Here is a 56981-nt window from a genome sequence, read left to right as displayed (position 1 = left end):
CTCCGTGTCGCGTCCTGCGTTGGCGAGCAGCGCTTCGATATCCATGCGTTTGTTCTCGTCGGCTGTGTAGACTACCAGCCGCTCTCCGAACGCTGCCGCCAGCTCATCGAGGAAGGGTGCCTCGGCGCGCGAACGCACCGCGTAGTGCAGGACGAAGGTGCGGCCTTGTTCCGATAGCGTGTGTGCCATGGCTTTTAACGGCGTGATGCCGATGCCGCCTGCGATCAGCAGCGCGGGCCGGGCGCCTTGCGAGAGTGCGAAGTCGTTGCCCGGCATGGCGCAATGCAGCGTCATTCCCAGCCTGTATTCGGCGTGGACGGCTTGCGATCCTCCGCTTCCGCTGTCCTCGCGCTGGACGGCAATTTCGTAGGTGCTTGCCATGTCAGGGGCGGAGGCGATCGAGTAGCGGCGCGTGCCGATCGCGCCACCGGGCAGAGTTACGGGTACGTCGATGTGCGCGCCAGCCTGTATCGGAGGCAGGGGCTTGCCGTCCGCGCTGCGCAGTTCATAGGAGCGTACGCGCGGCGTCAACTGGCGTACGCCGCTAATGGTCAATGCCAGTGGCCCGGCGCCAAGCCGTTCTGCCTGCGCGGACGCGGTTGGCTGCGAGGCGGCCTGCGCCAGCTTGGCAACCTGCTCCTTCAATCGTTTGAGCTGCGCGTGCAGCGGCGCCGTCATCGAGGCGACTTCCTGCTCCGTGTAGCGCGGCGTGATGTGCTGCGGGCAGTTCCAGTCATAGCCTTCCACGGTGATGATAAAGGCGCGTTCGATCCGGGCGCTGTAGCCTGGCATGCGTAACTGCTCGATCAGCGCCGGGTCGTCGGCGGCTTCCACCGTGCGTGCGCGGCCGATGATCTTCAGCCGCACCTGCTCGGCGTAGTCGACCAGTATCAGCGAAATGCGGTCATCCGTTTTCAGGTTGCCCACGCTGAGATACTGCACATTCCCGCGGAAATCCGCGAAGCCCAGCGTCTTCGCGTCGAGCACGCGCAGGAAGCCTTGCGGCCCGCCGCGATGCTGCACGTAGGGCCAGCCGGTCTCGCCGACGGTCGCCTGGAAGAAGTGATCCATCCCTTCGATGAAGGAGGTCTCCCTGCGTCCCAGGCTGTCCTGGCGGTTTTCCATCTGATCGAGGAAGGCATACTGGTCACGGCTTCCCATGTCGGTTTGAACTTCGCGTACCGTTGGCGTGAAGGTGATATCGGAATAGGCGCGTCCCATGATGTGCTCCTCGATCAGAATGAAATCAGGCTGCTATTTTCAGTTCGACTTTCGGGAAGTCGATCTCCACGCGGCTGGCCTTGCCCAGGATGTTGGTCAGGAAGTTCATGCCCACGTGGGTGATGATCTCCACGATATCCGATTCGCTGTAGCCCGCGCTGCGGACTTCTGCCAGTTCGACGGCGCTGATCTCGCCCTTTTTCTCCATCAGGCTTTGCGCGAACTTTACCGCCACGGCGGCTTGCGCGTCCTCGCTGGTGCCGTTGCGGGCGGCGGTCATCTCATCGCCGCTCAAGCCGGTCTTGCGGCCGATGGCGGTGTGCGCCGAGACGCAGTATTCGCAGCTGTTCTGCTGCGCCAGCGCCAGCGCGATGCGCTCGCGGGTCAGCGCGTCCAGCGTGCCGCCGTTGGCGACACCGTGCAGGCCGAGGAAGGCGCGCAGCGCGACCGGCGAGTTGGCGAATACCTTGAGGAAGTTGGGCACCATGCCCAGCTGGCCCTGGATGGCGTCCAGCAGGGCTTTTTGTTCGGCGTTGGCGGTGGCGTTTTCGATGGTGGCGATGCGGGTCATGGTGGTTCTCCTTGGTTGAGGGTTGTTTGTTCAGCGAACACTTGCAGTTTCATCGATAAGCGAGATAATGGGAATCCGTTAAATTTACAATAAACTATTTCTAAATCAGGAATAATATGGACAAGCTCTCCGCCATGGCCATCTTCGTGGCCGTCGTCGATGAAGGCGGATTTGCCGCCGCCGCCCGCAAGCTGAAGATCTCGCCGCCGGTGGTGACGCGCGCCGTCACGGAGCTGGAGGGGAGCATGGGCGTGCGCCTGCTGCTGCGCACCACCCGCGTGGTGCGGCTGACCGAGGTCGGCGCGCGCTACGCCGCCGATTGCCGCCGCATCCTGGCCGACGTGGCGGAGACCGAAACCTCCGCCGCCGGCTCGCACGGAGCGCCGCGGGGGCGCCTGGTGATTACGGCCTCGGTGATGTTCGGCGCGATGTACGTCACGCCCATCGTCACCGAATACCTGCGCCGCTATCCGGAGACCGATGTCGAATGCCGCTTCCTCGACCGCGTCGTCAACATGATGGACGAGGGCGTGGACGCGGCGATCCGCATCGGCACGCTGCCAGATTCCAGTTACCAGGCGGTGCGCGTGGGGCAGGTGAGGCAGGTGCTGTGCGCATCGCCCGCATACCTGTCCGCACGCGGCACGCCCGCTATACCGCAGGATCTGGCTCACCACGATCTGATCGCCGCCAGTCCCGTCACCGCCACCAACGACTGGCGCTTCGAATACGAGGGCAAGCCGCAGACGGTGAAAGTGCATCCGCGCCTGAGCAGCACCAGCAACGATGCCGCCTTGCGCGCCGCGCTGGATGGCTTCGGCATCACGCGCGTGCTGTCCTACATGGCCGCGCCGTATCTGGCCGACGGCCGTTTGCAAACCATCCTGGACCGCTACGAAACGCCCCCGGTGCCGGTGAGCGTGGTGCACCACGAAGGCCGCCATTCCTCCCGCAAGCTGCGCGCCTTCCTGGACATGGCGATCGCCACGCTGCGTGGCGACGACGCACTGGCCCGATAAAATTGTATACAAAATTCGTTGACAATGTATCCGGCGAGGCGCAATATCGTCGTCAATAAACGCGTCGGTCACGAGCTGTTGCGTTGCTAAGCACCATTTCTACACACGGTTAAGGGCAGCCCGTGTGGGTAGTAGTTGCAAAGTAACGCCCATTAAAAAAAGACAGACGGAGACGCGTTTATGAATCACTTGTTATTTCAGGTCGAGGATCGGCCACCCCTATTCACAACCGTACTGCTGGCGGCCCAGCACATGCTTGCCGCGCTTGGCGGCATCATCGCCGTGCCGCTGGTGGTGGGCGCTGCGCTCAAGCTGCCGGCCGACCAGATCATCACGCTGATCAACGCCGCCTTGCTGGGTTCAGGCATTGTCACCATGGTCCAGTGCAAAGGCATAGGCCCTGTCGGCATCAGGCTTCCTTGCGTGATGGGCACCAGCTTCGCCTTCGTCGGCGCGGCCATCAGCGTAGGTCTTGAACACGGCGTCCCGGCGATACTGGGTTCCTCGCTGGCCGCTTCGGTGGTGATGATCGTCGGCAGCTGCTTCATGCCGAAGATCCGCAAGCTGTTCCCGCATGCCGTTACCGGCGTGGTGGTGACGATGATCGGCCTGTCGCTGGTGCCGGTGGCTGTGGATTGGGCTGCGGGCGGGCATGCGCCGGGCGCCGTCTATGGTTCTCCGCTCAACCTGGGCATCGCAGCGTTCGTGCTGGTCACGGTCATCATGCTGGTCCAATTCGGCAAGGGCATCGTGTCGGCGGCGGCGGTGGTGATCGGCATGTTCATCGGCTACCTGGTCTGCGTATCGCTCGGCATGATCGACTTCTCGCAGGTACAGAATGCGCCGGTGTTTGCGCTGCCGCAGCCGCTCCATTACGGCATGACCTTCCCGCTGGCCGGCATCGTCGCCATGGCGATCGCCTACCTGGTGACGATGGTCGAAACCACCGGTACCTTCATGGCGCTGGGCGCCGCCACCAACACCAAGATGCGAGGCAAGACGCTGGCGCGCGGCATTCTGTGCGACGGCGTCGGTTCGGCTTTCGCCGCGCTGATGTCCAGCCCTCCGGTATCGACCTTTGCGCAGAACGTCGGCGTGGTCTCTCTGACCGGCGTCGCCAGCCGCCACGTGGTTGCGCTGACCGGTGCGATGCTGTTCCTGGCCGGTCTGTTCCCAATATTGGGAGCGGTGGTCGTGACCATACCGCAGCCGGTGCTGGGCGGCGCGGGGCTGATGATGTTCGCGATGATTATCTCGGCCGGTGTGCAGTTGCTGAGCCATGTCGAGCACACCAAGCGCAATGGCGTCATCATGGCGGTGGCGATCGGCTGCGGTCTGGCGGTAACGGTGCGCCCGGAGCTGCTGTCCAAGCTGCCAGCCTTCGTCAAGGAAGTCTTCGGCTCGGGCATCACGGTCGGCGCGTTGGTCGCTGTGGTCTTGAACCTGGTGCTGCCTGAACGTCCGCTCGAACTGAACGACGATGACGAAGAAGAGGAAGTACCGCAGGCTTTTTTAACCTCGGAGCGTGAAGCAGCTTAAAATACGTCCGATATCAACCCTACTGTTTCCGCAGTGCCCGCGCATTGTTTCCGCAGTGTTTAACCATCATAGAACTTATGACTAAAACCCTACTGATCAAGAATGCGCGCGTGCTGGTGACGATGGACGACGAGCGCCGTGAAATCGCCGATGGCGCCGTCTACATCCGGGACAACCTGATCGAACAGGTCGGCCGCAGCGCCGATCTGCCGCAGCAGGCGGACGAGATCATCGATGCCGCCAACCATGTGGTGATGCCCGGCCTGGTCAACACCCACCATCATATGTACCAGAGCCTGACGCGCGTGATACCGGCCGCGCAGAACGGCGAGTTGTTCAACTGGCTGACGAACTTGTATCCAATCTGGGCCAACCTGACGCCGGAGATGGTCCATGTATCGACGCTGGCGGCGATGTCGGAGCTGATCCTGTCCGGCTGCACGACCAGCAGCGACCACCTGTACATCTACCCCAACGGCTGCAAGCTCGATGACAGCATCGAGGCGGCCGGCAAGATCGGCATGCGCTTCCATGCCGCGCGTGGTTCGATGAGCGTGGGCCAGTCCAAGGGCGGCTTGCCGCCGGATCGCGTGGTGGAGGAGGAGGGCGCTATCCTCAAGGATACGCAGCGCCTGATCGAAACCTATCACGATGCGGGCCGCTATGCGATGCAGCACATCGTGGTGGCGCCTTGTTCGCCGTTCTCGGTGTCCCGCGATTTGATGAAGGAAGCGGCGACGATGGCGCGCAGCTTCGGCGTATCGCTGCACACGCATCTGGCGGAAAACGCGAACGACATCGCCTACAGCCGCGAAAAATTCAATATGACGCCCGCCGAATACGCCGAGGACTGCGGCTGGGTGGGCCACGATGTCTGGCACGCGCACTGCGTGCAACTGGACGACGACGGCATCTACATGTTCGGCCGCACCGGCACGGGCATTGCGCACTGCCCGTGTTCGAACATGCGGCTGGCATCCGGCATCGCGCCGATCCGCAAGATGATCGACAGCGGCGTGCCGGTGGGCCTGGGCGTGGACGGTTGCGCATCCAACGATTCGGGCCACATGATGGGCGAAGTGCGGCAGGCGATGCTGCTTCAGCGCGTGGGCTTCGGCCCCGATGCGATGACGGCGCGGCAGGCGCTGGAGATGGCGACGCTCGGCGGCGCCAAGGTGTTGAACCGCGACGATATCGGCGCGCTCAAGCCGGGCATGGCGGCGGATATCGTGATGTTCAAGCTCGATACGATAGGTTTCGCCGGTGCGCTGCATGATCCGGTTGCGGCGCTGGTGTTCTGTACGCCGCCGAATGTCTCATACAGCATCATCAACGGCAAGGTGGTGGTGCGCGATGGTGTGCTGGGCACCATCGATCTGCCGGTGGTCATCGAGCGCCACAACGCGCTGGCGCATCAATTGGCTTTGGCCGCTCGCTGATAACTGGCGATGGCCTGGCTCAGGGCCTGCTGCATGTGCTGTTCGTGTGCCGCCTGGTCTTCCGGCGCCACGCCGGCGGTGGCAGGCGCCTGGCCTTCGCTGCGCTGGCGCCATTCGTCCAGCGCTTGCTCCAGATAGGCGTCTTCGTTGCCGAACCATTCGAGTGCGATGCGCTCACCGAGCATGCGGATGCGCAGCTGCCGGCGTTGCTGCTGCCAGCTGATGATGCGGTTCAGGTCTTGCGACGCGGCGTCGGCGGAGGTGAAGTGCTGCGCCGCCAGCAGTTCGTCGTGCGCGGTCAGGTAGCGTTGATAGCGGGCGGCGATCTGGATTGCTTCGTTGGCTGCGCCGGTTGGCAGTGCGCGGCGCAGGTAGGCTTCAAGCTCGGCTTCACCGCGGTTTAGCAGAAAACTGTCCATCAACTGATGCAGCGCGAAGTCTGCGATGAGTTCCTGTTTGTCGGTGAGCGAGAGGTCGGGCGCGATGGCGGCGGCTGCGGGATAGGCTGCGGCGCTCGCGGTGGCGCGGGCGGCCAGGCTGCCGGCGGGCGCAGGGCCTGGCATGGGCGTTGGCGCCGGCGTGGGAGCGGTTTCGGCATGCCGCGCCCACACCGTGAGCAGGGCCGCCGCCATCATCACCGCCGCGAGTGCTGCAGCTGCTTTCATCAGTACGTCGGCCAGCCGCCGCTGAAGGTCAGGTCGTTGATGAACAGGACGCCGTTGTAGCCGTTCTGGCTATCCAGTTCATGCCGCACCATCACGCCATTCGCCACTGACTCGCCGCCCGGCGCGATGAAGCGTCCACCGCCCGCATCCAGCGTGGTGCCGCCGCCATTGAGCATGTCGACGCCGTTCTTGTCCAGGTAAGGCCCGGTCACGCTGGTCGAGCGGCCATATGAAATGTGGTAGGTGCTGTTGGCGCCATCGCAGCATTTGCCCTTGGAGACAAACAGGTAGTAGTACGAGCCATTACTCATGATGAAGGAGTTCTCGATGCCGGTGCTGTCGGCGGCCAGGTGGTACCAGCTGCCGGTGGGTTTGAGCGTGTTCGCATCGACCCGCGTGGTGTAGATCCCTGTCCAGAACGAGCCGAAGGACAGCCACGGCTGGCCTGCCTTATCGACGAAGAAGTTGGGATCGATGGCGTTGTAGTTGTTGCCCGGCGCGGAGGTCAGGACCGCGCCTTTGTCGGTCCAGTTACCCGTTGCGATGCTGCTGGCCGTGGCCAAGCCGATGGCCGATTTCTGCGAGCCGAACGTGGACACCGCGTAGTACAGGATCGCCTTGCCGTTCCAGACGTGGATATCCGGCGCCCACACCGTCTTGGAGTTGTTGTTGTACTGGCCCCACCACGACAGGCCGCCGCCGAAAATGCTCACGCCCTGCGTCCATGCGTGGCCGTCCGGCGAGAACTTCACGCCGATGCCGGTGTCGCTGGTCTCGGTGATCCACCAGGTGCTGTTTTCCTTGTAGACGCTGGGGTCGTGCGTGATGAGGGAGCCGGTGAGCGTCCAGGTGGACGCCTGTGCGCCTGCGGCGCAGAAGGCGATAGCCGTCGCCGCCGCCCATTGCTTGAGTAGCTGTTTAGTCATTTGTCGTCTCGCGTTATAGGTTTTGTGTCTGCCGATGCAGGATTTCATGCTGCGACAGGCGCGAGGACGCGTCCAATGAATTTTTATCGGAGACTGATACCGCGATCCGTATCGCTACATCAGCAGCGCGGAGACCAGGTCTTTCTTCGCCGGGCTGGCGTTGACGTCGAAATTGAGTGCCGCTTCCACGTGGCTCAGGTGATGCAGCATCAACTCCGCCGCCTTGTCCGCATCGCCCGAGCGGGCGGCGGCCAGGAAGGCTGCGTGTTCGTCGGATGAGCAGGCGGCGTCGCGCTCCGATTGATACAGCATGGTGATGAGCGAACTGCGGCCCACCAGTTCGCGCACGATTTCCTTCAGCACCTGGTTGCCCACCACGTCCGCCAGCAGCACGTGGAAGTCGCCCAGCAACTGCTGGCGCATCTTCGACGGCACTTGCGACAGCGCGTTGCGTTCCTCCTTCAGATGCTTCTCCAGCATCTTGTAATCGGCCGCCTTGGCCTTGGCGGTGAACTCGCGCGCCAGCGCCGCCTCGATGATGCGGCGCGCTGCGAAGATCTCGCGTGACTCCTGCTCGCTCGGCTGGCTGACCACGGCGCCTTTGTCGGGAACCATATTGATCAACTTGTCCTTCGACAGTATCAGCAGCGCGGCGCGGATCTTGGTGCGGCTGACCGAGTACAGGCGGCACAGCGCTTCTTCGCGCAGCTTGGTCCCCGGCGGCAGCTTGCGCGCCGCGATGGCTTCGGCGAGGTTGTTGGCGATATCGTTGGCGCTTTCGGCGGGGAGTGTGCTGGACATGAAGTGGCTGTTGGTATCGTAGTGTCGTTTTTTCGTCCCATGATACATCGGCTGCATGGGATTGACTATGTGGCAGTGTTGTCTGCGTAATCGCATTACATATGTGTCGAATGATAATTTTATGGAAGCGATTCCCGCAGCTAATTGTGAAAACGATAGCGATTTCCGCTTGTTGTTTACTGTAGTTCTGCTACATTTTATCTGGGCTGCAGTATTTCCCAAAATACAAAATATAACGACACGGAGATAAAAATGATGAAAACCTTACTGGCCGCCGGCCTGCTGGGCGGTTGCGCCCTCGCGCCTGCGCATGCCGCATTCAACCCCGCCGATACCTCGGTGCAGATGTTCCGCTGGAAGTGGAACGACATCGCCAAGGAGTGCACCAACTGGCTCGGGCCGCAGGGCTTTGGCGCGGTGCAGGTGTCGCCGCCGCAGGCCTCGGCCAGCCTGGGCGCGTGGTGGGACGTGTATCAGCCGGTGAACTTCGCTTCGTTGAAGAGCAATATGGGCACCGAAGCCGAGTTCCAGGCCATGATCAACACCTGCCACACCGCCAAGGTGCGCGTGTATGCGGACGTGGTGGTCAACCATCTGGCGGCAGGTTCCGGCACCGCCACCGATGGCTCGACATGGAACTCGACGACGCTGGCCTATCCCTTCTTCAGCGCCAACGATTTCCATCCCGCTTGCGACATCGCCGGCGGCGACTACGGCTCGCCGGGCAACCGCTACAACGTGATGTTCTGCCGCCTGAGCGGCCTGCCGGACCTGAAGACCGACGGCGCCTACGTGCAAGGCCAGGTCAAGACCTACCTGACCAAATTGATCAACATGGGCGTGGATGGAGTGCGCTTCGACGCCGCCAAGCATATGCAGCCTGGCGATCTGCAGGCGATCATGAGCGGCGTCACGCACACCACCACGGCCGGCGAGGCGCTGTGGATCACGCAGGAGGTGATCCCGGACAGTAACGTGGTGCGCTCCGACTACTACAGCGTCGGCACGCTGAACGAATTCCAGTACACCTTCGCCATCAAGGCCATGTTCCGCAACGAGAACGGCGCCAGCCTGTCGCAGGTGCGCGCCATCATGGGCACGCCGGGCAACTGGGGCGGCACCTGGGGCTTCGTGCCGAGCGAGAAGGCGACCGTCTTCGTCAACAACTGGGACACGGAGCGCAACGGCAGCTCGCTGGTGGCCAGCAATTACGTCTCCGGCGCCACCAACGACACGCAAGGCACCAAGCGCTACGACCTGGCCAACATCTTCATGCTGGCGTGGCCTTACGGTTCGGCGCAACTGCATTCGGGCTTCCGCTTCACCAGTTTCGACCAGGCCCCGCCGAGCGCCAGTCCGTTCGACGCCAGCGGCAACCCGCTGATCAACCAGCAGTGGGACTTCATCCATCGCTGGAGCGACATCTCGAACATGGTCGCGTTCCGCGCGGCGACGTCGGGACAGGGCGTGGACTACTTCACCAACGGCACCGCCAACCAGATCGCTTTCGGCCGCGGCGCCAAGGGCTTCGTGGCGATCAACAATGAGTACGCGGCCTGGAACGCCTCGCTGCAAACGCTGCTGCCTGCCGGGACTTACTGCAACGTGGTGCACGGCCAGCTGAACGCCGCCGGCACGGCCTGCACCAGCGACAGTGTCACCGTCGGCAGCAATGGCGTCATCAGCGTGAGCATACCGGCCAATGGCGGCGCGACGGTGCCTGCGGTGGCGCTGCACATCAACCAGAAGATAGCCGGTGGCGGCGGCAGCTGCACCACGGTGCCAGTCACCTTCCGTGTGGCGAACGCGAATACGGTGGTGGGGCAGAACGTCTACGTGGTGGGCAACCGCGCGGAGCTGGGCAACTGGGTACAGGGCGCCAGCGATCAGCTGAACATCGAAGGCAGCGGCGCCAACGTGCCATGGTCGCGCACCTTCCAGCTGCCGCCGTCGACGGCGATCCAGTACAAGTTCATGAAGTACGGCGTGAGCACCGTGTGGGAGAGTAACCAGTCCACCGCCAGCGGCAATCGCGAAGCGACCACGCCGGCTTGCGGCGGATCGGTCACGCTCGACGCGGGCAGCTTCAAGTTTTAATGCACGCTGGCTGGAACAGCCTTTTCCTGCTGGACGAGGATGAAGGGGCTGACGACGACTGCCCACAGTTCGGCGTTGGTCTCCAGCCATTTCGCCGCCTGCTCGTCGCTGACTTTGGCGAGCAGGCCGGCGTTCATCCACTGGCCGATGTTGGCCTTGTCGTCGTGCGAGATGCGCACAGCCACGTCGACCAGGTCCAGCGAATCGGCGATCCACACCACATTGCCGGCGGCGAAATGCTTGAGCAGTTCGGTCCATGGCAGGCGCGCGGTTTCGCGGTTCACTTTGAGGCGCAGGTCGGTGTCGTTTTCAGGTTTGGTTTGCATGATTCAGATAATTTCGATGATCGGTTCCGGGCTACCCCGCCATGTTAACCGATAGGCCGCACCTTTGCGAACATTGCCCACCAGCGCAGGCCGGAAGCAGGCCAGGTTGATGCCGCCCGCCAGCCGCACGCTCGGGTAGATGATGCCCAGCGAACCGCCTTCCAGCAGGCGCTCGGCCAGGATCTGCGATTCGATGTAGCTGTCCGGCGCCAGGCAGCCCAGGTAGCGCGGCTGGCCGCGCAGGTCGTGGAACTGGGCCGTGAAGTCGGCCAGCATGGTCTGGTACTGGACGCTGTCGTCGAAGCGGTTGATCTCGGCGTATTCGACGGTTTTGTGGAAGGTGATTTCGGCCAGTGCGGTTTCGGCGTTGAAGGCGCAGTACCACGCGCCGCGATCGCCGCCGTTGAAGCGGCTGCCTTCAGGGCGGGCGTAGGTATAGGCCGCGTTCACGATGCGGAAGTTCGGCACGCCGAACACCAGTTCATCCATCGTGATGCCTGGGGCGCCGCCGTTCTGCGCCTGCAGGCGTGCGTTGGTGGCGTTATCCAGTTCAAACAGGTCGCGCAGATCCTGGTCGTTGTCGGCCAGCGGGGCCAGTACCGAGTCTTCCATGTCGGCGAAGCGCGATGGCAGCAGGCGGCAGGTGTCGAACTGGCGCAGCGTGGTGAGGGGTGGAATCAGGCTGACCGGCACTTACAGTCCTCCGCGGCGGGCGTCCAGCAATTGGCGGACGGTCTGCATGGCGGGCAGGCCGCCGGCGGCGATATAGGTCAGCGGTGTGCGGCCGCCGAAGATGATGTTGGTGTTGGCGAGCCCCATCCATTCGTCGGCGAGCTTGTCGCCGTAGAGGATGTGCAGTGCCTTGTAGATGCCCAGCAGGTAGGAGATGCGGGTGATGCAGTCCACCTCCAGCGTGCGTTCCGGGTTCTTTTTCCATTCGTAGTAGGCGCTGCTGGAGATGCCGCCCAACAGTTCGCGGGCATCGTCGTCGCGCAGTTTCCAGGCGGCGGCCAGCTTGAAAAAGCCCTTCAGGGCCGCTTTGGAGAGCCGCTCACGCTCGGCCTTGGCGTTCAGGTCGATCAGTACGGTTGGTTCGAAGCGGCTACGTGGGTAGGCGTAGGTCAGATTCATAAATCCTCCGTTGATGGAGTAGTTATACTCCTTTTTAGGATGGATGGCAATCGGGGATCAACTGGACTACCATTGTCTTGTCGATAGAATAAGGGGGGGCGGTTATGAAATGGGCAAATCTGGCGCTGGCGAACGTGTTGATGGTGATGGCGGCGGCTTCGGTCGCGGCGCCGGCCTTTACGGGCGTGCAGGAGCAGGTGGCTAACGTCGAGCGAGCTTTCGCGGCAACCATGAAGGCGAGGGATCATGCGGCCTTCGTCGCGTTTTTGTCCGATGAGGCGGTGTTCAGCGGCGGCACGCAGCCTTTGCGCGGCAAGAAGGCTGTGGCGGACGAGTGGAAGAAGTTCTTCGCCAAGCCGGACGCGCCATTTTCCTGGGAGCCGGACGAGGTCGAAGTGCTGGCCTCAGGCACGCTGGCCAAGACCTCGGGGCCGGTGCACGGCCCCGACGGCAAGCTGATCGCGCGATTCAGCTCGGTCTGGCGGCTGGAAGCGCCAAACACCTGGCGCATCGTGTTCGATGGCGGCGTGGAGGTCTGCGACTGTAAAAAACCATAGGGATGCGCCGCTTCCTCGCGCGGCGTGGCCCGTTTATGCTCCCCAGTGCTGGATGGCGATCCAGTTTGCCGGACTGTCGCGCTGGATCTCGATGACGAACTTGTCCGGATTCAGCGCCACGAAAATCTCGATGATGCCGGGAAGCACGATATTGGGTGTGCATTCGGCCTTGAACTCCGATATGTCGTCGATCAGCCCCACAATCTGTGCCTTGCGTACACGCAGCACCACAATGATCGCCTTGCTGACGCCCGCAGTGTATTCGTTATAGCAAGGTACGGCGAAGTTGTGCTTCGTGAAGTAGACGTTGCGCGCCGTTTTCATTTCCTCGATGCGGTAGTAGAGGGTGACGTACTGCATCGCCCAGATCGTCAGGCAGTGCCCCGGCATATTGGCAATTTGCAGCGCCTTGGCGATCACCCCAGGTAGCTTCCTTGTATCAGAGTATTTGGGCACCGTGTTGATTACCAATGGCGCAGCGCCGTAACCGAGCTGTATTGCCAGCGCCTGTAGGGCCGCATCGCTGCTGGTTCTGAGGTTCGGGCCGTCGCCGTCGCCGCCGTTGGGCACGAAGACTATTGCCACAGGCACCGCCACCAGGAGCTCGATCGTGGCCAACGGCGCCCCAAGGCAGATCAAGTAGGCCAAGCCTTCTTTCACTTTCTGGAATAGCGGATGCGTGCTGAGAACCGTATTCATCTGCGAGGCTAGCCGCTTATCGCGATTACGGGCAAATGCCCCCTGCGGATGCGCGATATCGTTGCCGGTACGCAGGAAAGTGGGAATCAATCCTGCGAGTTTGATGGAGTTCGCTATCTCGACGTTGGTCGTGTGATAGATCCAGTCGCTGGGCTGCGATGGCAAGTGTACCGTGGGCGCCAGCAATTGCCGCACGTTTGGCCTGACCATCGTCGAGCACTTCGGACAAATCCTGGCGCCTGGCGCCAGCATGGAGACCTTCATGCAGGCGCTGCACTTGTACAGCAACTTGCGCGCCGTCAGGCGTGGGCAGGTCGGGCAGTCGAAAAATGCGTTGCCGCTGACGTTGGGCACCTGGACATAGCGGTTGCAATCGGGGCAGGCGATGGTGGGCATTGGAGGGAGGGCGCGCTAAGCAGGAAGGGATATCATAGCCTCTTAATTGCTAATTTTGTATTTAATTCGGAATGTTGTTTTTAAGCTCGGGAGGCGCAGTTCAGCATCCACTGCACGCCAAACTGGCGGCTATACCGGTGAGCACAGAGCTATTTTTTTAATGGGGCGGGCTTGGGCATCAGGATTAACATGGAACGCACCTTTTTGCCGCTTCCTGTGGTGTCGCTGGCGCTTTTCACGACGATCTGTTCGGTTTTGGCGTCATAGGTGATTTTGGCGCCTGTCGCTTCGCCGGTGACGTTGCCGTTTTCGATGATTCTGACTTTTGCGTTGTCGTCAATCGTGAGCAGGTCGTCTTTCTCGCGGTAGGCGATGCTTTTGCCTTCGCCGTTCACCCATTTGTCATTCGCAGAATCCTGTTTTTGCTTGAACTTGGCCACATTGTCTTTCAACGAAGTGACGGTGTAGAGGTAGTCGCCCTCGGGCGACTGGGCTGCCGTCAGATAATCCGACGAAATGAGCAGGCTGCCTTTCGATGCCTCGACATGGTCGCTGAATTTGCTGACGCCCTTGACGGTGTCGTAATGCATGTCGCCGTCATAGGAAATAACGGTTTTCTGGAATCTGTCGGCTCTTTCCGCCGAAGCGAGCATGGGAAGTGTCAGCGCTAGTGCCGCAAGCAGAAATCTCATCAAGGCTCCTCTCAAAAGATAGTGCGCACATTAGCAGACTACTTCAGTCCAGTGTGCGCTTATCCTTGCCTGGCGAGCTTGAACTGGCTTGCAGTACCAAACGTCTTATGCAGTGCGACTTTCTTTGAATCGCTTCCTTCTTCTCCGGTGCTAACTTCCAACCGAGGGCTTGGCTAATGGCGGGACGGCATATCTGGGATTCATACAGGTTGGAAAGATTGTCGTGACTTTACCTGTGCTAAATTTTTCCAAAATACCTGGGAAAACGACCTGATTCCATTTGCCCAATATTGGTTCGATATATTCTTCGGTGCGCCCCAGTGCGAACAAGATATCGTCGGTATCGACTGTCTGAATGCCCTTTTTATCCGAAAGGAATGAGTAATTTAAGACAGCGGCAATTTGATCCAAGGGCCCGGTGCAGTCGATCAGCGCGTGGTGATATAGAAGCGCCACGTCAAACTGAAACTGTGCCCGTTCCTCAGGCGAGTTCGGTCTGAGAAAAGATGATGCCATGTGATTCGCCAAGTACCACACGTAGCTATCCCTGTAAGCGATACTGTTGTCATCCATGGCGGGAGTCGCATCGGCCTTGCCGCCCATTGCTGCCAAAAAGGCAAACAGTGCTAATCGTTTATATCGTTTCATCGGCTTTCAATCTATTTGAAATCAAGCCGGCTCGGCGTGCTCCACCATCAGCTGCACTTTGGTGACGCCGTTGTATTCGTTGGCGTCGAGGCGGAAGGCGACCTTGGCGCGTTCGCCCAGCGAGTCGACGTGGCCGAACCAGATGGCGTCATAACGCGCGCCGTTCTTTTCCAGCAGCAGCTTGAGGTGGCGTTCCTTCAAAATGCGCTGGCTCACCACGCGGAACTCGTCGCAGAACACCGGCGGCGCGAAGCCCTGGCCCCATACCTGGCCGTCCATCAGATCGATGAAGGCGGTGGTGTAGTAGGCGTCTTCCAGCGGGCCGTCGGTTTCGATCACGCGCTCCAGCTGCTGCTTGCTCAGCCACGCGCGGCCCACTTCCTCGAAGGCGGCGGCGAAGGCGTCGAAGGCGTCGGCGCGCAGCGTCAGGCCGGCCGCCATCGCGTGGCCGCCGAATTTGTCGATCAGCGACGGCGCTTTCTTGTACACCAGGTCCAGCGCGTCGCGCAGGTGGAAGCCGGGGATGGAGCGCCCGGAGCCCTTGATCCAGCCATCGGCGCCAGGCGCGAAGGTGATCGTCGGACGGAAGAACTTTTCCTTCAGGCGCGAGGCGACGATGCCGATCACGCCCTGGTGCCACGATTCGTCGAACACGCAGATGGTGCTGCTGTTGGCCGGCTCGAACGCGTCCAGGTGCAGCAAGGCCGCATCCTGCATCTCGGCCTCGATCTCGCGGCGTTTCAGGTTGATCTCGTTGAGCTGCTGCGCCAGCTGCCATGCGCGGCCTTCGTCGTCGGTGATCAGGCACTCGATCCCCAGCGACATGTCCTCCAGCCGTCCGGCCGCGTTCAGGCGCGGGCCCAGCGCGAAGCCGAGGTCGAAGGGATTGGCGGTGCGCGGCTCGCGGCCGGCCACGCGGAACAGCGCCGCCACGCCTGCGTGCATGCGGCCCGCGCGCATGCGCTTCAGGCCCTGCGCCACCAGGATGCGGTTGTTCGGATCGAGTCGCACCACGTCGGCCACGGTGCCCAGCGCGACCAGATCGAGCAGGTTGTCCAGCTTGGGCTGGGTCTGGGCGTCGAACACGCCGCGCCTGCGCAGCTCCGCGCGCAAGGCCAGCAGCACGTAGAACACCACGCCGACGCCGGCGATATGCTTGCTAGGGAAGCCGCACTCCGGCTGGTTCGGATTGACGATCACGCGCGCGGCCGGCAGCGTATCGGCCGGCAAGTGGTGGTCGGTGACGACGACTTCGATGCCGCGCCGGTTGGCCTCGGCCACGCCGTCGATGCTGGCGATGCCGTTGTCGACGGTGATGATGATGTCCGGCTGCTTCTCGCGCGCCGTCAGTTCGACGATCTCCGGCGTCAGGCCGTAGCCGTACTCGAAGCGGTTCGGCACGATGAAGTCGATGTTGGCGCCCATCGCCCGCAGGCCGCGCAGCGCGACCGCGCAGGCGGTGGCGCCGTCGCAGTCGTAGTCGGCGACGATCACCATGCGCTTGGCGGCGGCGATGGAGTCGGCCAGGAACACGGCGGCGGCGTCGATGTGCAGCAGGCCCGAAGGCGGGATCATGGACGCCAGCTCGCTCGACAGCTCCTTGACGTCAGTCAGTCCGCGCGATGCGTACAAGCGTGCCAGCACAGGGTGGATGCCGCCCTGGCGCAGCATTTCGGATTCACGGAACGGGCAGGGACGGATGGCGATACGGGTCATGTCAGGCTTGCTTCATCAAGAGGTTCAGGTTCGGCTTGCGCCAGAATTTGTGCAGCGCCAGTTTGCCGGTGCTGACGGTGCTCCAGCCGTTGCGGTGGCTGAGCACCAGCGTGACGCGGCCGATACGTCCGTCCTGCAAGGCCGCTAGCAGCGGCACCAGCCACTCCTGTTCGATGCGCTGCATGCGCGCGATCCAGTCGGCCCAGTCGCCGGTCTGCGCCGACGGGATCAGCTCCGCCAGCATCACCGTGCCCGGCGCCGCGATCAACTGCGCGGCGGTCGGCTGGCGCAGCGCGGGCGCGGCCAGCGCTTCCATCCATGCCGGGCCGCCGGCGATCGCCAGCGGCTGCGGAGAGGCGGCCAGCGGGCCGGCGCCGCCCCACATCCAGAAAGCATTCACCGGCTGCAGGCCGCGCGCCTGGCGCGCTTCGTTGACCGGGTGCTCGTGCCACTGCATCTGGATTTCGTTTTGCAGCTTGCGGTAGGCGCGGGCGTGTTCGCCCTCGGGCATCCAGTCGCTGAGGTTTTGCGTGGCGGCGGCGTCGGGCGAGGCAGTGGCCAGGCCGGACCAGTCGTCGGCCCGCGCAAACCACAGGCCCGGCGCCGCATGCAGCAGCGTCTTGCCCTGTTCTTCGAAGCAGGGGCGGGCCAGCTCGTACAGCGCGCGCGATTCCGCCTCGTTCAGGTGCAGGGCGCGCGGATCGGACAGCAGCAGGTGGGTGCGCGACAGCTGGATATGCGCGGGCTGGACGATGAACCAATGGCCCAATCCTGCGCCGGCGTCGGCCTGCAAGCCGCAGCCCCGCATGACGGCGGTGGACAGCGGCGCGGCGGTGTCCGGCCGGTCGGGCGCGGATGCCAGCCCCAGCGCGTGGGCCAGCCAGGCTTCGTGCGGCAGCACCCGGCTGTCGTTGTCGTATTTGTTGTATTCGAAGTCGGTGTAGCGGGACAACAACGTCGCCAGCGACGGGGTCTTCAGCGCGCGCAACAGGTCGGTCGCCATCTCCGGCGGAGGCAGGGCGTAAGGCAGTGCTAGGGTAATTTCAGTCATGGCGAGATTGTAGGGCATAGCGGCCAATGACGGGATATTGCCGTAAGGAACGTTAAAATGATCAAGAGAATCATTCAAGTAAAAAATATTAATTGTTTTGGGAAAAATTTAGCTATAATTGCGACAACTAACATGTATTGACAGCATCACTTCAGCCCGGTGACGCCAGTTGTTCAGCATTTCCCTGCCGCCTTTGACCCCACCCCCGTCAGCAGCCGCGCCGGTCAGCAATCCACTCCAAAACGATTTTTTGAAGGCCAATAAGAATGATTAAGTTCAAATACAGCGGTGTGTCGGCAGAGGTGACGAAATGAGTACTATTTCCGTCAATACCACCGTCCACGTGTGCGAAGACACCAATGCGACCTTTGATATGCGTGACGTGCTGCTCGCGGCTGGCGTTACTCCTGTCGCGGGCCTGAACATCAGCACCATGGTGGTGAAGCTGCCGGACGGCACCACCTCCAGCGTGAATACTCCGCTGTTCGGTCGTGTCGACGCCGACACCGTCTATGTGCATCCGGGCGACTGGAAGCCGAACTACAACGGCCAGTTCGCCACCGTCGAATTCATCGTCCAGCAGGGCGACGCAGGTCCACGCATCACGCTGAGCATGACGGTGGTGGTCGATCCCGTCAACGACGCGCCGACCGGCGCCGACAAGGTGTTCGCGCTGACCAACGGCGCGGCGGTCACGCTGGCCCAGGGCGACTTCGGTTTCGTCGATGCGGTCGAGCATGACGCCTTCCAGTCCGTCATCATCACCTCGCTGCCCAACGCGGGCAAGCTGATGCTCAACGGCGCCGCCGTGGCCGTCAACGCCGAGATCTCGGCTGCCGACATCGCCGCCGGCCACCTGACCTTCGTGCCTGGCCAGACGGCTGCCGGCAGCTTCGACGTCGGCTTCAAGGTGCGCGACGCGGGCGGCCTGGTCGGCTGCGGCGCGGCCGACACCAGCGTCACGCCGAACTACCTGACCTTCAAGGTGCCGATGTCGCACCTGGGCGATTTCGTCTGGGAAGACACGAACGGCAACGGCGTGCAGGACGCGGGCGAAGCCGGCCTGGCCAACGTCACCGTGCAGCTGAAGGATGTGGACGGCCACGTCGTCAAGACCACCACCACCGACGCCAGCGGCAAATACCACTTCGACGTCGATCCGGGCACCTACTCGGTCTCCGTGCAGGCGCCTGCCGGCTACGCGGCCACCGTCAAGGGCCAGGGCGGCGACGCCGTCGACAGCGACATCGATGCCAGCGGCAACACCGCCGCCATCACGCTGACTCCGGGCGAGACCAACAACAAGGCCGATGCCGGCCTGGTGCGCCTGGCTTCGCTGGGCGACACCGTCTGGTACGACACCAACCGCGACGGCGTGCAGAACAACGGCGAAGCCGGCGTGGCCGGCGTCAAGGTCACGTTGCTGGACGCGGCCGGCCATCCGACCGGCGCCACCGTCACCACCGACGCCAGCGGCCACTACCAGTTCAGCGGCCTGCAGCCAGGCACTTACAGCGTACAGTTCGACAAGACCACCTTGCCGGCCAACTACCTGTTCACCGCGCAGAACCAGGGCGGCGACGTCGCCAAGGATTCCGACGCCGACGCCTCCACCGGCCAGACCGCGCAAGTGACGCTGGCCTCGGGCGACAGCTACCAGCATCTGGATGCGGGCATCGTCATCAAGCAAGCCACCGTGGGCGACCGCGTGTGGGAAGATACCAACGGCAACGGCGTGCAGGACAGCGGCGAGCTGGGTCTGGACGGCGTCAAGGTCGACCTGAAGGACGCCAGCGGCCACGTGGTCAGCACCGTCACCACCCATGATGGCGGCCAGTACAGCTTCACCGTCGATCCTGGCACGTACTCGGTGTCCGTCACCGCACCGGCAGGCTTCGTGGCCACCGGCCAGGGCGCAGGCGGCAATGCCGTCGACAGCGACATCGATGCCAGCGGCAACACCGCCGCCATCACGCTGACCCCGGGCCAGAACAACGCCGACGTCGACGCCGGCTTCTACCGTCCGGCCACGCTGGGCGACAAGGTGTGGTACGACAGCAACCGCGACGGCGTGCAGGACGCGGGCGAAGCCGGCGTGGCCGGCGTCAAGGTCGTGCTGCTGGACGCCAGCGGCAACCCGACCGGCGCCACCGCCACCACCGACGCCAACGGCAACTACAGCTTCAACGACCTCAAGCCAAGCACCTACAGCGTGCAGTTCGACAAGGCCACCTTGCCTGCGAACTACGTGTTCACCAGCGCCGGCCAGGGCGGCAACGGCGCCACCGATTCGGACGCCAACGTCAACACCGGCAAGACCGGCCAGGTCACGCTGAATTCCGGTGACCACGGCCAGGACCTGGACGCCGGCATCGTCGTGGTGCAAGCCACGCTGGGCGACCGCGTGTGGGAAGACAAGAACGGCAACGGCGTGCAGGACGCGGGCGAGCAGGGCGTGGACGGCGTGGTCGTCTCGCTCAAGGCGGCCGACGGCCACGTGGTCAGCACCGTCACCACCCATGACGGCGGCCAGTACGGCTTCACCGTCGACCCTGGCACGTACAGCGTGTCGGTGGCGCCGCCTGCGGGCTTCGTCTTCACCGGCGCGGGCAAGGGCGGCAACGGCGCACTGGACAGCGATGTCGGCGCCGACGGCAACAGTGCCGCCATCACGCTGGTCTCCGGCCAGAACAATGCAGACATCGACGCCGGCGTCTACCGCCCGGCCTCGCTGAGCGAAGTGGTGTGGATCGACGCCAACCGCGACGGCCGCCTGAACAATGGCGAAGTCGGCGCAGCCGGCGTCAAGGTCACGCTGCTCGACAGCAGCGGCAACCCGGTTGCCGGCGCCGTCGCCACCACCGACGCCAACGGCCACTACCAGTTCGACGGCCTGGCGCCTGGCAGCTACAGCGTGCAGTTCGATAAATCCAGCCTGCCAGCAGGCTACGACTTCACCACCGCCGCACAAGGCGGCCCTGGCGGCGCCGGTTCCGACGCCGACACCGGCACCGGCAAGACCGCGCAAGTCACGCTGGCCTCGGGCGACAACCTGACGCTGCGCGCCGGCCTGGTGGTGCAGCAAGCCACGCTGGGCGACCGCGTGTGGGAAGACAGCAACGCCAACGGCGTGCAGGATGCGGGCGAAGCCGGCATCGACGGCGTCAAGGTCGACCTGAAGGACAGCCTGGGCAACGTGGTCAACAGCACCGTCACCCACAACGGCGGCCAGTACAGCTTCACCGTCGATCCCGGCACCTACTCGATCGCCGTCACCGCGCCGGCCGGCTACACCTCGACCGGCCAGGGCCAGGGCGGCAATGCCGCCACCGACAGCGATATCGACGCCACCGGCGCCAGCGCCGCCGTCACGCTGACGGCCGGCCAGACCAACAACAGCATCGACGCCGGCCTGGTCAAGCTGGCCGAACTGGGCGACACCGTCTGGGTCGACAGCAACCGCAACGGCGTGCAGGACGCCAATGAAGCCGGCCGCGCCGGCGTCAAGGTCACGCTGCTGGACGCCACCGGCGCCGCAGTCGCGACCGCGACCACCGACAACGGCGGCCACTACCTGTTCAACAACCTCAAGCCGGGTACCTACAGCGTCCAGTTCGACAAGACCACCATCGGCGACGGCTACGAGTTCACCACCGCCCACGCCGGCGGCAACGGCGCAACCGATTCCGACGCCGGCGCCAACGGCCTGACCCAGCAAGTCACGCTGGGTTCGGGCGCCGTCAACCACGACCTCGACGCAGGCATCGTGGTGACGCAAGCCACCGTGGGCGACCGCGTGTGGGAAGACAAGAACGGCAATGGCGTGCAGGATGCGGGCGAAGCCGGCATCGTCGGCGTCAAGGTCGATCTGAAGGATGAGCAGGGCAACGTCGTCAAGACCACCACCACCGGCACCGACGGCAAGTACAGCTTCACCGTCGATCCGGGCAAGTACTCGATCTCGGTGACGGCGCCTGCGGGCTACACGGCCACCGGCCAGCACGCAGGCAGCGACGCCGCCGCCGACAGCGACACCGGCGCCAACGGCCAGAGCGATCAGTTCACGCTGACCGCCGGCCAGACCAACAACGATGTCGACGCCGGTTTCTACAAGGGCGCGACGCTGGGCGACCGCGTCTGGCTCGACAGCAACCGCAACGGCGTGCAGGACGCGGGCGAAGCCGGCGTGGCCGGCGTCAAGGTGATTCTGCTGGACGCCAGCGGCAATCCGGCCGGCGCCACCGCCACCACCGATGCCAGCGGCAACTACAGCTTCACCAACCTGAAGCCAGGCACCTACAGCGTGCAGTTCGACACCGCCTCGCTGCCAGCCAACTACGTGCTGACCAATGCAAGCCAGGGCGGCAACGGCGCGCTCGATTCCGACGCCAACGCCAGCACCGGCAAGACCGGCCAGGTCACGCTGAACTCCGGCGACAACAACCACGACCTGGATGCAGGCATCGTGGCGCTGCCAGCCACCATCGGCGACCGCGTCTGGCTCGACGCCAACGGCAACGGCGTGCAGGATGCGGGCGAGCAGGGCGTGGACGGCGTGGTCGTCACGCTGAAGGACACCGGCGGCCACGTGGTCAACTCGGTCACGACGCATGACGGCGGCCAGTACAGCTTCACCGTCGATCCGGGCACTTATACCGTGTCGGTGGCGCCGCCTTCGGGCTTCGTCTTCACCGGCGCGGGCAAGGGCGGCAACGGCGCGCTGGACAGCGATGTCGGCAGTGACGGCAGCGTCAGCGTCAACGTCGGCGCTGGCGAAGTCAACCAGAACATCGACGCCGGCATCTACCGTCCGGCCTCGCTGAGCGAAGTGGTGTGGATCGACGCCAACCGCGACGGCCGCCTGAACAACGGCGAAGTCGGCGCAGCGGGCGTCAAGGTCATCCTGCTCGACGCCAGCGGCAATCCGGTGGCCGGCGCTTCCGCCGTCACCGACGCCAACGGCCACTACCAGTTCAACGGCCTGGCGCCTGGCGTCTACAGCGTGCAGTTCGACAAGAGCACGCTGCCGGCCGGCTACAACTTCACCTCGGCTGCACAAGGCGGCCCTGGCGGCGCGGGTTCCGACGCCGACACCGGCACCGGCAAGACCGCGCAAGTCACGCTGGCCTCCGGCGACAACCTGACCCTGCGCGCCGGCCTGACCGTGCAGCAAGCCACGTTGGGCGATCGCGTTTGGGAAGACAAGAACGGCAACGGCGTGCAGGACAGCGGCGAAACCGGCATCGACGGCGTCAAGGTCGACCTGAAGGACAGCCTGGGCAACGTGGTCAACAGCACCGTCACCCATGACGGCGGCCAGTACAGTTTCACCGTCGATCCCGGCACCTACTCGATCGCCGTCACGGCGCCAGCGGGCTACGGCATCACCGCGCAAAACCAGGGCGGCAACGCGGCCACCGACAGCGACATCAACGCCGCAGGCAAGAGCGGCAACGTCACGCTGACCGCCGGCCAGGTCAACACCACCGTGGACGCGGGCCTGTTCAAGTTCGCCGAACTGGGCGACACCGTCTGGAACGACGCCAACCGCAACGGCGTGCAGGATGCCAATGAAACCGGCCGCGCCGGCGTCAAGGTCACGCTGCTCGATTCCACCGGCGCCGCCGTGGCAAGCACCACCACCGACGTCGACGGCCACTACCTGTTCAACAACCTGAAACCGGGCACCTACAGCGTCCAGTTCGACAAGGCCACGCTGGGCAACGGCTATGTGTTCACCAGCGCCCACACCGGCAGCAACGGCGCCGTCGATTCCGACGCCAACGTCAGCACCGGTGTGACCCAGCAGGTCACGCTGACCTCGGGCGCGTCCAACCACGACCTCGATGCAGGCGTCTCCGCGCTGCAAGCCACCATCGGCGACCGCGTGTGGGAAGACAAGAACGGCAACGGCGTGCAGGATGCGGGCGAAGCCGGCATCGTCGGCGTCAAGGTCGACCTGAAGGACGAGCAGGGCAACATCGTCAAGACCACCACCACCGGCACCGACGGCAAGTACAGCTTCACCGTCGACGCAGGCAAGTACGCGATCTCGGTCACGGCGCCTGCCGGCATGACGGCCACCGGCCAGCACACCGGCAGCAACGGCGCGGTCGACAGCGATGTCAACGCCGCCGGCCAGGGCGACCTGATCACCGTAACGCCAGGCCAGACCAACAACGACGTCGACGCCGGCTTCTACAAGGGCGCGACCTTGGGCGACAAGGTCTGGTACGACAGCAACAAGAACGGCCTGCAAGACACCGGCGAACTCGGCGTGGCCGGCGTCAAGGTGATCCTGCTGGACCAGGCGGGCAACCCGACCGGCACCACCGCGACCACCGACGCCAACGGCAACTACAGCTTCACCAACCTGAAGCCGGGCACCTACAGCGTGCAGTTCGACAAAACCTCGCTGCCGGCCAACTACCTGTTCACCGCGGCCGACCAGGGCACGAACGACGCCAAGGATTCCGACGCCAACGTCACCACCGGCAAGACCGGCCAGGTCACGCTGACCTCGGGCGCCGTCAACAGCGACCTGGACGCCGGCCTGGTGGCCGTTCCAGCCAAGCTGGGCGACACCGTGTGGGAAGACAAGAACGGCAATGGCGTGCAGGACAGCGGCGAAGCCGGCATCTGCGGCGTCACCGTGCAGCTGAAGGACGCCACCGGCAAGATCGTGGCGACCACCACCACCGACACCGCCGGCCACTACACCTTCACCGCCGATCCGGGCAGCTACACCGTGTCCGTCACCGCGCCGTCCGGCTACGCCTTCACCGGCAAGGACGTGGGCAGCGACGACGCCAAGGACAGCGACTTCGGCACTAACGGCGTCAGCAATGTCGTCAAGCTGGCCGCCGGCGAAGTCAACAACACCGTCGACGCCGGCCTGTACAAGACCGCCTCGATCGGCGACCGCGTCTGGCTGGACACCAACAAGAACGGCATCCAGGACAGCGGCGAATGCGGCGTGTCCGACGTCAAGGTGATCCTGATCGACGCCGACGGCAAACAGGTGGGCAATGCCGTCACCACCGATTGCGACGGCAACTACATGTTCACCGGCCTCAAGCCAGGCACCTACACCGTGCAGTTCGACAAAGCCTCGCTGCCGGAAGGCATGGTCTTCACCAAGGCCGGCCAGGGCAGCAATGGCGCCGCCGATTCGGACGTGGACGCCAACGGCCTGTCGCACACCGTCACCGTCACTTCCGGCCAGGTCGACAAGAGCATCGACGCCGGCCTGCTGGCCGCCGCCACCATCGGCGACAAGGTCTGGATCGACAAGAACGGCAACGGCCTGCAGGACGACGGCAGCGACAGCGGCAAGTCCGGCGTCACCGTCAACCTGCGCGACGCCGACGGCAACATCGTCAAGACCACCACCACCGACAGCAACGGCAACTACAAGTTCTCGGTGGCTGCCGGCACCTACTCGGTGGACATCAAGGCGCCGACCGGCTACCTGATCACCACCAAGGACGTGGGCAGCGACGGCAACGTCGACAGCGATGCGGACGCCAGCGGCAACCTGGGTTCGATCACCGTCGTCTCCGGCCAGAACGCCACCAATATGGACGCCGGCCTGTATCAGAAAGGCTCGATCGGCGACAAGGTCTGGTACGACACCAACGGCGACGGCATCCAGCAATCGAGCGAAGCCGGCGCGCGCAACGTCGTGGTCTCGCTGCTGAACGAAAAAGGCGTGGTCATCGCGACCGACACCACCGATGCCAACGGCCTGTACTCGTTCACCGACGTCGGCCCGGGCAAGTACTCGGTCAAGTTCGATGCGCCGGAAGGCTATGTCTTCACCAAGCAGGACCAGGGCAGCAACGACGCCGCTGACTCCGACGCCGGCAGCAACGGCGCGACCGCGCAGTTCTCGCTGGTTTCGGGCGCGAAGGACGCCACCCGCGACGCCGGCCTGGTCAAGGCATCGAGCATCGGCGACACCGTGTGGGAAGACGCCAACTACAACGGCGTCAAGGACAGCGGCGAGAAGGGCGTCGATGGCGTCACTGTCAAGCTGTACGACGCATCCGGCGTGCTCAAGGCCACCACCGTCACCCATGACGGCGGCCAGTACCTGTTCAACGGCTTGCAGGCAGGCTCGTACAAGGTGGAAGTGACCAACAACAGCGGCTGGTACTTCACCAAGACCGGCATGGGCACCGACGCCAACGATTCGGACATCACCAACGTCAGCGGCAACACCGGCCGCACCGATGCGATCACGCTGGCTACCGGCCAGAACATCACCACCGAGGACGCCGGCATCTACCGCAAGGCCAGCATCGGCGACAAGGTGTGGCGCGACGCCAACCACAACGGCATCCAGGACAGCGGCGAGGAAGGCATCGGCGGCGTCAGCGTCGGCCTGTTCGACGCCGCCACCAACAAGCAGATCGGCAATACGATCAAGACCGATGTGAACGGCAACTACAAGTTTGCCGACCTGACGCCTGGCGACTACTACCTGGTATTCGACAAGACCAACGTCAGCGTGCATTTTTCGTCGGATAACGCCACCTACAACATGAGCAACTGGAAGTGGGGCGTGAAAAACGTCGGCAGCAACGATGCGATCGATTCGGACGTGGTGGGCGACGCCAAGGCGTACACCAACGTGACCCATACCGATACCATCACGCTGGCTTCGGGCAAGAACGACATGACTTGGGACGCCACCATCACCCCGATCGCGATCGACCTGAACGGCGACGGCATCCACACCATCGCCCGCTCGGCGATGACGGGCAGCTTCGACCTGCTGGGCACCGGCAAGGCGATCCAGTCCGGCTGGCTGTCGGGCAGCGACGGCTTCCTGGCCATCGACAGCAACGGCAACGGCAAGATCGACAGCATCAACGAGCTGTTCGGCGGCGCCAGCAAGGGTTCGGGCTTCGCCAAGCTGGAAACCTATGACAGCAACCACGACGGCGTGGTCGATGCCAAGGATGCGCAGTTCTCCAGCCTGCTGATCTGGCAGGACAAGAACAGCGACGGCAAGACCGACGCTGGCGAGTTGCTGTCGCTGAAGGATGCCGGCGTGGTCAGCCTGAAAGTGGCTTACACCGAACTGCCATTCGTCGACGCCAACAACAACCTGCACCTGGAGCGCAGCAGCGTGGTTCTGAGTAACGGCAAATCGGCCGACATGACCGACGTGTACTTCGACGTCGCCAGGGAAGACGCGGCGGCGGCCGGCGTGGTCGCGCCGACCATCGCCGACCTGATCGGCGCAGAGCCGGCGGCAACCCTGGTGGGCCAGTGCCCTGTATCGCACGTCTAAGATTTTTAAAACAACTTTTAAAACAATTTTTAAAAAGAGAATTCATCATGACCATCAAATTCAACACCGCAATCAAAGCCGCCGCCGTTGCCGCCGCCCTGGCATTCTCCAGCGTTGGCCAGGCCGCCAGCATCACGGGTGAAATGCCTGGTGCGGTCGAATACCTGAACTTCGACGCCAACTTCTTCGGCAATATCGCGGTCACGATCACCCCTTGGAAATTTGAAATCGGCGGCGTCGAGACCCTGGCGTTCTGCATCGACCAAGACACCTCCGCTGTGTACCACGTCAACTACGGCGCCACCCCCGTCGTGCCTTCGCAAGCCATCATGGGCCTGTACGAGACCAACTACAAGTACGTGCTGAACAACGGCGTGTACAACGCCGACAAGGCCGCCGCCTTCCAGCTGGCCCTGTGGGAACTGAAGGACGACCAAAGCTTCACCAACCCGACCGGCAACATGGTGCTGCCGTTGACCGGCGGCTTAAACCCAGGCAACGACGCCCTGGCGGCCGATGCCTACGCCATGCTGGCCGATGCGCTGAACTACCACGGCCTCGGCGGCAGCTACCTGTACACCGAGTACACCGCAGCCGGTACGCAATCGCTGATGGGGGTGTCGGCCGTTCCTGAAGCCGACACCTGGGCCATGATGGCTGTCGGCCTGGGCCTGGTTGGCCTGATCGGTCGCCGCAAGTCGGAAAAAAGCGAAAAGTTCGCGTAATCAGGGCTTTAATTAGTTCTTAAGCGAATCGGCCGCGCCGGCGCAGTGTCCACTGCCCGGCGCGGCTTTTTTATGGGGGCAGGGTGCGGTGTTTCACCCATGAAATGCTATTTGTATGGCACACTGCGGGCTCACAATGTTGAATCCCTCCGGAGCCCATGAGCCTTATCCAGAACCTGCCCTTTGAGTGGCTGGTCGGCCTGCGTTACACGCGGGCCGGCAAGCGCAGCGGGCGCAATAGTTTTATATCGTTTATCTCGCTTATTTCCATGGCCGGCATCGGCCTGGGCGTGGCGGCGCTGATCGTCGTGCTGTCCGTAATGAACGGCTTCCAGAAGGAAGTAACCGACCGCATGTTGTCGGTGCTGGCCCACGTCGAAGTGTTCGACGCGCGCGGCTCCATGCCCGACTGGCACGCCGCCGCCGCCGAAGCGCGCAAGAACCCCGAAGTGATCGGCGCCGCGCCGTTCGCCGAAACCCAGGGCATGCTGGTGCGCGACGATGTGCTGCGTCCGGCCATCATCCGCGGCGTGCTGCCGGAGCAGGAACCCAACGTCTCCGACGTCGCCAGGCAAACCCGCCGCGGTAGCTTCAATGCGCTGCAGCCGGGCAGCTACAACATCGTGCTGGGCATCGAGCTGGCGCGCGCGCTGCGCGTCAACCTCGGCGAGAAGGTGACGCTGGCGCTGGCCCAGGGCCAGCCGACGCCGGCCGGCGTGCTGCCGCGCCTGCGCTCCTTCACCGTGGTCGGCATCTTCGAGGCGGGCCACAACGAGTTCGATTCGGCGCTGGCCTTCGTCCACCTGACCGACGCTGAAAAACTGCTGCGCATGGATGCGCCGGCCGGCCTGCGCCTGCGCCTGTCCGACATGCACCGCGCGCCGCAAGTGGCGCAGGACTTGAAGAATTCGATGTCCGGCGACCTGATCATGCGCGACTGGTCCAAGCTCAACGCCAACTGGTTCGCCGCCGTCCAGACCGAGAAGCGCATGATGTTCATCATCCTGACCCTGATCATCGCGGTGGCCGCCTTCAACCTGGTGTCGACGCTGGTGATGACCGTGACCGACAAACAGGCCGACATCGCCATCCTGCGCACGCTGGGCGCCTCGCCGCGTTCCATCATGAAGATCTTCATGATCCAGGGCGCGCTGGTCGGCATCCTCGGCACCGCGCTGGGCGTGGCCGGCGGCGTGCTGGTGGCGCTCAACATCGACGTCATCGTGCCGTTTATCGAACATTTATTGGGAGTGCAGTTCTTGTCGAAGGATATCTACTACATCAGCAGCGTGCCGTCCGACCTGCGCTGGCCGGACGTGTTCAAGATCGGCGGCGTGGCCGTGGTGCTGGCCTTCGTGGCGACGCTGTACCCAAGCTGGTGGGCCGCCCGCGTGAAACCTGCGGAGGCGCTGCGCTATGAGTAACCTGGAACCTGTGGTCCTGTCCTGCCGAGGCCTCGGCAAAACCTTCACCCAAGGCTCCTACTCGGTGCAGGTGTTGAACGGCATCGACATCGACGTGCGGCGCGGCGAGCGCGTGGCCATCGTCGGCGCTTCCGGCTCCGGCAAATCGACGCTGCTGCACTTGCTGGGCGGCCTCGATACGCCGAGCCGTGGCAGCGTCACCTTGCTGGGCAAGGACTTCGCCAGCCTGAGCGAAACCGCGCGCGGCGATCTGCGCAACGCGTCGCTGGGCTTTGTCTACCAGTTCCACCACCTGCTGCCGGAATTCAGCGCGCTCGATAACGTGGCGATGCCGCTGATGATACGCCGCGTCAAACGCGCAGACGCCAGCAGCGCGGCGCAGCAGATCCTGGCCCGCGTCAACCTGGCCAAGCGCGTCACACACGTGCCGGGCGAGCTGTCCGGCGGCGAACGTCAACGCGTGGCTTTGGCGCGCGCACTGGTCACGCAGCCGGCCTGCGTGCTGGCCGACGAACCGACCGGCAACCTCGATCACGCCACCGCGCAGCAGATCTTCGAGCTGATGCTGGAGCTGTCGCGCACCCTGGGCACGGCCTTCGTCATCGTCACCCACGATATCGAACTGGCCCGCCGCTGCGACCGCGTGCTGCGCCTGACCGACGAAGGCTTGCAGCCCTACGTGGACTGACGCCATGTGGATCGACACCCACTGCCACCTCGACGCCCACGAATTCGGCGGCGAGTCCGCCGCGCAGGCGGCGCTGGCGCGGGAGCAGGGCGTAGCGATGATCGTGATCCCGGCGGTGGAGACGGCCAACTTCCCGGTGGTGGCGCAGCTGGCCGCCAGCGTGGACAACGGCTGCTACGCGCTGGGCATCCATCCGATCTATGTGCCGCACGCCGAGGAGGACGACTTGCGCGTGCTGCGCGAGCAGGTCGCCGCCGCCATGGCCGACCGCCGCTTCGTCGCGCTGGGCGAGATCGGCCTGGATTTTTTCATTCCCATGCTGACCGAGCCGGCCATGCGCGAAAAGCAGATCTTCTTCTTCCGCGAGCAGCTCAGGATCGCCCGCGATTTCGAGCTGCCGGTGCTGATGCACGTGCGCCGCTCGCAGGACGTGGTGCTCAAGCACGTGCGCCAGATCCGGCCTGCGGGCGGCATCGCGCATGCGTTCAACGGCAGCTTCCAGCAAGCGCAGGGCTATCTGGACCTGGGCTTCAAGCTGGGTTTCGGCGGCGCCATGACGTTCACGCGCGCGCTGCAAATCCGCCGCCTGGCGGCCGAACTGCCGCTCGACGGCATCGTGCTGGAAACCGATGCGCCGGATATCTCCCCCAGCTGGATACACCCCGGCCGCAACAGCCCCGACCAGATTCCCCGCATCGGCGCGGTGCTGGCCGAATTGCGCGGCATCCCACTGCAAGAGGTGGCCGACGCCACCAGCGCCAATGCGCGCGCCGTGCTCCCGCGCATGGGTGCGCACGGTTAGATTTCGATAGATTTGACGTGTGGTCAATAGTGCATAATTTAACACTTTAATATTTGCACAATTTGCACAATCCATCGAAAGCCCGTAATGAAAAACATAGTCCGTAGTACTTGCCTTGCAGCGCTGGTGTTCATTCCTGTTGCCGGTTTCGCCGAGACCAGCCAGGTGTCCGAGCGCGAGATCGACGTTCCGAAGTGCGCCCGTCCGGCCGCCAAGGTCGTGTTCACCGAGTTCAAGTGCAAGTCGGCCGATTGTTCTTCGGGCGCCGGCCAGCAGGATCCGCGCCAGTATCGCTGGTGGGAGCGCCAGGGCAATGTGTCGCAGCCGAGCTACACCGGCGTCGGCACCGGCATGACCGAGATGCTGGCCACCGCGCTGACCCAGACCGGCTGCTTCGACGTGCAGGAACGCGCCGAGATGGAAGAGATCAACAAGGAACTGGCCCTGATCGGCAAGAAGGTCGAAGCCGAAGCGGCCGACTACATGATCACCGGATCGATCACCTCGCTGGGCTTCGAGCAAAGCTCCACCGGCCTGGGCGGCCTGGGCTTCCTCAAAGGCCCGCTGGGCTTGCTGGCCGGCTCGGTCGACTTCAAGAAATCCAAGGTGCACATGAACATGGACATCCGCGTGGTGGACGTCAAGCGCGCCAAGATCATCGCCTCCAAGACCTTCCAGGCGAATAACGAGAAAAACGGTTTCGGCGTCTCGGCGCTGGGCTGGGGCGGCGGTGTGGGCCTGGGCGGCAGCCACGCCAGCATCAGCGGCTCGCCGCTGGAAGAGGTGGCGCGCGACCTGCTGGTCAAGTCGACGTCTTTCCTGGCCGAGACCATCGCGGCGAAGAACATCACCGAGCACGTCGCGGTCAAAGCCACCGACGTTTCGGTGAAATAAACACACGATCGGCAATGTGAAGCTATTGTCATAGTAGCTTTATTGACATGAATTATCGGCAATGATATCGTTGTTGCACCACTACCCGTGGCAATCGTTTGAACTTTAAATCTATCTAAAAAGGTTCTAATAATGAAAAAGCAAAATGAGACAAAGCTGTTCGCATTCAAACTGGCCGAGAAAAAAGCCGTAGTCAAAGCCGATCCGCAATGGAAAGCCCGCGAAGGCGTGGCGCTGGCCGGCTGCTCCGGCCCTGACGCCCGTGCTTCGAAAAACGGTCGCCTGGACGCCGGCATCTGGTGCTAAGCGCCTGATGGCGGCGATGGCTGCATCCGGCATCTGCCGGATCGGCCATCCGTCCGGCCGACAGCCGTCTCCATGACCAAGAAAATCCTGATCGTCACCCACAGCGGCGACCTCCACGCAGATTTGCTCACTCCCATCCTGGCAGCCAAAGGCGGCGCCTGGTTCCGCATCGATCTCGATACCTTCCCGCGCGATTACGAACTGATTCAATCCTTCCAGCCCCACGGCTGCCGCAGCGAGATCCGCCACCTGCCATCGGGCGCCAGCATCGACGTGGCCGAGATCGGCGCGGTCTGGGCCCGCAAGCCGGGCGACTTTGCCTACCGCAGCGAAGACCTCGGCCCGCAGGAACTGGCCTACGCCAAAATGGAAAGCGAACAGGCGCTGTTTGGCCTGTTGTACGGCTTGGACTGCTACTGGGTCAGCCATCCGCTGGCGATGCGTGGCGCCATGTGGAAGGGCGAACAGCTGCAACGCGCGCAGCGGCTGGGCTTTCGCATCCCCACCACGCTGATCACCAATTCGGCCGCGCAGGTGCGGCAGTTCCACGCGCAGCTGCCGGAACAGATGATCTTCAAAGCCATGTCGACGCCGACGCTGGCGGCGGAAGAAGTGGCCGCCGCCGATTGCGTGGCCGAAGGCCTGACCACCACCGTGATCGACGACGACATGATGGAGTCCATCGACGCGGTGGCCGAGCTGCCTTGCCAGTTCCAGCAATACATCGCCAAGCAGTACGAGCTGCGCGTGACGGTCATCGGCTGCCGCGTGTTCGCCGCAAAGATACACAGCCAGGACGACAGCCGCACGGCGGTCGATTGCCGCGACATGTCGGCCCCGATCCGCTACACGCCCACGCTGCTGCCGCCGCAGATCGAGCGGCGCTGCCTGGAGCTGGTGGCCAGCTATGGCCTGAACTACAGCGCGCTGGACCTGATCGTCACGCCGGACAACGAATACGTCTTCCTTGAAAATAACCCCGCAGGGCAGTTCCTGTTCATCGAACAGCTGATCCCCGAATTCAATCTGCTTGAAACGCTGGCCGACCAGCTGTTGCAGGAGGCCGCATGCAGCACCCGTTGAACGAGCATCTGCCCGAAAAAATCAAACAGATCGAAGCGCTGCGCGGCAATCGCGTGCTGGTGCTGGCGGCCTCGCACCTCGATATGGAGATGCTGCCCGCGCTGTACCAGCAGTTGCGCGCCATCGGCCGCAGCGAGCGGCTGGACGTGGTGCTGCAGTGCCGTGGCGGCATGGTCAACGCCGCGCGCCGCATCGCGCTGGTGCTGCGGCAGTACAGCCGGCAGCTGTGCTTCATCGTGCCGCATTACTGCCAGTCGTCGGCCACCTTGCTGACGCTGGCGGCGGACGACATCATCGCCGGCGAGCTGGCGATGTTCTCGCCCATCGATCCGCATCTGCAAGGCGATGCCGAGGGCGGGGCCTCGACCGCCGTGTCGTCGCAGGACATCAAGCTGTTCGGCGAGATGTGCTCCGCCTGGTTCGGCGCGGATGCGGAGCAGGCGCGGACGGAAGCCTTGTCGCTGCTGAGCGCCAGCGTATTCCCGCCGACGCTGACGGCGTTCTACCGCACCACGCTGGAGCTGAGCCAGATCGGCGAGGAGCTGCTGCGCTATCAGCTGCCGCAGCTCGCCGCAGAGGCGCGCGCGAACATCGTCGAACAGCTGATGTCCGGCTACCACTCGCATGACTACGCGATCACCGGCGAGGAGATGGCGGCACTGGGCCTGCGCGTGCGGCGCGAATCCAAGGTCGAGGACCTGGCCTGGGATATCTCGCTGATGCTGCAAGCCCATATCGGCGGAGGCGCCCGGCCTTCGGTGGAGGCGCCGGTGCAGGACGCCTTGCTGGCCACGCGCGACGGGCTGTCGGTGCGCTACCGCCGGCAGGAAGGCCTGCTGCCGCGCTGGTCCGGCGCCGCATGAACGCCTTGCCCGCAGCGGCGCTGGTGCTGCGCCTTCTTGTCGGTGCGGTCTTCCTGCTGGCCGTGCTGGGCAAGCTGCGGGCGCCGGCGCGCTTCCGCGCCAATCTGACCGAGTCGATGGGTGTGCCGCCCGCGTTGGGAATGGCGCTGACGCCCGCCGTGATCCTGGCCGAAGCGGCGCTGGCCCTCATGCTGCTTGGCGACGTGCAGGCCAGGACGTTCGCCATGCCTGCCGCGCTGGTGCTGCTAATCGGCTTCACCTGCTTTGTCGCCTACAAATACGTAACCGCCGACAGCGTGCGTTGCAGCTGTTTCGGCGAGGCCGAGCGGCCGCTGTCCGTCTACGACCTGCTGCGCAACGGATTGCTGATCGGCGCCATCGCCTGCTGGCTGTATTGGCCCGCGCCGCCGGCGCAGTGGACACCTGCGCAGCTGGCGCTGGCGTCGGCCGCCGCGCTGGTGCTGGCCGTGGGCCTGAGCCGGCTGCACGAAATGATCGTCCGATTCCGCGTCGCGCGCGCGCCGCAGGCGCCGGCGCTGGGCGAACATGTCGCGGCCGTGATGGGGCGCATGCTCGACGACGGCCGGCCGGAGATGCTCCCCGGCGTCGAACAGGCCGTGGCGCTGTTGTTCCTGTCCAGCCGCTGCCCGAGCTGCCGCGGCAAGCTGCCCGAGATTGCAGGCCTGCTGGCGCCTGCGGTGGAAGCCGGACTGAAAATCCGCCTGGTCAGCGCCGAACCCGCGTGGCGGCTGCGGCGCTTCCTGGCCGGCGATGCGCTGCGCGCCATCACCGTGCGGGTAGGCGGGCGCCGATATGCGCGCCTGAATCCGGCGATGCAGGCGCCGTACTACCTGTTTATCGGCCCCTCCGGCGATCTGCAGGCAGCTGGCTTGATCGGCGACGACGACTGGCTTAGCCTGCGCGCCCAACTGGAAGAAGTGGCGCTCGCATGACGAATCCGCATCTGCAAAGGCTGGCGCTGCTGCGCGCCTTCGCGCCACGGCTGGCGCTGGGCCTGATGTTCATGGCACTGACGGTGCTGGTCGAGTTGAGCTATCCGAAGGCGCTGGCGTACTTCATCGACCACATCGGCCTGAAAAGCGACGGCAGCTGGTTCGGCCCCTTCGCCGCGACGGTGACGGCCGTGCTGGCGCTGCAGGCGGTGGCGACCACGATGCGCTACTACCTGTTCGAATCGACCGGCCACCTGATCGTCGCGCGCATCCGGCGGCTGCTGTATGGCGCGCTGATACAGCAGCCGGTCGGCTTCTACGACAAACACAACGTCGGCGAGCTGACCAGCCGTTTGTCGGGCGACGTCGAAATCCTGCACGACACGCTGACCATGGGCTTGGCGATTTCGCTGCGCTCCCTGTGCGTGCTGGCCGGCTGCGTGGTCATGCTGCTGCTGATTTCCCCGATACTGAGCCTGATACTGCTGGTGTATGTGCCGCTGACGCTCTTCATGGGCGACTGGCTGGGCAAGCATGTGCGCCGCCGCTCGCGTGAGATCCGGCAGCGCCAGGCCGATTGCGGCAGCGTGGCGCACGAGTACTTTTCGAACATCCGCCTGGTGCACGCCTTCAACCAGCAGCGCGGCGCCGGCGCCAGGTATGCAAACGCCACCGCGCATGCGCTGACCGCCGCCATCGCCAATACGCGCTTGCTGGCGTCGTTTCGCGGCGTGTCGTCGTTCGTCATGTACGTGGCGCTGCTGGCGACGTTGTGGCTGGGCGCGAGGCTGATCGGGCAGGGCAGCCTGACGGTCGGTGAGCTGACCAGCTTTGTCATCTACGCGGGCATGGTGACAAGTTCGTCCGGCGCGGTCAGCGATTTCTGGAGCGACTGGATGCGGACTATCGGCGCCACGGAGCGGGTGTTCGAGATCATCGGCAGCGAGCCGCAGCCGCAGGCATCGCAGCAGCCCGCCGACGCGGTTGTGCTGCGCGGCGAGCTGGCGTTCCGCGATGTCGGCTTTGTCTATCCGGAGCGGCCGGAAAAACTGGCGCTCGATCATGTCAGCTTCGCCATCGCTGCGGGCGAGAACGTCGCGCTGGTGGGGGCATCGGGTGCGGGCAAGTCCACCATCGCCAGCATGATCCTCGGCTTCTACCAGCCGGGCAGCGGCAGCATCGCCTTCGATGGCGTGCCCGCCGGGCAGCTCGACCTTGCCGGCGTGCGCGCACACATCGCCATCGTCGAGCAGGAGCCATCGCTGTTTTCAGGCAGTATCTTCGAGAACATCGCCTTCGCGCTGCCGGACCGCGAGGTCACGCGTGAGGAAGTGGTCGATGCGGCGCGACTGGCCAATGCCCATGACTTTATCGAAGGCTTCCCGCATGGCTACGACACCGTGGTCGGCGAGCGTGGCGTGCAACTGTCCGGCGGCCAGAAACAGCGCATCGCCATCGCACGTGCCGTACTGCGCGATCCGAAAATCCTGATCCTGGACGAAGCCACCAGCGCGCTCGACTCGGCCAGCGAGCAGCAAGTGCAGCAGGCGCTGGACACGCTGATGGCGGGGCGCACCACCATCGTCATCGCCCACCGCTACTCGACCATCGTCAAGGCCGACCGCGTGCTGGTGCTGGAGCACGGCGCCGTCGTGCAGAGCGGCCCGCATGCGCAGCTGATCGAGCAGCGCGACGGCGTGTACTTCCACCTGATGAAGAGCCAGTTGCAGTTCTCCGCATGATCCGCATCAAGCGGCGATAAGGTCGGCTGCGTAGTATCGGACTGTTGCGATACTTGAGGAGCGGCCGCTTGGCCGGACAGCGCGATGAGGGCGGTGACGATAGGCTTTGCCGCAGGGGCGGCGTGGCTGCAAACGCAGGCGGTGTTGCCGTCTTTGTCGGCTGGCGTCGCGGCTGTGCTGGTGCTGGCGGCCTGGCTGCTGTTGTGGCACGGCTGGCTGCAGCGGCGTGTGCTCCGCGTTGGCGCTCACGCCGAGGCCTTGCTGCGCTGCGCGGCGGCATTGCTGGCGGGCGCTGTGGTCGGATTCTTTTGGGCCGCCTGGCTGGCCCACTGCGTGCTCTCGCCGCAACTGGCGTCCGCCGACGAAGGCCGCGACTTCACGTTGATCGGCACCATCGACAACCTGCCGTACCGCTTCGATCAGGGCGTGCGCTTCAACTTCGCCGTCGAACGCGTGCTGGGTGCCGCACCGGGCACTGTGCCGCCGCGCATTTCGCTGGGCTGGTATGCGGGCTTTCGCAACGAGGTGACGGAGGTCGGGGATGTGCAACCGGGCGAGCGCTGGCAGCTCACCGTGCGCTTGCAAAGACCGCACGGCAACGCGAATCCCTACGGCTTCGATTATGAAGCGTGGCTGCTGGAACAAGGCCTGCGCGCGACCGGCTATGTGCGGCCCGCGCCGCACAACCGGCGGCTGGACAGTTTCGTTTTCAGCGCCGGCAATGTGATCGAGCATACCCGCGCTCTGCTGCGCGCACGTATCCTGGCCGCGCTGCCGGACAAACCATATGCCGGCGTGATCGTCGCGCTGGTGGTGGGCGACCAGCGCAGCATCGACCAATCGGACTGGAATGTCTTCAATCGCACAGGCGTGGGGCACCTCATCTCCATCTCCGGGCTCCATATCACGATGGTGGCTGGCTTGTTCGCGCTGGCTGCATTCAATCTTTGGCGACACTCGTTCTTCACGCGCGCGCAGTTGCCCTTGCTGCTACCCGCGCAGAAGGTGGCGGCGCTGGTGGGGGCGTCGGTGGCGCTGTTGTACGTGCTGCTGGCCGGTTTTGGCGTGCCGGCGCAGCGCACCTTGTACATGCTGATGGTGGTGGCCGCCGCGCTGTGGCTGAACCGCATCGCCAGCGTGACGCAGGTGCTGTGCAGCGCCTTGGGCGTGGTGGTGTTGATCGACCCGTGGGCCGTGCTGTGGCCGGGCTTCTGGCTATCGTTCGGCGCGGTCGCGACGATCTTGTATGCGACGGTAGGCCGCACCGCGCAGCGGCCCGCGCACGATGCGCCGCCACCGTCACGCCGCGAGCGGCTGTGGCTTGCGCTGAGCGTCGGCGCCCACACGCAGTACGCGGTGACGTTCGGCCTGGTGCCGTTGACGATGCTGCTGTTTGCGCAGGTATCGGTGATCAGTCCCTTGGCGAACGCCGTGGCGATTCCTTTGATCAGCCTTGTGGTGACGCCGCTCGCGCTGGCAGGCAGCATGCTGCCCGCAACGCTGGCCGCGCCGGTGCTCGGCCTGGCGCATCTGCTGGTGGAGTTACTGGCGGTCTGCCTGCAATGGTTCAGCGGCATGCGCTACGCCGTCTGGAGCGCACCGACGCCGCCGTTCTGGCTATTCTGCTGGGCCATGCTGGGCACCGTCTGGCTGCTGGCGCCACGTGGATGGCCCGCGCGCTGGCTGGGACTGGCGACCTGGATACCGCTGCTGGCCGCAGCACCTGCGCATCCTGAACCGGGCCGCATGACCGTCACCGCCTTCGATGTCGGTCAGGGCACGGCGCTGCTGATAGAGACCAGCCAGCACCGGCTGCTGTACGATACCGGCCCGCTTTACGCGGCGACATCCAACGCCGGCAACCGCGTCATCCTGCCGTATCTGAAAGCGCGCGGCATCGCCGCATTGGATGGCGTGATCGTCACCCACAGCGACGCCGACCACTCGGGCGGCGCCTTGTCTGTGCTCGACGGCGTGCGTGTGGACTGGGTGCTGTCCTCGCTGCCGCCGCAGCATCCTGTCGCCATGGCCGCGCGCCGTCACCTGCATTGCGCGGCCGGCCAGCACTGGGACTGGGACGGTGTCCACTTCGAGCTGCTGCACCCGCTGGCGGCCAGCTACGCCGACACCGCACTCAAACCCAACGCGCGCGGCTGCACGTTAAAGATCACGGCGGGCGGTAAATCGATGCTGCTGGCCGCGGACATCGAAGCCCCGCAGGAAGCCGCGCTGCTGCAGCGCGCCCGCGCCAGCCTGCAGGCCGACGTGCTGCTGGTTCCGCACCACGGCAGCGGCACCTCGTCCACCTCCGCGTTCCTGTCGGCGGTGCACCCGCAGGCCGCCGTGTTCCAGGTGGGCTACCGCAATCGCTACCACCACCCCAGGCCGGACGTCTACGAGCGTTACGGCCAGCTGCACATCGTGCGCCTGCGCACCGACCAGGCGGGCGCGCTGACGCTGGAATTCGGCGACACCATCGCCATCAGCGCCTGGCGCCAGGCCCACGCTCGCTATTGGTACGGCCGTTAAATTAGAGCCTTTCATCCAAGCCGGGCAGGGTAAGTGCCATTACAATGGCTCGAAAACAATCATACGAACAATCATACGGAGACCGCTTGTGAGCAAGCCCAAGCTGCATTTTGCCCACGCCAACAGCTACCCGGCGGGCGTGTACCGCCAGTACTTCGAGCTGCTGGCCGACGATTTCGATATCCAGGCGCTGGACATGCACGGCCACAGCCCGCGCTATCCGGTCAGCGACGGCTGGCCGCACCTGGTCGATGAATACATCAACGAACTCACCACCCGCTACAAGGAACCGGTCATCCTGGTCGGCCACTCGCTGGGCGGCATGCTCAGCCTGATGGTGGCGCATGCGCGGCCAGACCTGGTGCGCTGTGTCGTGATGCTCGATGCGCCGGTGGTGGCGGGGTGGCGGGCGCTGTTCTGGCGCCTGATCAAATTGAGCGGCAGCGCCAATCGCGTGCCGCCGGCCAAGTTCTCCATCCGCCGCCGCAATGTGTGGCCGGATGTGCAAACGGCCCGCCAGCACTTCGCCAGCAAGGACTTGTTTGCGGCCTGGGCGCCCGGCGTGCTGGCCGACTACATGGAGAGCGGCCTGAAGCCGCATCCGGAAGGCGTGCAGCTGCGCTTTACCCGCGAAGTGGAGACCAGCATCTACGCCAGCCTGCCGCATCATCTGCCCAAGCTGGTACGGGGCCGCTTCCCGGCGCCTATCGGCTTCATCGGCGGCACCGATTCGTGGGAGACCAGCCAGTCCGGCCTGGAGCACACGCAGGCACTGGTAGGCAAGCATTTCCGCATCGTGCCGGGCGGGCACTTGTTCCCGATGGAGTCGCCGGTGCTGGCGGCGCAGGCGACCCGCGAAATGATCGCCAGCCTGTTAACGGTAAAAGCCCGCGTGGAGCGGGCTGTTGCCTAGCCTAGCCAACCGGGTCATGCTTTGCGACGACGTGCCAGGAATGCCAGTATGCCCAGGCCCGCAATCAGCATGCCATAGGTTTCAGGTTCCGGTACCACCAGTGTGTTGCGCACGTAGATGGTTTCCGGCACACCGCCGATAGGGCCGCCGTTGACGCCATCGGTGACGTAGCCATTGGCATAGTCATTGATGTCGACGTGGTAGAAATTGCCCCAGTATTCCGAAGCGAAGATGTAGCCGGCGTGGTTGTTGTAGCCGGCAGGTGGGCTGACGATGCCGCCGGGATTGCCTGGCACGATGAAGTCGGTCCATAGCGGACGCATGGCCCATTCGTTCGCGGTCGCCACGCGCCAGCCTTCTGCCGCGCGGTAGGTGGCGGGCTGGATGTTGCCTGGCCCCCATTCGTTTGGTCCGATCGGACCTGCGTAGACCCAATCCAGCCCCGAATTGTTTAGATTAATCAAGACATTAGCGTCCGGTATGACCGTTGCCGAACTGATGATCTGTGCTTGAGTCCCTGATGCGATCCCCATCGCAATTACTGCCGTTATTAGAAACTTTTTCATTTGGCTATCCATTTAAGTTTATTTGACAGAAAGGTTTTATGGATTTCAGGTATTCGACTGCTAGTCCAGCTTACAATTCTTTTGTCATTGTGCAAATTAATTTTCTGAATCGCTATCACCGCATTTGTCGATGCAACAGCTATTACCAGTGCAAAAATGTTCTTAAAAACCGGATGATCGCGTAAAATCTCGGGCATTCGGTGCTGTGCGCCGCCCCCTGAACTTTAGGAATGCCTTCGATGACGATTAAAAGCGACAAATGGATACGCCGGATGGCGGAGCAACATGGAATGATCGAACCGTTCTTCCCGGATCAGGTGCGCCAGGAAGAGGGCCGCAAGGTGATCTCCTACGGCACCTCGTCGTATGGTTACGACATCCGTTGCGCCGACGAATTCAAGGTGTTCACCAACATCAACAGCACCATCGTCGATCCGAAGAATTTCGATTCGAACTCCTTCGTCGATATCAAGAGCGATGTCTGCATCATCCCGCCGAACTCCTTCGCGCTGGCGCGCACCATGGAGTACTTCCGCATTCCGCGCAGCGTGCTGACGGTATGCCTGGGCAAGTCGACCTATGCGCGTTGCGGCATCATCGTCAACGTGACGCCGTTCGAGCCTGAGTGGGAAGGTTATGTGACGCTGGAGTTCTCCAACACCACGCCGCTGCCGGCCAAGATCTACGCCGGCGAGGGCTGCGCGCAAGTGCTGTTCTTCGAGAGCGATGAAGTGTGCGACGTGTCGTACAAGGACCGCAACGGCAAATACCAGGGCCAGCGCGGCGTAACGTTGCCGAAAGCGTAGTCAGCGTTTTACCGGCAGCACCATCTCCACGCACAAGCCACCATCCGCACGGTTGGTGGCTTTGATATTTCCGCCGTACGCTTCGATCACATGCTGGGCGATCGCCAGCCCGAGCCCGTGGCCTTCCACGCTGGCGCTGCTGGAGCGGAAGAAGGGCTGGAAGATGGTCGCCAGGTCGGACGGCGCGACGCCGGGCCCGCGGTCGAGCACGCGGATGCGCAACTGGCGGGCGTCCGGCAGCACCAGGGTTTGCAGCTGCACCACGCCCGCTTCCGGGCTGTGTTTGATGGCGTTGCGCACCACGTTCTCGATGGCGCGGCCCAGCAGGTCGGCCTGGCCGGCCACCAGCACGTCCGCTTCACCCTCCTGCACCACGCTGCGCTGCTGGCTGGACGCTTCGTAGTTGGCGTCGTCGGCGATCTGGTCCAGCAGTTCGGCCATGTTGATCTCTTCCTGATTGGCCTTGATGGCGCCGGCCTCCAGACGCGCCAGTGTCAGTAGTTCCCCCACCAGTTTGTCCATGCGCACGCTTTCGCGTTCGATGCGCTCCAGCGACGCCGCCAGTTTCTCCGGCTGCTGATGGGCGAGGCCGATCGCCGCCTGCAAGCGCGCCAATGGCGAGCGCAGTTCGTGCGAGACGTCGTGCAGCAAACGGGTCTGGCCGTCGATCAAACTGCGCAGGCGGGCGGTCATGCGGTCGAAGTCGCGGCCAAGGTCGTTCAGTTCAGAGCTGCCTTTGCCGGCGCCGAAGCGCGGCGCCAGGTCGCCCCCGGCTGCGGCGTCGAAGGCTTGACGCAGCGCGCGGATAGGGCGGGAGAAGTACCACGCCAGCAGTACCGAGAACAGCAGGCTGGCCAGCACGGCGGCGACGATCGGCACCCAGGGCGTGAGCGGCTGGAAGCGCGGACCGCGCATGTCGCCGGGGCCGCCCGGACCGCCAGTGCCGCCAAACCCACCGGGACCACCCGGGCCACCCGCAGTGCCGGGGCCAGCGCCCGGGCCGCGCGCGGCGCCTGCGTCGGCCGGTGGGCCCGGCTGGGCGCCGCGTGGCATCGCCGGTGCGCCTTGCAGCGCCATCTGCGCGCCGCCGAGTCCCGCCATCAGCGGGCGGTCGAGATTGAGTCCGCGCGATGGCAGAAACAATATATATCGTTTCCCTTCCTGATCGCTGACCTGGCGCACCACGCGGCGCTTGCCTTCCTGCTTGAGCAGCGCGTGCGATTCGCGCAGCATGGCGGCGCTGACCGTGCGGCCCAGCAGCTCATGGCCTTGCTCGTCGACCGCGAACACGCGGTGCCGTTCCATATTCTCCAGCAAGCGCCGCAAGGCCTTGACGCCGCCGAATTCCAGCGTGGCGGCGGCTGAATTGATCGCCATCTCGGCTGGCGGACTGGTATCCAGATCGGTGGTCAGGCCAGCCTGCTGGCTATTCTTGAGCAGCACGGCGCCGCCGATGCCGACGGTGGCCGTCAGCTGTGCCAGCAGTATGCACACGAAAAACTTCCAGAACAGACGGCCCACAGGCTACTCCTTGATCAGCTGATAGCCCAGGCGGTACACGGTCTGCAGGCAGGAGCGGCCGTCGGCGATGGTGCCGAGCTTGTGGCGCAGGCTGCTCAGGTGGACGTCGATGTTGCGGTCGAAGCGCGCCAGCGGACGCCCCAGCCCCTGTTCGGACAAGGCGTTCTTGCTGACCGGACGGCCGGCGTTGCGGGCCAGGACTTCGAGCAGGTTGAATTCGGTGCTGGTCAGTTCCAGCTTGTTGCCGGCCCAGGCGGCGCGGCGCTGCTCCGGCCACATGGTCAGCTGGCCGACGGTGATGGCGGCCGCCGCGCCGCTGTCGACCGGCACGCTCTGCGCGCGGCGCAGGATGGCGCGGATGCGGGCGGTCAGCTCGCGCGGCGTGCAGGGCTTGGCCACGTAATCGTCCGCGCCCAGCTCTAGGCCGACGATGCGGTCGGTGTCGTCGCCGCGGCCGGTCAGCATCAGGATGGGCAGCTGGCTGTTGGTGCGGATGCGGCGCAGTGTCTCCAGGCCGTTCATGCGCGGCATCATCACGTCCAGGATGGCGATCGAGTACAGGCCGGTGAAGGCTTCGGCGGTGCCGGCCTCGCCGTCGTGCACCATTTTGACGTCGAAGCCTTCCTGCTCCAGGTACTCCTTGAACATGCCTACCAGTTCGATGTCGTCGTCTATCAGCAGTACTTTGCTCTTCATGCCGCGTGGTTCTTTCTATGTGGATGTGGCGATCATAACAGCCTCCCAGCCGCATCCGGCGGCCTTTTACCCCGTTTTACAACGCATTGCCCGATGCCAATTGCATGCCAAAATGGCCATCTTTACCTCGATTTACCGGCGGCTAACGGCGCTTTACATGGGGCGGCAAGAGAATGGCAACTCCCTACCAACCAAGGATTGTTTGCATGAAAACTCCAAGAACCAGCGTACACAATATCTTGCTGGCGGCCGCCATGGCGCTGCCGCTGATCGCCACGGCCGGCGCGGCCCGCGCCGATGACCTGGGCGGCGACGGCGGGCGTCCACCGATGATGCACGTGGCGCCCGACCAGGACGGCCATGGCCCGGGCCCAGGTTTCCGCGGGGGCATGCCGCCGCTTGGCGGTCCCGGCATGGGCGGACGTCCGCCGTTCCTGCACGGCGTGGAATTGAGCGAGGCGCAGCAAGACCAGGTGTTTGCGATCCTGCATGCGGAGCAGCCGTATCTGCGCGAACAGGGCAAGGCCGCCGCCAAGGCGCACGACGCCTTGCGCGCGCTGGGCCGCGCCGACAAGTACGACGATGCCAAGGCCGCCGCACTGGCCAAGGAGGCGGCGACGGCGATGGCGAACATCGCGTTGCAGCACGTGCGCACCGAGCAGAAGCTGCTTGGCGTGCTGACCCCGGAGCAGCGCGCGAAGCAGGCCGAGGGTATTGCCCGCCATGCGCCGCGCCCCTGATTTGCCACTCACCCTGAACGGAGAACCTTATGTCGATTAGCTCCCTGAGTTCCAGCAATGCCAGCCAGCTCAGCTTCCTGAGCCGTTTAAGCAGCACCAACGCCAGCAGCAGCGCCGAGGCGACACGCGGCGCACCGCCGCCACGCCCGCCCGAAGGCGGCGGCTTCGCCTCGGCCATCGCCGATGCGCTGAAAGCCATCGGCATCACCAGCCTCGGCGACGCCAGCGGCAGTTCCGGCAGCACCAGCAGCGCGACAGCTTCGGCCGCCGCCACCGACAGCACCGATACCACGGACACCGGCAGCGTGGCCGAGGCCTTGGGCAGCTTCCTGCAAAGCCTGATGGGCGCGCTGCATGCGCAGAACAGCGACAACGATACGCCGCCGCCATACGGCGAGGCGCAGCAGGGCGGAGGCCACGGCGGCGGTGGTCCTGGCAAGCTGCAATCGGACTTGCAAAGTTTGCTGGCCAAGCTGACTTCCGGCACGGCCACCAGCAGCACCGATGCCACCGCCGATGCGGACAGCAGCGACGCCGTCAACCAGCTGGAAAGCAGCTTCGCCAATCTGCTGGATAAGCTCAGCGGCGGCACGGCGAGCGCGGACAGCACGGACAGTAGCAGCGCGACCGACGCCAACACCAAGCTGGCCGCCTTCCTGCAGGCGCTGTCGACCAAGGTCGGCGGCAGCGGCGCCAGCGGCAACCTGGTCAACACAACGGTATAAGCAAGGAGCGATGATGCACAACACCCACGAACACAGCCTGGCGGCCGACCTGAGCGCCATGCTGAACCTCGCCAGCGACCGTCGCCAGACCCTGCGCTGGCTACTGGCCGGCGCTTCGGCGCTGCCGGTGCTTGGCTGCGGCGGAGGCGGTTCATCGGCCAGCGACAGCACCAGTTCGGCCACCACCGCCAGCCCGGCCACGACCACGCCGGGCACCACCGCACCCGCCGGCGGCAGCTGCGCCGTGATCCCCGAGGAGACCGGCGGCCCATATCCGGGCGACGGCACCAACAGCAATAGCAGCGGCGTGGTCAACGTGCTGACGCAGTCGGGCGTGGTGCGCAGCGATATCCGCGGCAGCTTCAACGGCCCGACCGGCGTGGCGGCCGGCGTGCCGCTAACCATCAAGCTGCAGATCGTCAACGCCAACGGCAGTTGCGCGGCGCTGTCCGGCTACGCCGTCTATCTCTGGCATTGCGACAGGGACGGCAACTACTCGCTGTATTCAAGCGGCGTCACGGCGCAGAACTACCTGCGCGGCGTGCAGGTCAGCGACAGCAGCGGCAACCTCGCTTTCCAGACCATCTTCCCGGGATGTTATGCGGGCCGCATGCCGCACGTGCATTTCGAGGTGTATCCGACGCTGGACAAGAGCACCAGCGCGGCCAACCGCATCAAGACTTCGCAATTCACCTTCCCGATGGCGACGCTCAACGAGGTCTACGCCACCAGCGGCTACAGCGCCAGCGTGCGCAACCTGGCGCAGATCAGCTACGCCAGCGACAACATCTTCAGCGACGGCTACTCGCTGCAAATGGCCGCCGTCACCGGCAACGCCAGCGACGGTTACGTGGTGACGCTGACAGTGGGCGTGGCCGCCTGAAGCAAGTCTGCTTACAGCACCTTGGCGACCCAGACGATCAGCGTCGCCGAGGGCACCAGCAGCACTTGCGCCAGCAGCGTGCCGGCCAGGCGGCTGCCGACCAGCCACACCACCGCGCGGCGGAACTGCGTATCGCTGACGCGGCCTTCGACGACGTCGTCGGTCATGCCCGACATATGGGGATCGATGAACACCGCCATCATCACCGTCGCGCCGCCGTTGATGATGGACGACAGCGTGCTGGACGTGACGCGCACCTCGGGATCAAGCACGCCCGCGTACAGCGAGGCGAACACGCCGACGGTCCACAAGGCGACCGCGCCGACGTTGAGCAGCGTGACCGATGCCGACACGCTGCCGCTGTCGCGCAGGCCGCGCACATTGCCGGACGACGGCATGGCGGCCACGTCGCGCACGTAGGACAGCCCACCCTTGAAGAAACCGTGCAGCAGCAGCTTGGGCACCGAGCGGTGCACCTGGAAGTGTTCAACCGCGCGGCAGAACACGCGCTGGAAGGTCGGGATCAGCACGGCGCCGGCCATCGTCGCCAGCGCGGCCGACAGCAGCAGCCAGCGCAGGTCGGCCAGCACCATGCCGGCGGCCAGCGGCTGGCCGAGGCAGGACTCAATGCGCTTGGCGAGGAAGGGGCCCAGGAAGGAATTCGAGGTGCGCGACACCAGCACCAGGATGCTGAACAGGGCCAGCGAGACGGCGATGCGCCGGGTACGCACACCGGCTATCCTCACCGAGTAGGCGAGGGTGCCGATGAGATGGATGACGAAGGTTAGAAAGCAGATGAAAACCAGTTGCTTGTCCATGGGCCGGGCGCAGGTTGAAAGATCAGCATCATCCCATAAAGCCCAGGTTGCGGATACTGAAGTTGCCGATATTCGGGAACACATCGGCAAGCTGCGTGGCGGACAGGCCGAACCAGCTGGCCAGCGTGGCGCCGTACTGGTCGACCGAGGTGGTCGGCAGCAGCGAGCCCGAGCCGACATCGAGATCGTGGCCGACGCCGGTGACGGGCATGCTGCCGTAAATGTTCTTGCCCTTGACCGCGCCGCCCATGATGAAGTGGTGCGAACCCCAGCCGTGGTCGGTGCCGTCGCCGTTGCTGGCGAAGGTGCGGCCGAAGTCGGAGGCGGTGAACAACGTCACCTGCTTGCGCATGTCGTTGCCTTGCAGGTTGGCCAGCGCGCTGTCGAAATAGGCCATGGCGTGGGCCACCTTGGCCAGCAGGTCGGGCTGGTTAAGCGCCTGGAAGTCGTGGCTGTCGAAGCCGCCCAGGCTGACGTAGAACACCTGGCGCTTGACGCCCAGCGCGTTGCGGCCGCCGATGATGCGGGCGATGGTCTGCAATTGCACGGCCAGCGGATTGACCGTGGCCGCACCGGTGCGCGGACTGATAAACGGCAGCGGGTCGGGCACGCCGGTCGCGCCGGCGCCCAGCATGGCGCCGGACAGCGCCGCCTGGGAGTTGATGGCGCGGGCGGTGACGGCCGCATGTTCTTTCTGGAACAGGTCGCTTTGGTCGGCTGAAATGATCTGGCGCAGCGGGTTGGCGGCCGCCGGTGCGCCGAACAGGGTGTCGCTGAGGTGGTTGATCGGCATCGCGCTGGTGCCGCCCAGCTGGTACTGGCGCACCGTGCGGCCGCTCAGGTACAGCGCATTGCCGGCGTTGGAGATGCAGGTAAAGGTGGCGTTGCCGTTGGCGCTGGCCATGAGGTCGCCCAGGCGTCCGCCCCAGCCGGCGCCGCCGGTCAGTTCGGTCTGCGACGATTGCCACATCGCCTGCTGGTCGTTGTGGGAGAACAGCCGTGGCGGCAGGGCGGCGCCGCCCGCCTTGTACTGGGCCAGCGTCAGCGGCTGCACCAGCGTGCCGACGTTGGCCAGCACGGCGACACGGCCGGCATCGAACAAGTCTTTCAGCGGCCGCAGGGATGGGTGCAGGGCGAAGGTGCGGCCAGCCTGCGGGTTGTTCGGCACGATGGGCAGTACGCCGCCGGGCGCACCGACGCCGGGCAGGGCGATGGAGCCGCTGTCGGGCGTGGTGCGCAGGCGCTTGTATTCGTTCCACGACGCGCTGTCGGTGGCCAGCACGGTGTTGAAATGGTCGTTGCCGCCGGTGAGGAAGAGGCAGACGATGGCCTTGTAGTCGCTGGCGCCTTCGGCCGCGGCATTGCCCATCGCGGCCAGGTTCAGCGTGAAGGGGACGGCGCTGCCGCCGGCCAGGGCCAGCATCTTGCCGACGAAGCGGCGGCGGGAGGGGGATTCGAAATGCATGGGTTAGTCCTTATCGTTGCGCCAGGTATTCGGGCGATGCCATCGCCAGCACGATGGCCAGGTAGACGCGGTTGCGGCGGGCGTCGTCGGTACGGGTGGGGAAGGCGGCGCTCGGGGGCGGGATGTTGACGGAGTTGACCGCGCTGATGATCTGGTTGCGCAGCGTGCTCGTCATGCCGCCATTCAGCAACAGCAGGTTGATGCGGTCCACCAGCTGCGCCGGCTGGCCCGTCAGCGCCAGCTCGGCGCTGTAGTCGGGTTGCACGTCGCGGGCCGAGCCGGCGCCGTAGGGAATGAGGTATTGGATGAAGTTCAGGTAGCCGGTGACGGAAGGCTCGCCGGTGATCTGCATTTCAGGCGCCACCAGGCCGCGCGTCGACAGGCTGGTGTTGGGCGGCGTGTAGGAGGGGCGGAAGAAATTGAACACCGACGGCGCCCGCAGCGGCGACTGCGCCAGCGCGTACAGCGGATCGTCCGTGATATGGATCTGGAAGCGGCCGGAAGCCGATTTGGCGTTGAAGGCGCGCATCCAGTTAGCCATGCGTAGCACCGGTTCGCGCAGCTTTTTCGCGCTGCCGGTGTCGGCGGCTTCCGGATCGAGCAGCACCGCCCGTATCACCGCCTGCATGTCGCCGCGCACGCCGCTGCCGTTGTCGGCAAAGGCCGCCGCGACCCGCGACACATAGGCGGGGCTGGGGTTGCTGCTGACCAGGCGCTGGATCAGCTGGCGGCCGATGAAGGGGCCGACGTTGGGGTGCTGGAACAGCGTGTCGAGCGCGGCCTTCATGTCGGTCTCGCCGGTGCCGCCGGCGCCGATGGTGGTGCCGAGGAAGCTCTTGGCCGAGGTCGAATGGTAGGCCGGATAATTCTGCATCGGCGTCCAGTCGCGGTTCGGATCGGCGAGGTTGCCGTTGAAGCGATTCGGCGCCTTGTCCGGGCCGGCCCAGCTCCAGCCGGTGAAGACCTTGGCCATGCCGGCCACGTCGTCGTGGGTGTAGGTCTCGACCGGCCGGCCGTTTTGCTGCTTCAGGCTGCCGTCCGGATTCAACTCGTACAAGCCGATGCTCATCAGCTGCATTACTTCGCGGGCGAAGTTCTCGTCCGGTACGCGGTTGCCGCTTTCCTTCTGGTTGCGCATGTGGCTCAGATAGATGCCCATCATGGGATGCAGCGCCACCGCTTGCAGCAGGTTGCGGAAGTTGCCGAAGGCGTTTTGCCCCAGGGTGTCGTAATAGCTGGCGACGCCGGCCGGCCGCGACACCAGGTTGGGGTCGGCCATGGAAATCACGAAGATCTGCGACAGCGCGAAGGTCACGCGCTGGCGCAACTGGTCGTCGCCGATGGCGGCCTGGCGCCAGAAGGATTCGAAGACCTGGTTTTCGGACAATATTCCCGGAGGCAGCTGGGCGGCGACGCTTTGCACCGTGTTGCGATGCGAGGTCTGCGGCTTGCGGAATTGGTCGGCTATCCAGGCTGCCTTGCTGCTGGTGGTCAGCGCCGCGATGCCGGCCGGGGTGGGGCCGAACGTGGCCTGGGCCAGGAAGTGCGAGGCGGCGGCCGGGGTCAGCGTCGCCGGAACGGGAGTGCTGGGCGTCGGCGCGGTGTCCGGTTGCGAGGGAGTTAGGGGGGCGTTGGGGCCTGTAGTCGGACGATTGCCGCCGGAACTGATGCCGGAGCTGCCGCCTGAACTGGTGATGCCGGCCGCCGTGCGGTTGGCCGAGGCGTCGGCGCCGGGTCCGCCGCCGCCACATGCGCTTATTGCCAGGGCTAAAATTAGTCCAGATATCGTTTTCAGGGTCGCGAACTTCATTCTCTTGCCTTTTGGAATTCCAAGAGCGGAGATTGTAGAAGAGGCCGACTTTCAAAAGAAAACTGATTTCAATTCCGCGCGGCAATACTGAAAAATTTGACTGGAATTAAAAGATAATCGACTAAAGTTAAGCGAACTTATTACGTTGCAAATAACAATATTCTCCAGGAAACGTCAATTTTGCGCAACGCAGCATTTATTTTTGACGTAAAAAAAACCGCCGGCCCGAGCGCTTGTCGCTCGATGCCGGCGGGCTTGCGGCCATGCGGCCGGGATTTATTGCTTGACGCAGTCCACGAAGTAGCCGCGCTTGCCGTCCACTTCGCGCTTGACCAGGCCGTGCACGTCGGTCTCGAAGCCGGGGAAGCGCTCGTTGAAGTCGCGTGCAAAGCGCAGATAGTCGACGATGGTCTTGTTGAAGCGCTCGCCCGGGATCAGCAGCGGAATGCCCGGTGGGTATGGCGTCAGCAGGATGGAGGTGATGCGGCCTTCCAGCTCGTCGATGGCGACGCGCTCGATCTCGCGATGCGCCATCTTGGCGAACGCGTCCGACGGCTTCATGGCCGGGATCATGTCCGACAGGTACATCTCGGTGGTCAGGCGGGCGACGTCGTAAGCCTTGTAGAAATCGTGGATCTGCTGGCACAGGTCGCGCAGGCCCATGCCTTCGTAGGTCGGGTTGGCGGCCGCGAATTCCGGCAGGATGCGCCACATCGGCTGGTTCTTGTCGTAATCGTCCTTGAACTGCTGCAAAGCGGTCAACAGCGTGTTCCAGCGGCCCTTGGTGATGCCGATGGTGAACATGATGAAGAACGAGTACAGGCCGCACTTCTCGATGATCACGCCGTGCTCGGCCAGGTACTTGGTGACGATGGACGCGGGGATGCCGGACTCGGCAAACTGGCCGTCTAGCGACAGGCCCGGGTTGACGATGGTGGCCTTGATCGGGTCCAGCATGTTGAAGTTCGGCGCCAGCTTGCCGAAGCCGTGCCAGTCGTCTTCTGCCTTGATGATCCAGTCTTCCTGCGAACCGATGCCTTCTTCGGCGAACTCCTGCGGGCCCCACACCTGGAACCACCAGTCCTTGCCCCATTCCTGGTCGATCTTCTTCATCGCGCGGCGGAAGTCCAGCGCTTCGAGGATCGATTCTTCCACCAGCGCGGTGCCGCCTGGCGCTTCCATCATCGCGGCAGCGACGTCGCACGAAGCGATGATCGAGTACTGCGGCGAGGTCGAGGTGTGCATCAGGTAAGCCTCGTTGAAGGCGTCGCGGTCCAGCTTGACCGATTCCGATTCGCGCACCAGCACCTGCGAAGCCTGCGACAGGCCGGCGAGCAGCTTGTGGGTCGACTGGGTCGAGAAGATCATCGATTCCTTGGCGCGCGGACGGTCCTTGCCGATGGCGTGCATGTTCTTGTAGAAATCGTGGAAGGTGGCGTGCGGCAGCCATGCTTCGTCGAAGTGCAGGGTGTCGATCTGGCCGTCCAGCATTTCGCGCAGGGTTTCCACGTTGTAGACCACGCCGTCGTAGGTCGACTGGGTGATGGTCAGGATGCGCGGCTTCTTGTTCACGGCTTCGCGGGCGAACGGATTCGCCTCGATCTTGCGCATGATGCTCTCCATCGTGAACTCTTCCAGCGGAATCGGACCGATGATGCCCAGGTGGTTACGGGTCGGCATCAGGAACACCGGAATCGCGCCGCACATGATGATCGAGTGCAGGATGGACTTGTGGCAGTTGCGGTCGACCACGACGATGTCGCCCGGCGCCACGGTCGAGTGCCAGACCATCTTGTTCGAGGTCGAGGTGCCGTTGGTCACGAAGTAGCAATGGTCGGCGTTGAAGATGCGGGCGGCGTTGCGCTCGGAGGCGGCGACCGGGCCGGTGTGGTCCAGCAGCTGGCCCAGCTCTTCAACGGCGTTGCAGACGTCGGCGCGCAGCATGTTCTCGCCGAAGAACTGGTGGAACATCTGGCCGATCGGCGACTTCAGGAAAGCCACGCCGCCCGAGTGGCCAGGGCAGTGCCACGAGTACGAACCATCGTTGGCGTAGTGCACCAGCGCGCGGAAGAACGGTGGCGACAGGCCGTCCAGGTAGGACTTGGCTTCGCGGATGATGTGGCGCGCAACGAACTCCGGCGTATCTTCGAACATGTGGATGAAGCCGTGCAGTTCGCGCAGGATATCGTTGGGGATATGGCGCGAGGTGCGGGTTTCGCCGTACAGGTAGATCGGGATGTCGGCGTTCTTGTAGCGGATCTCTTCGACGAAGGCGCGCAGCGACTTCAGCGCCACGTCGGTTTCCTCGGCCGAACCGGCGCCGAATTCCTCATCGTCGATCGACAGCACGAAGGCCGACGCGCGCGACTGCTGCTGGGCGAACTGGGACAGGTCGCCGTAGCTGGTCACGCCCACCACTTCCATGCCTTCTTTTTCCATCGCATCGGCCAGGGCGCGAATGCCTAAGCCGGACGTGTTCTCGGAACGGAAATCCTCGTCGATGATGACGATGGGGAAACGAAATTTCATGCATGTCTCCAAAAAAGCAAGCCGCCCCTGACTTGTGTGGAGGGGCGGACTAGGGCGCGACTACTGGTTCGGCAGTCGCATAAAAAAAATAAGAACGGGATTCTCGCAGAAATGCGGGCTCTGCGGGAAAAAAATATTGCAATAAACCCGTTAAGGTTGCAGCAACAGTGTTACCACGGCATTACATCGCCTCAATGGCCGACTGCGCCGCCGCCCAGCTTGGCCAGCATCTGGCCGACCGGATCGACGTGGAACCAGGCAAACGCGCCCAGCGCGATGCCGACGCCGGCCACGCCGTAGGCCAGGCCCATCATCCATTTCTTGCGGGTCAGCAGGGTGATGGCGGCCAGCGAGATGGCGATCTGCTCGGCCGTGGTGGCCAGCGCCCACTGGTGGTGCTGGTGCATGGCCTCGTCCGACTTGTGGTTCCACTCTTTAGAGGATTCCTCCCACTTTTCGGCCTCTTTCTTGATGTCGTCCTTCTCCGACTTGTAGCGGGCCACGTCGGCCTCGTACTTCTTCGGATCGACGCCGGGCAGCACCATGGCCAGTTCGGCCAGGTTTTGCTTGCTCGATTTGGCCTGGTAGTAGTTCCAGCTGTTGGCGGCCTGGGTCTTGTCGATGGCCGCGTTGTTCTTGAACAGTGCCGCGTCGTTCTGCGTGGCGCCGCCCAGGTAGCCGAAGGTGGCGCCGACGGTGGCCAGGATCGCCGTCATGACGGCAATATTGTTCGAAAAGCCATCGCTGCCGTGAGCCGCGTGCTCGACCGCGTGGTCATGAGGTCCGTGTACGTGAAAACCGTCGCCTGACATTTGCTGTTGATTCCTTGATGAGGTTGAAATTAAGCCTGGGCCTTGCGGCGCAGTGTAACAAAAGCGTACTGCAAATCCGCCGTTTCCGACGCATGTTTCTCGCGGGCGGCTTCCTGCCATACGCCGGCGTCGAGCTCGGGGAAGAAGGCGTCACACTGGAAGGTGCGGGCGATCTCGGTAATTATCAACTGGTCCGCCAGCGGCATCGCTTGCCGGTAGATCTCGGCGCCGCCGATGACGAAGCCGGGGGCGCCGTCCAGCAGCGCCAGGGCCGCCTCGACCGAGCCGACCGCTTCCACGCCCTCATGGCGCCACCCGGCGTTGCGGGTGATGACGATGTTGCGGCGGTTGGGCAGTGGCCGGCCGATGGAGTCAAAGGTCTTGCGGCCCATGACGATAGGGTGGCCGGTGGTCAAACGCTTGAAATGCGCCAGGTCTTCCGGCAGCTTCCACGGCAGGGTGTTGTTGATGCCGATGCCGCGCTGGGCGTCCATGGCGACGATGATGGTCAATGTGCTCATTTTTTGATGCTATCAGATGCAGAGCCGACATTATCGTTCAATTTGATCCGGGGTGGTATGCCGCAGCGGAATGCGGCGCCTACTGCGCGTCGGCCTGTGCCACTTTCTGGCGCACCATGCCTGCGAACTGCGACAGGTCTTGCGGGTTGATGTCCGACACGGCCGAGTACTGCATGCCGTCCTGCGACCAGCGCAGCAGGTGGAAGCCTTGCCGCATCGCCGCATGCGGCGTGCTGCTGCTGCCGCTGGCGTCCGGCCAGATGTACAGGTTCAGGATGTGCTGGCGGTGGCGGTAGGCCAGCGCCGCCACGGGACGCTGCTGCAGATAGTCCAGGCGGCCGCCGATCAGCGCATAGCCTTGCGGCGCCAGGTCGTACACGGGCGGCGAAAAATCCAGCTTGCCGGCGAACCAGGGCTTGACGGTGTGCTGGTCGGTCGAGGCCACATCGGCCAGGTGGTTGGGCATCAGCGCGCGGAAGTGGCTGGCCACCAGTTCCTGCTCGATGCGTTCGTTGGGTGTGGGCTGGCCCAGGTACAGCGTCAGCGTGACGGCAAAAGCCGCCGTGGCGGCGCCCGCCAGACCGAGATTGATCCATGCCCACGACCACGTACGCGGCGCCGCTGCACGCTGCTGCGGCCTGGGCTCCGCCTGAAGCGCCGCGTGAATGCGGTGCTTCAGATATGCGGGCGCGGCGTAGTGCTGCGCCTCCGAGGCGACGCGCTGGCGCAGCGCCTGCAGCTGCGCCAGCGCGGCGGTGCATTCGTCGCAGCCGGACAAATGGGCTTCCAGCTGCCGCCGGTCGGCCGCATTCAGTTCGGCATCCAGGTAGGCCGACAACTTGTCCTGGCTGTGCTTAGATTCCATGCTGCTCTCCGTGCTTCAGGTAGGCCAGCAGCAGCTTGCGCGCGCGGGCCAGCCGCGACATCACCGTGCCGATCGGCGTTTCGGTCACTTGCGCGATCTGTTTGTACGACAGATCGTCCATCTCCTTCAGCACCAGTACCTCGCGAAACGCCTGCGGCAGCTGGGCCAGCGCGGCGTTGACGGTGCGGCCCGTGTCGCGGCTGGCGACGATGGCCGCCGGATCGGCGCTCTCGTCGTCGCCGTGCAGCGCCTCGTCGAAGCTGATATCGCCGCGTTGCGCCTGGCCGTCGCGCAGTGCGCTGTAGTAGGTGTGGCGCACGATGGTCAACAGCCAGGCGCGCACGTCGCCACCGCGAAAACCGTCGGCAAAGCGGAAGGCGCGCAGATAGGCGTTCTGCACCAGATCGTCGGCGTCATGCTCGTCGCGGGTCAGCCAGCGGGCCAGGTTGTAGGCCGCATCCAGGTGCGGCATGGCCATCGCTTCGAACTGCGCGGTTTTGTCGTCGTCGCCCAAGTACTTATCCATTGCAGTGGTCCAGTGGATGAAGACTCCGTTCGGCGCGGTTTTATTCCCGATCGAGAAATAAAAAAATAATCGGGAATATCCGGGCCGTGATCCGGGTTTTAGCCGGTACGACCGGCGCCCGCCGATTATGCCATGCCGCGGCGCCGTCTCTTCAACCACATTACGGAGCACATCATGATCGATCGCAGAGGATTTCTAAGGCTGGGCGCAGTGGGCGGTGGCGCCGTCTTCATGTCCGGCTTGTACGGCAAGGCCATGGCCGCCGACGGCTACGAAGATTTCTACTTTGTGCAGCTGTCCGATTCGCATTGGGGCTACAAGGGGCCAGCCAACCCGGAAGCGCAGAACACGCTGCGGCAGGCGGTGGACAGCGTCAACGCGCTGGCGGTGCAGCCGGATTTCATCGTCTTCACCGGCGACCTGACCCACACCACCGACGATCCGGCCGAACGCCGCCGGCGCATGGCGGAGTTCAAGCAGATTACCGCTGAGCTGAAGGTCAAGGACGTGCACTACCTGGCGGGCGAGCATGATGCCTCGCTCGACAACGGCGCGGCGTTCCAGGAGTTCTTTGGGCCCACGCACTACAGCTTCGATCACAAGGGCGTGCATTTCATCGCCATCGACAACGTGTCCGACCCGGGCGCGCGCATCGGCGAGGCGCAGCTGGCGTGGCTGAAGGCCGATCTGGCCAAGCAGGCGAAGGATGCGCGCATCGTCGTGCTGACGCACCGGCCTCTGTTCGATCTCGCGCCGAAGTGGGACTGGGCCACGCGCGACGGCGAGCAGGCCATGGCGCTGCTGATGCCGTATTCGAACGTCACGGTGTTCTATGGCCACATCCACCAGGAGAACCACCACATGAGCGGTCACATTGCCCATCACGCGGCCAAGTCGCTGATCTTCCCGCTGCCGGCGCCAGGCTCGCAGGACAAGCGCACGCCGCTGCCGTGGGATCCGGCGGCGCCAGGCAAGGGACTGGGCTTCCGCGAGGTGGAGGCGGAGATGAAGCCGGTGGCCTACCAGATCACCGAATTCCCTGCGATGAAAGGATGAATCGCCATGCTGACCAAACGTAGAATGCTGATGTGTACACCGCTGGCGCTGGCCGTCTTTGGCGCCGTGCAGGCCGGGGTGAAGGAGCGCGTCATCAAGATCGAGGCGCGCAAGTTCCGCTACGCGCCGAATGTGATCGAATTGAAGAAGGGCGAGGCGGTGGTGCTGGAGCTGACAGCGCTGGACTTCCCGCACGGTTTCAGCCTGCCGGACTTCAAGATTCGCGCCGATCTGGTGATCGGCAAGCCGGTGCGGGTGAAGCTCAAGCCGGAGGAGGCGGGGCAGTTCGGTTTTTTGTGCGATAACTTCTGCGGCAGCGGCCATGAGGAGATGGCCGGCACGCTGATCGTCAAGGCTTGAGCTATTCCAGGCCCTGCGTGGGATTGACGCGGACGTACTGGTCCTCGTCTTTGCCCCTGCGCCGGCGCCACCAGTTTCTGCAATCCGGCGTGCCGCAGTTGGCGAGTTCGCAGCCGCAGTTGGCGATATCGCAGGCTTCGCCGACGTCGCCGGCGCTGCAGGGCAGGTCGGGCACGTCGCAGGACAGGTCGCAGAAGCCGGCCTGGGTGCGGTGGCGCGCGCTCATGGCGCGCGTCGCTGGCGCTGGCGGGCGATGCCGCCGATGGGTCTCGCCGCAGGCGTTCATGCGGCGGTTCAGCAGCATCAGGCCGAGGATCAGGCCATGGCGGGCAATGACGCGCTGGCCGTAGGCGGAGCAGCTATCCCGCCCGGTGTGGACGCGGAAGGCGCAGGCAAAGCCCTTCAACCGCGACAGGTGGCGTCGATAAAACGCGATGGCGGCGAGGGCCAGGCGCTTCATGTGGCGTGGTGAAACGCTTTGATGTCGGCGGCCAGCACCTGCGGGACTTCCAGCGGGATCATATGGCCGGTTCCGTCGTGGATGCTCAGGCGCGCATCGGACAGG

At 64.3% G+C, this 56981-nt stretch carries 50 protein-coding genes (2 of these 50 running past the window's edge); 24 read left to right on the top strand and 26 right to left on the bottom strand.

Features of this window, described 5'->3' with window-relative positions:
* Window positions 1-1221 carry the 5' portion of a 2Fe-2S iron-sulfur cluster-binding protein gene (locus GEV01_RS04620; protein WP_175022917.1) on the bottom strand. Its footprint begins 387 nt before the window's first position, so only the first 1221 of its 1608 coding nucleotides appear in the window; the start codon lies at window positions 1219-1221; its stop codon lies beyond the left edge, outside the window.
* 25 nt (window positions 1222-1246) lie between these two features.
* On the bottom strand, window positions 1247-1792 hold the full coding sequence (locus GEV01_RS04615) for a carboxymuconolactone decarboxylase family protein (protein ID WP_152802038.1): 546 nt from the start codon (window positions 1790-1792) through the stop codon (window positions 1247-1249).
* 116 nt (window positions 1793-1908) lie between these two features.
* On the opposite strand from GEV01_RS04615, the gene GEV01_RS04610 reads away from it, so the two are divergent.
* The 3 genes from GEV01_RS04610 (at window position 1909) to GEV01_RS04600 (ending at window position 5789) form a co-directional block, all read left to right on the top strand.
* Window positions 1909-2811, top strand: a complete 903-nt coding sequence (locus tag GEV01_RS04610; protein ID WP_152802036.1) for a LysR family transcriptional regulator — start codon at window positions 1909-1911, stop codon at window positions 2809-2811.
* A 180-nt stretch (window positions 2812-2991) separates the two neighbouring features.
* Window positions 2992-4350 (top strand): nucleobase:cation symporter-2 family protein, encoded by a 1359-nt coding sequence (locus tag GEV01_RS04605; protein WP_070359636.1) that lies wholly within the window; start codon window positions 2992-2994, stop codon window positions 4348-4350.
* Window positions 4351-4427: 77 nt separating this feature from the next.
* Window positions 4428-5789, top strand: a complete 1362-nt coding sequence (locus GEV01_RS04600; RefSeq protein WP_152802034.1) for an 8-oxoguanine deaminase — start codon at window positions 4428-4430, stop codon at window positions 5787-5789.
* Here GEV01_RS04600 and GEV01_RS04595 read toward each other — a convergent pair.
* From GEV01_RS04595 to GEV01_RS04585, 3 genes are all read right to left on the bottom strand, one after another.
* Window positions 5765-6454, bottom strand: a complete 690-nt coding sequence (locus tag GEV01_RS04595; RefSeq protein ID WP_152802032.1) for a hypothetical protein — start codon at window positions 6452-6454, stop codon at window positions 5765-5767. The two genes, GEV01_RS04600 and GEV01_RS04595, sit on opposite strands and share 25 nt — an antisense overlap.
* A complete protein-coding gene (locus GEV01_RS04590; protein WP_152802030.1) occupies window positions 6454-7380 on the bottom strand; it encodes a family 43 glycosylhydrolase in 927 nt (308 codons plus the stop codon). Before GEV01_RS04590 ends, GEV01_RS04595 begins: the two co-directional genes overlap by 1 nt.
* 114 nt (window positions 7381-7494) lie before the next feature.
* Window positions 7495-8181 (bottom strand): GntR family transcriptional regulator, encoded by a 687-nt coding sequence (locus GEV01_RS04585; protein ID WP_070272579.1) that lies wholly within the window; start codon window positions 8179-8181, stop codon window positions 7495-7497.
* A gap of 252 nt (window positions 8182-8433) precedes the next feature.
* Here GEV01_RS04585 and GEV01_RS04580 point away from each other — a divergent pair, with 252 nt between their 5' ends.
* Window positions 8434-10278: a carbohydrate-binding module family 20 domain-containing protein gene (locus tag GEV01_RS04580; RefSeq protein WP_152802028.1), complete on the top strand. Its 1845-nt coding sequence runs from the start codon at window positions 8434-8436 to the stop codon at window positions 10276-10278.
* Here the strand turns inward: GEV01_RS04580 and GEV01_RS04575 are convergent.
* From GEV01_RS04575 to GEV01_RS04565, 3 genes are read right to left on the bottom strand one after another with little or no spacing between them, the layout of a single operon-like run.
* The gene (locus tag GEV01_RS04575; RefSeq protein WP_008447965.1) at window positions 10275-10604 is read right to left on the bottom strand and encodes a DUF2288 domain-containing protein; all 330 of its coding nucleotides are present in this window, start codon (window positions 10602-10604) and stop codon (window positions 10275-10277) included. The genes GEV01_RS04580 and GEV01_RS04575 overlap by 4 nt on opposite strands.
* A gap of 3 nt (window positions 10605-10607) precedes the next feature.
* A complete protein-coding gene (locus tag GEV01_RS04570) occupies window positions 10608-11297 on the bottom strand; it encodes an RES family NAD+ phosphorylase (protein WP_328595435.1) in 690 nt (229 codons plus the stop codon).
* A complete protein-coding gene (locus GEV01_RS04565) occupies window positions 11298-11735 on the bottom strand; it encodes an antitoxin Xre/MbcA/ParS toxin-binding domain-containing protein (RefSeq protein ID WP_070272574.1) in 438 nt (145 codons plus the stop codon).
* A 104-nt stretch (window positions 11736-11839) separates the two neighbouring features.
* Here GEV01_RS04565 and GEV01_RS04560 point away from each other — a divergent pair, with 104 nt between their 5' ends.
* Window positions 11840-12292: a YybH family protein gene (locus tag GEV01_RS04560; RefSeq protein WP_152802026.1), complete on the top strand. Its 453-nt coding sequence runs from the start codon at window positions 11840-11842 to the stop codon at window positions 12290-12292.
* 33 nt (window positions 12293-12325) lie between these two features.
* On the opposite strand, the gene GEV01_RS04555 is transcribed toward GEV01_RS04560, so the two are convergent.
* From GEV01_RS04555 to GEV01_RS04535, 5 genes are all read right to left on the bottom strand, one after another.
* Window positions 12326-13387 (bottom strand): hypothetical protein, encoded by a 1062-nt coding sequence (locus tag GEV01_RS04555; RefSeq protein WP_152802023.1) that lies wholly within the window; start codon window positions 13385-13387, stop codon window positions 12326-12328.
* Between the two features lie 149 nt (window positions 13388-13536).
* The gene (locus tag GEV01_RS04550; RefSeq protein ID WP_152802021.1) at window positions 13537-14079 is read right to left on the bottom strand and encodes an LptA/OstA family protein; all 543 of its coding nucleotides are present in this window, start codon (window positions 14077-14079) and stop codon (window positions 13537-13539) included.
* 150 nt (window positions 14080-14229) lie between these two features.
* Window positions 14230-14727 (bottom strand): hypothetical protein, encoded by a 498-nt coding sequence (locus tag GEV01_RS04545; protein ID WP_152802019.1) that lies wholly within the window; start codon window positions 14725-14727, stop codon window positions 14230-14232.
* A gap of 21 nt (window positions 14728-14748) precedes the next feature.
* Complete coding sequence (gene recJ, locus GEV01_RS04540; RefSeq protein ID WP_152802017.1) at window positions 14749-16443, bottom strand: single-stranded-DNA-specific exonuclease RecJ; 1695 nt, start codon at window positions 16441-16443, stop codon at window positions 14749-14751.
* A gap of 1 nt (window position 16444) precedes the next feature.
* A complete protein-coding gene (locus GEV01_RS04535; RefSeq protein WP_235914218.1) occupies window positions 16445-17494 on the bottom strand; it encodes a hypothetical protein in 1050 nt (349 codons plus the stop codon).
* 310 nt (window positions 17495-17804) lie between these two features.
* Between GEV01_RS04535 and GEV01_RS04530 the strand changes: the two genes are divergently transcribed.
* From GEV01_RS04530 to GEV01_RS04475, 13 genes are all read left to right on the top strand, one after another.
* Window positions 17805-26795: an SdrD B-like domain-containing protein gene (locus GEV01_RS04530; protein ID WP_152802013.1), complete on the top strand. Its 8991-nt coding sequence runs from the start codon at window positions 17805-17807 to the stop codon at window positions 26793-26795.
* 47 nt (window positions 26796-26842) lie between these two features.
* A complete protein-coding gene (locus tag GEV01_RS31050) occupies window positions 26843-27520 on the top strand; it encodes a PEP-CTERM sorting domain-containing protein (RefSeq protein ID WP_235914217.1) in 678 nt (225 codons plus the stop codon).
* A 158-nt stretch (window positions 27521-27678) separates the two neighbouring features.
* Entirely contained in the window at window positions 27679-28944 is a 1266-nt protein-coding gene (locus GEV01_RS04520) for a lipoprotein-releasing ABC transporter permease subunit (protein ID WP_152802012.1), read from the top strand.
* On the top strand, window positions 28937-29632 hold the full coding sequence (gene lolD / locus GEV01_RS04515) for a lipoprotein-releasing ABC transporter ATP-binding protein LolD (RefSeq protein ID WP_152802010.1): 696 nt from the start codon (window positions 28937-28939) through the stop codon (window positions 29630-29632). The genes GEV01_RS04520 and lolD overlap by 8 nt, the downstream gene beginning before the upstream one ends.
* Before the next feature lie 4 nt (window positions 29633-29636).
* Entirely contained in the window at window positions 29637-30434 is a 798-nt protein-coding gene (locus tag GEV01_RS04510) for a TatD family hydrolase (protein WP_152802008.1), read from the top strand.
* Window positions 30435-30521: 87 nt separating this feature from the next.
* The gene (locus tag GEV01_RS04505) at window positions 30522-31328 is read left to right on the top strand and encodes a CsgG/HfaB family protein (protein WP_152802006.1); all 807 of its coding nucleotides are present in this window, start codon (window positions 30522-30524) and stop codon (window positions 31326-31328) included.
* A 132-nt stretch (window positions 31329-31460) separates the two neighbouring features.
* Window positions 31461-31634, top strand: a complete 174-nt coding sequence (locus tag GEV01_RS30700) for a hypothetical protein (protein WP_175022914.1) — start codon at window positions 31461-31463, stop codon at window positions 31632-31634.
* Between the two features lie 72 nt (window positions 31635-31706).
* On the top strand, window positions 31707-32717 hold the full coding sequence (locus GEV01_RS04500; RefSeq protein ID WP_152802004.1) for an MvdC/MvdD family ATP grasp protein: 1011 nt from the start codon (window positions 31707-31709) through the stop codon (window positions 32715-32717).
* Window positions 32702-33580 carry an SDH family Clp fold serine proteinase gene (locus tag GEV01_RS04495; protein ID WP_152802002.1) on the top strand — a complete coding sequence of 293 codons (879 nt, stop codon included), beginning with the start codon at window positions 32702-32704 and terminating at the stop codon, window positions 33578-33580. Before GEV01_RS04500 ends, GEV01_RS04495 begins: the two co-directional genes overlap by 16 nt.
* Entirely contained in the window at window positions 33577-34533 is a 957-nt protein-coding gene (locus tag GEV01_RS04490) for a MauE/DoxX family redox-associated membrane protein (protein WP_152802000.1), read from the top strand. Before GEV01_RS04495 ends, GEV01_RS04490 begins: the two co-directional genes overlap by 4 nt.
* A complete protein-coding gene (locus GEV01_RS04485) occupies window positions 34530-36275 on the top strand; it encodes an ABC transporter ATP-binding protein (RefSeq protein WP_152801998.1) in 1746 nt (581 codons plus the stop codon). The genes GEV01_RS04490 and GEV01_RS04485 overlap by 4 nt, the downstream gene beginning before the upstream one ends.
* A gap of 84 nt (window positions 36276-36359) precedes the next feature.
* Window positions 36360-38804: a DNA internalization-related competence protein ComEC/Rec2 gene (locus GEV01_RS04480; protein ID WP_152801996.1), complete on the top strand. Its 2445-nt coding sequence runs from the start codon at window positions 36360-36362 to the stop codon at window positions 38802-38804.
* A gap of 88 nt (window positions 38805-38892) precedes the next feature.
* Complete coding sequence (locus GEV01_RS04475; protein ID WP_328595434.1) at window positions 38893-39717, top strand: alpha/beta hydrolase; 825 nt, start codon at window positions 38893-38895, stop codon at window positions 39715-39717.
* Between the two features lie 14 nt (window positions 39718-39731).
* Here the strand turns inward: GEV01_RS04475 and GEV01_RS04470 are convergent, their stop codons facing one another.
* On the bottom strand, window positions 39732-40283 hold the full coding sequence (locus GEV01_RS04470; protein WP_152801994.1) for a PEP-CTERM sorting domain-containing protein: 552 nt from the start codon (window positions 40281-40283) through the stop codon (window positions 39732-39734).
* A gap of 239 nt (window positions 40284-40522) precedes the next feature.
* Between GEV01_RS04470 and dcd the strand changes: the two genes are divergently transcribed.
* A complete protein-coding gene (gene dcd, locus GEV01_RS04465; RefSeq protein WP_008448083.1) occupies window positions 40523-41089 on the top strand; it encodes a dCTP deaminase in 567 nt (188 codons plus the stop codon).
* Here the strand turns inward: dcd and GEV01_RS04460 are convergent, their stop codons facing one another.
* Window positions 41090-42610 carry a sensor histidine kinase gene (locus GEV01_RS04460; RefSeq protein ID WP_328595433.1) on the bottom strand — a complete coding sequence of 507 codons (1521 nt, stop codon included), beginning with the start codon at window positions 42608-42610 and terminating at the stop codon, window positions 41090-41092.
* Between the two features lie 3 nt (window positions 42611-42613).
* Complete coding sequence (locus GEV01_RS04455; RefSeq protein WP_008448086.1) at window positions 42614-43306, bottom strand: response regulator transcription factor; 693 nt, start codon at window positions 43304-43306, stop codon at window positions 42614-42616.
* 206 nt (window positions 43307-43512) lie between these two features.
* On the opposite strand from GEV01_RS04455, the gene GEV01_RS04450 reads away from it, so the two are divergent.
* The 3 genes from GEV01_RS04450 to GEV01_RS04440 are packed head-to-tail and all read left to right on the top strand — an operon-like array spanning window position 43513 to window position 45654.
* Window positions 43513-44046, top strand: coding sequence for a Spy/CpxP family protein refolding chaperone (locus GEV01_RS04450; RefSeq protein ID WP_152801992.1), 534 nt, complete (start codon window positions 43513-43515; stop codon window positions 44044-44046).
* Between the two features lie 29 nt (window positions 44047-44075).
* Entirely contained in the window at window positions 44076-44771 is a 696-nt protein-coding gene (locus tag GEV01_RS04445; protein ID WP_152801990.1) for a hypothetical protein, read from the top strand.
* A 10-nt stretch (window positions 44772-44781) separates the two neighbouring features.
* Window positions 44782-45654 (top strand): dioxygenase family protein, encoded by an 873-nt coding sequence (locus GEV01_RS04440; RefSeq protein WP_152801988.1) that lies wholly within the window; start codon window positions 44782-44784, stop codon window positions 45652-45654.
* An 11-nt stretch (window positions 45655-45665) separates the two neighbouring features.
* On the opposite strand, the gene GEV01_RS04435 is transcribed toward GEV01_RS04440, so the two are convergent.
* From GEV01_RS04435 to GEV01_RS04400, 8 genes are all read right to left on the bottom strand, one after another.
* Window positions 45666-46472, bottom strand: a complete 807-nt coding sequence (locus GEV01_RS04435; protein ID WP_152801986.1) for a lipid II flippase Amj family protein — start codon at window positions 46470-46472, stop codon at window positions 45666-45668.
* 28 nt (window positions 46473-46500) lie between these two features.
* A complete protein-coding gene (locus tag GEV01_RS04430) occupies window positions 46501-47937 on the bottom strand; it encodes a DUF1501 domain-containing protein (protein ID WP_152801984.1) in 1437 nt (478 codons plus the stop codon).
* 10 nt (window positions 47938-47947) lie between these two features.
* Window positions 47948-49747 (bottom strand): DUF1800 domain-containing protein, encoded by a 1800-nt coding sequence (locus GEV01_RS04425; RefSeq protein ID WP_152801982.1) that lies wholly within the window; start codon window positions 49745-49747, stop codon window positions 47948-47950.
* Window positions 49748-50023: 276 nt separating this feature from the next.
* Window positions 50024-52276: an arginine/lysine/ornithine decarboxylase gene (locus tag GEV01_RS04420; protein WP_008448094.1), complete on the bottom strand. Its 2253-nt coding sequence runs from the start codon at window positions 52274-52276 to the stop codon at window positions 50024-50026.
* A 191-nt stretch (window positions 52277-52467) separates the two neighbouring features.
* Complete coding sequence (locus tag GEV01_RS04415) at window positions 52468-53088, bottom strand: DUF4337 domain-containing protein (protein ID WP_152801981.1); 621 nt, start codon at window positions 53086-53088, stop codon at window positions 52468-52470.
* 29 nt (window positions 53089-53117) lie between these two features.
* Window positions 53118-53609, bottom strand: a complete 492-nt coding sequence (locus GEV01_RS04410) for a dihydrofolate reductase (RefSeq protein ID WP_152801979.1) — start codon at window positions 53607-53609, stop codon at window positions 53118-53120.
* Window positions 53610-53688: 79 nt separating this feature from the next.
* Complete coding sequence (locus GEV01_RS04405; protein WP_152801977.1) at window positions 53689-54474, bottom strand: anti-sigma factor family protein; 786 nt, start codon at window positions 54472-54474, stop codon at window positions 53689-53691.
* Window positions 54464-55000, bottom strand: a complete 537-nt coding sequence (locus GEV01_RS04400) for a sigma-70 family RNA polymerase sigma factor (RefSeq protein ID WP_152801975.1) — start codon at window positions 54998-55000, stop codon at window positions 54464-54466. Before GEV01_RS04400 ends, GEV01_RS04405 begins: the two co-directional genes overlap by 11 nt.
* Before the next feature lie 174 nt (window positions 55001-55174).
* Between GEV01_RS04400 and GEV01_RS04395 the strand changes: the two genes are divergently transcribed.
* Together GEV01_RS04395 and GEV01_RS04390 are read left to right on the top strand one after the other, a co-directional pair.
* Complete coding sequence (locus GEV01_RS04395; protein WP_235914214.1) at window positions 55175-56056, top strand: metallophosphoesterase family protein; 882 nt, start codon at window positions 55175-55177, stop codon at window positions 56054-56056.
* Window positions 56057-56062: 6 nt separating this feature from the next.
* A complete protein-coding gene (locus GEV01_RS04390; protein WP_235914212.1) occupies window positions 56063-56416 on the top strand; it encodes a cupredoxin domain-containing protein in 354 nt (117 codons plus the stop codon).
* A gap of 1 nt (window position 56417) precedes the next feature.
* Here the strand turns inward: GEV01_RS04390 and yidD are convergent, their stop codons facing one another.
* Together yidD and GEV01_RS04380 are read right to left on the bottom strand one after the other, a co-directional pair.
* Window positions 56418-56876 (bottom strand): membrane protein insertion efficiency factor YidD, encoded by a 459-nt coding sequence (yidD, locus tag GEV01_RS04385; protein WP_152801974.1) that lies wholly within the window; start codon window positions 56874-56876, stop codon window positions 56418-56420.
* A protein-coding gene (locus tag GEV01_RS04380; RefSeq protein WP_152801972.1) for an alpha/beta fold hydrolase crosses the window boundary here: on the bottom strand, window positions 56873-56981 show its final stretch. Its footprint extends 587 nt past the window's final position; only the last 109 of its 696 coding nucleotides appear in the window; its start codon lies off the right edge, out of view — the gene reads right to left on this strand; its stop codon occupies window positions 56873-56875. Before GEV01_RS04380 ends, yidD begins: the two co-directional genes overlap by 4 nt.

It is taken from the genome of Rugamonas rivuli (assembly GCF_009380165.1).
GTDB classification, from domain to species: Bacteria; Pseudomonadota; Gammaproteobacteria; order Burkholderiales; family Burkholderiaceae_D; genus Rugamonas; species Rugamonas rivuli.
The sequence above is the reverse complement of the archived record's forward strand: the minus strand, read 5'-3'. Positions and strand labels throughout refer to the sequence as shown.

Excerpts from the sequence above, each read along its gene's own strand:
- GEV01_RS04615 (WP_152802038.1), bottom strand. The coding sequence starts at position 1,792 with ATGACCCGCATCGCCACCATCGAAAACGCCACCGCCAACGCCGAACAA.
- GEV01_RS04610 (WP_152802036.1), top strand. The coding sequence starts at position 1,909 with ATGGACAAGCTCTCCGCCATGGCCATCTTCGTGGCCGTCGTCGATGAA.
- GEV01_RS04605 (WP_070359636.1), top strand. The coding sequence starts at position 2,992 with ATGAATCACTTGTTATTTCAGGTCGAGGATCGGCCACCCCTATTCACA.
- GEV01_RS04600 (WP_152802034.1), top strand. The coding sequence starts at position 4,428 with ATGACTAAAACCCTACTGATCAAGAATGCGCGCGTGCTGGTGACGATG.
- GEV01_RS04595 (WP_152802032.1), bottom strand. The coding sequence starts at position 6,454 with ATGAAAGCAGCTGCAGCACTCGCGGCGGTGATGATGGCGGCGGCCCTG.
- GEV01_RS04590 (WP_152802030.1), bottom strand. The coding sequence starts at position 7,380 with ATGACTAAACAGCTACTCAAGCAATGGGCGGCGGCGACGGCTATCGCC.
- GEV01_RS04585 (WP_070272579.1), bottom strand. The coding sequence starts at position 8,181 with ATGTCCAGCACACTCCCCGCCGAAAGCGCCAACGATATCGCCAACAAC.
- GEV01_RS04580 (WP_152802028.1), top strand. The coding sequence starts at position 8,434 with ATGATGAAAACCTTACTGGCCGCCGGCCTGCTGGGCGGTTGCGCCCTC.
- GEV01_RS04575 (WP_008447965.1), bottom strand. The coding sequence starts at position 10,604 with ATGCAAACCAAACCTGAAAACGACACCGACCTGCGCCTCAAAGTGAAC.
- GEV01_RS04565 (WP_070272574.1), bottom strand. The coding sequence starts at position 11,735 with ATGAATCTGACCTACGCCTACCCACGTAGCCGCTTCGAACCAACCGTA.
- GEV01_RS04560 (WP_152802026.1), top strand. The coding sequence starts at position 11,840 with ATGAAATGGGCAAATCTGGCGCTGGCGAACGTGTTGATGGTGATGGCG.
- GEV01_RS04555 (WP_152802023.1), bottom strand. The coding sequence starts at position 13,387 with ATGCCCACCATCGCCTGCCCCGATTGCAACCGCTATGTCCAGGTGCCC.
- GEV01_RS04550 (WP_152802021.1), bottom strand. The coding sequence starts at position 14,079 with ATGAGATTTCTGCTTGCGGCACTAGCGCTGACACTTCCCATGCTCGCT.
- GEV01_RS04545 (WP_152802019.1), bottom strand. The coding sequence starts at position 14,727 with ATGAAACGATATAAACGATTAGCACTGTTTGCCTTTTTGGCAGCAATG.
- recJ (WP_152802017.1), bottom strand. The coding sequence starts at position 16,443 with ATGACCCGTATCGCCATCCGTCCCTGCCCGTTCCGTGAATCCGAAATG.
- GEV01_RS04535 (WP_235914218.1), bottom strand. The coding sequence starts at position 17,494 with ATGACTGAAATTACCCTAGCACTGCCTTACGCCCTGCCTCCGCCGGAG.
- GEV01_RS04530 (WP_152802013.1), top strand. The coding sequence starts at position 17,805 with ATGAGTACTATTTCCGTCAATACCACCGTCCACGTGTGCGAAGACACC.
- GEV01_RS31050 (WP_235914217.1), top strand. The coding sequence starts at position 26,843 with ATGACCATCAAATTCAACACCGCAATCAAAGCCGCCGCCGTTGCCGCC.
- GEV01_RS04520 (WP_152802012.1), top strand. The coding sequence starts at position 27,679 with ATGAGCCTTATCCAGAACCTGCCCTTTGAGTGGCTGGTCGGCCTGCGT.
- lolD (WP_152802010.1), top strand. The coding sequence starts at position 28,937 with ATGAGTAACCTGGAACCTGTGGTCCTGTCCTGCCGAGGCCTCGGCAAA.
- GEV01_RS04510 (WP_152802008.1), top strand. The coding sequence starts at position 29,637 with ATGTGGATCGACACCCACTGCCACCTCGACGCCCACGAATTCGGCGGC.
- GEV01_RS04505 (WP_152802006.1), top strand. The coding sequence starts at position 30,522 with ATGAAAAACATAGTCCGTAGTACTTGCCTTGCAGCGCTGGTGTTCATT.
- GEV01_RS30700 (WP_175022914.1), top strand. The coding sequence starts at position 31,461 with ATGAAAAAGCAAAATGAGACAAAGCTGTTCGCATTCAAACTGGCCGAG.
- GEV01_RS04500 (WP_152802004.1), top strand. The coding sequence starts at position 31,707 with ATGACCAAGAAAATCCTGATCGTCACCCACAGCGGCGACCTCCACGCA.
- GEV01_RS04495 (WP_152802002.1), top strand. The coding sequence starts at position 32,702 with ATGCAGCACCCGTTGAACGAGCATCTGCCCGAAAAAATCAAACAGATC.
- GEV01_RS04490 (WP_152802000.1), top strand. The coding sequence starts at position 33,577 with ATGAACGCCTTGCCCGCAGCGGCGCTGGTGCTGCGCCTTCTTGTCGGT.
- GEV01_RS04485 (WP_152801998.1), top strand. The coding sequence starts at position 34,530 with ATGACGAATCCGCATCTGCAAAGGCTGGCGCTGCTGCGCGCCTTCGCG.
- GEV01_RS04480 (WP_152801996.1), top strand. The coding sequence starts at position 36,360 with ATGAGGGCGGTGACGATAGGCTTTGCCGCAGGGGCGGCGTGGCTGCAA.
- GEV01_RS04470 (WP_152801994.1), bottom strand. The coding sequence starts at position 40,283 with ATGAAAAAGTTTCTAATAACGGCAGTAATTGCGATGGGGATCGCATCA.
- dcd (WP_008448083.1), top strand. The coding sequence starts at position 40,523 with ATGACGATTAAAAGCGACAAATGGATACGCCGGATGGCGGAGCAACAT.
- GEV01_RS04455 (WP_008448086.1), bottom strand. The coding sequence starts at position 43,306 with ATGAAGAGCAAAGTACTGCTGATAGACGACGACATCGAACTGGTAGGC.
- GEV01_RS04450 (WP_152801992.1), top strand. The coding sequence starts at position 43,513 with ATGAAAACTCCAAGAACCAGCGTACACAATATCTTGCTGGCGGCCGCC.
- GEV01_RS04445 (WP_152801990.1), top strand. The coding sequence starts at position 44,076 with ATGTCGATTAGCTCCCTGAGTTCCAGCAATGCCAGCCAGCTCAGCTTC.
- GEV01_RS04440 (WP_152801988.1), top strand. The coding sequence starts at position 44,782 with ATGATGCACAACACCCACGAACACAGCCTGGCGGCCGACCTGAGCGCC.
- GEV01_RS04435 (WP_152801986.1), bottom strand. The coding sequence starts at position 46,472 with ATGGACAAGCAACTGGTTTTCATCTGCTTTCTAACCTTCGTCATCCAT.
- GEV01_RS04430 (WP_152801984.1), bottom strand. The coding sequence starts at position 47,937 with ATGCATTTCGAATCCCCCTCCCGCCGCCGCTTCGTCGGCAAGATGCTG.
- GEV01_RS04425 (WP_152801982.1), bottom strand. The coding sequence starts at position 49,747 with ATGAAGTTCGCGACCCTGAAAACGATATCTGGACTAATTTTAGCCCTG.
- GEV01_RS04420 (WP_008448094.1), bottom strand. The coding sequence starts at position 52,276 with ATGAAATTTCGTTTCCCCATCGTCATCATCGACGAGGATTTCCGTTCC.
- GEV01_RS04415 (WP_152801981.1), bottom strand. The coding sequence starts at position 53,088 with ATGTCAGGCGACGGTTTTCACGTACACGGACCTCATGACCACGCGGTC.
- GEV01_RS04410 (WP_152801979.1), bottom strand. The coding sequence starts at position 53,609 with ATGAGCACATTGACCATCATCGTCGCCATGGACGCCCAGCGCGGCATC.
- GEV01_RS04405 (WP_152801977.1), bottom strand. The coding sequence starts at position 54,474 with ATGGAATCTAAGCACAGCCAGGACAAGTTGTCGGCCTACCTGGATGCC.
- GEV01_RS04400 (WP_152801975.1), bottom strand. The coding sequence starts at position 55,000 with ATGGATAAGTACTTGGGCGACGACGACAAAACCGCGCAGTTCGAAGCG.
- GEV01_RS04395 (WP_235914214.1), top strand. The coding sequence starts at position 55,175 with ATGATCGATCGCAGAGGATTTCTAAGGCTGGGCGCAGTGGGCGGTGGC.
- GEV01_RS04390 (WP_235914212.1), top strand. The coding sequence starts at position 56,063 with ATGCTGACCAAACGTAGAATGCTGATGTGTACACCGCTGGCGCTGGCC.
- yidD (WP_152801974.1), bottom strand. The coding sequence starts at position 56,876 with ATGAAGCGCCTGGCCCTCGCCGCCATCGCGTTTTATCGACGCCACCTG.